Raw genomic sequence first — 56,240 nt, 5'->3', positions numbered from 1 at the left:
CGCTCGGCACCGACGGCAGCGTGGGTGGCACGGCCGCCGGGACGGGCACGGGCACGAGCACCGGGGCGGGCCACGTCGCCACGGGTGCCGGGCAGCCGAGCAGCGGCAGCCCGCTGAGCAAGATCGGCATGGGCCTCGGCATCGGCGGTGCCGCCGGCGGCCTCGGTGCGCTGGCTTCCCGCGCGCTCGGCAAGGGCAGCAAGTCGGGTGCGAAGGCCACGAACGACACGTCGCTGGCCTCGGCCGAAGGCCAGAGCGCCGCGTCGGCCCAGGCACCGCAGCAGGGTCTCGTCTCGTCGGCGGGCACCATCGGCGGGCAGACCCCGCCGCCGATGAACCCGGGCATGGGCATGGCCCCGCACGGCGCCCAGGGCGAGCAGGACGAGGAGCACACGCACGCGTCGTTCCTCATCGAGGCCGACCCGGACGCGGCTTTCGGCGCCGACCAGGCGACCCCGCCGCCGGTGATCGGCGCGTGGTCCGAGGACGACGAAGACCGCTGATCCTTTCGTGCCGGGTTCGCCGACGGCGGGCCCGGCCCGCTTTTCTCCTGGGGGTGGCTCGATGCCGAACGCTGAGCTGCTCACCCCGGTCGAGGTGGACTTCCTGTGGGAGTCCGCCGGGCTGGGCGAGCTGCCGTACCCGCTGCGCGTCCGCTCGCACGGCGAGACCGTGGACGAGCGGTCGCTGCTGCGCCGCCGCACGCTGGAAGGGCTGGCCGCTCGCGGGCTGGCCGACGGCCGCGGCCGGCCGGAACCGCACGTCGAGGACTACTTCGGCGTGCTGGCGCAGCCCGAGCTGAGCCTGGACGCGGTCCAGCTGATCGCCCCGGACGCCGAGCCGCTGCTGGCGATCGCCGGTGTGCTGGGCGGCCAGGGGCTGCTGGCGGTCCAGGACACGCGGGGCCTGCACCTGCAGCCGTGCCCGGCCGACGGCCTGGCGAGCGCGATCGTCTCGCTGCTCCCGGGTGCCCCGCGCGGTGCGGAGAAGTCGGTGACGGTCCCACTGGAGCAGCTGGTCGGCGCGCACGGGGTCGACTTCCTGTCCCGCCGCGGCAACGGCGACGAGCGCGCGTCGGCGGACGAGGACCGCAAGGCGCTGGCGAAGCTGCACGCCCAGCCGCGGCTGCGCGGCGGCCAGATCGCGGCCAACGCGCGTTCGCGCATGGGCGGCCGCACCCGGACGCCGGTGCTGAGCTGGTTCGACACGGAGACGGGCCGGTACTTCACCCAGGCGACCCGCGGCCGCGACGGCCGTGACTGGATCACGATCGCCCCGGCCGACGCGGCGACGCTGCGCCACCGGCTGGGCGAGATGCTGGCGGGGGCCGCGCAAACCAGCACAGTCTGATCGCGTCGTCAGCGCCTCTGCCAAGATCGGGCTCCGGCTTTCTCCGAGCGTGCTCGCCGTCGCCACTTTTTGTCGGTGGTGCGGGCTACGCTGAGCAAGAGTCCGATCCGGGAGAGTAGTGATGCAAGAGTTCTTCTCGCCGCTCGCGTTCGACTTCCTCTGGGAGTCGGCGCAGGTCGGGGAGCTGCCGTACCCGCTGCTGGTCCGGTCGCACGGCGCGACCGAAGACGAGCGCGTCTCGCTGCGCCACCGCGTCGACGCCGAGCTGAAGGCCCGCGGCGTTCGCGATGCGCGCGGCAGGCTCGCGCCGCCGATCGAGGACGCCCTGCAGCTGCTGGCCTTCGCCCCGCTGACCATCGACGCCCTGCACATCCCGCAGTTCGAGGCGCCGACCATCGGCGTGCTCGCGGCGGCCGACGACACCCTGGGCGTCCTCGCGGTCCAGGACGCCGACGGCATCTGGCTGCGGGACGTCCCACCGGACGGCCTGGTCTCCGCCGTCGTCGGGGTGCTCCCGGCCGGCCCGCGCGGAAGCGAGGCGTCGGTCACACTCCCGCTGGACGACGCCCTGCGCACCGCGCCGATCCGGGTGCCCGTGTCCCTCCCGGCCAACCCGGGCGAGGAACGCGGGCGAGCCCGCCGGACGCCGCTGAGCGAACGCGTCACGGCCGACCCGCGGGAGGCCTACGGCCGGATCTCCGGGCAGCCGCGGCAACGCGGCGGTCAGCTGGCAGCGAACAGCCGTTCCCAGGTCGGGGCCAAGCAGCGGTCCCGGGTGCTGGCCTGGTTCGACACCGCGACCGGGCGCTACCTGAGCCTCTCCCGCGCAGGTACGGACGGCCGCGAGTGGGTCACCGTCGCCCCGGCCGACCCGGCCACGCTGCGGACCCGGCTGGGCGAGATGGTGAGCAGTGTGTCCGACGGCACGCGCTAGCGTGAACAGCGTGGACGCCGGCCGGGAACCCGGGCGCGGTATCGCCCGTTGACCTGCGAGAGGCTCACAGGGGATGAACGCGGCAGCGGACGGTACCCTGATGGGACGGCAGCCCGGGCACCGCGGGTTGTCAAGATCGTGATGGCGGGTATCACAGGAGCCGCCCAACCAGGGAGGGTCGAGGCCACCAGGGCCGAGTCGTATGAACCGGAAGAGCGTGCTCAGGAACCCACTGCTGTGGATCGTCGCGGGGTTGCTGGCGTTGTTCGCGTACAACACGATCTTCGACAGTGATCGTGGGTACACCCAGGCACCCATCTCGGTGGCGAACTCCCAGATCTCCTCGAACAACGTCAAGGAAGCCAGCCTCGAGGACAAGGAACAGCAGCTCAAGCTGCTGCTGGCCAAGCCCATCGACGTCGACGGCCAGCAGGTCACCCAGATCATTTCGCAGTACCCCTCGGACGCCACCCGCCCGATCTACGACTCGTTGATCGCGGCGAAGAACGGCGGCCAGCCGATCAAGTTCACCACCAAGGTGACCCAGCAGGGCGTGCTGACGCAGATCCTCATCTTCGCCATCCCGCTGGCCCTCGTCCTGGGCCTGCTGATGTGGATGATGAACAACGCCCAGGGTGGCGGCAACCGCGTCCTCAACTTCGGCAAGTCCAAGGCCAAGCAGCTGAACAAGGACATGCCCAAGACGACCTTCGGGGACGTCGCGGGTGCCGACGAGGCCGTCGAAGAGCTGTACGAGATCAAGGACTTCCTGCAGAACCCGGCGCGCTACCAGGCGCTCGGCGCGAAGATCCCGAAGGGCGTGCTGCTCTACGGGCCGCCGGGTACCGGTAAGACGCTGCTCGCGCGAGCCGTCGCCGGCGAGGCGGGCGTGCCGTTCTACACGATCTCCGGTTCGGACTTCGTCGAGATGTTCGTCGGTGTCGGCGCTTCCCGCGTCCGTGACCTGTTCGAGCAGGCCAAGCAGAACGCGCCGTGCATCATCTTCGTCGACGAGATCGACGCGGTCGGCCGCCAGCGCGGCGCCGGCCTCGGCGGCGGGCACGACGAGCGCGAGCAGACCCTGAACCAGCTGCTCGTCGAGATGGACGGCTTCGACGCCCGCGGCGGCATCATCCTGATCGCGGCCACCAACCGGCCCGACATCCTCGACCCGGCGCTGCTGCGCCCCGGCCGGTTCGACCGGCAGATCCCGGTGTCCGCGCCCGACCTGCGCGGCCGCAAGGCGATCCTCGAGGTGCACGCCAAGGGCAAGCCGATCGCCCAGGGCACGGACCTGTCCAGCCTGGCCAAGCGGACCGTCGGCATGTCCGGCGCGGACCTGGCGAACGTGCTGAACGAGGCCGCGCTGCTCACCGCCCGCCAGAACGGGCACGTGATCACCGACGCCGCGCTGGAGGAGTCCGTCGACCGCGTCGTCGGCGGCCCCGCCCGCAAGAGCCGGATCATCTCCGAGAAGGAGAAGAAGATCACGGCCTACCACGAGGGCGGGCACGCGCTCGCCGCGTGGGCGATGCCGGACATCGAACCGGTCTACAAGCTGACCATCCTGCCGCGCGGCCGCACGGGCGGGCACGCGCTGCTCGTCCCCGAGGACGACAAGGACCTGATGACCCGCTCCGAGATGATCGGGCGGCTGGTCTTCGCGATGGGTGGCCGCACGGCGGAAGAGCTCGTCTTCCACGAGCCCACCACCGGTGCGTCGTCCGACATCGAGCAGGCGACGAAGATCGCCCGTGCGATGGTCACCGAGTACGGCATGAGCGCCCGCCTCGGCGCGGTCAAGTACGGCCAGGAGCAGGGAGACCCGTTCCTCGGCCGGTCGGCTGGGCGGCAGGCGGACTACTCGCTCGAGGTGGCGCACGAGATCGACGAGGAGGTGCGCAAGCTCATCGAGACGGCGCACACCGAGGCGTGGCACGTGCTCAACACCTACCGCGACGTGCTCGACGAGCTGGTCATCGAGCTCCTGGAGAAGGAGACGCTGACCCGCAAGGACCTGGAGCGGATCTTCGCGACGGTCGAGAAGCGCCCGCACATCACCGTGTTCAACGAGTTCGGTGAGCGGACGCCGTCGGACAAGCCGCCGATCAAGACCCCGGGCGAGCTGGCGATGGAGCGCGGCGAGCCGTGGCCGCCGCCGGAGAAGGAGAAGCCGGTCCTGAAGCCGGAGCCGACCCCGGTCGGCACCGCCCAGGGGGCCGGCGACCTGCCGGGCGGCCCGCCGTACCCGTCGCCGACGCCGGTCGACCCGAACGCGAACCCGTACGCCCCGCCGCAGCCGGGCGCCTACCCGAACGGTGGCCGCCCGAACGGTGGCCCCAACGGCACGGCGCACTGGCCGCAGACCTACGGCGGCGGCCAGCAGCCGGGCAGCCACCCGTCCGGCCAGAGCGGCCCGCCGAACTACGGTGCCCCTCCGGGCTGGACGCCCGCGACCTCGCCGGGCGGTCAGCCGGGCCAGTCGTGGCGGCCCGGTGGTGAAGAACGCCCTCGTGAGCACGGCTGGTTCGCCGACCAGGCGGGCAACCAGCAGAACGAGGGAGAACGACGTGACGTGGATGGACCAGACAAGCCGCAGTGACGCCGACCGCCCGGTCTTCGACCAGGACCGGGCGGAGAAGGCGATCCGCGAGCTCCTCCTGGCCTGCGGCGAAGACCCGGAGCGGGACGGTCTCAAGGAGACCCCCGCCCGGGTGGCCCGCGCGTACCACGAGATGTTCGCGGGGCTCTACACCGAGCCGGACTCGGTCCTGGACCGGACTTTCGACGAGTCCCACGAGGAACTCGTGCTGGTCACGGACATTCCGATGTTCAGCCAGTGTGTGCCGAGCAAACAGACCGTGAACGCCGTCGGCGGCCGCAAGCAGGCCGCCGACGTGCAGGTCGGTGACAAGCTCTGGACGCTCGTCGGCGGCAACGTCGAAGAGACCGAGGTTACCGAGATCAGCTCGCACCAAGTGCGCGAGCTGGTCGAGGTGAAGACCTCTGTGGGCAAGTTCCGCGTCACTCCCGACCACCCTCTGGCGACGCCGGAAGGCTGGAAGGAAGCCAAGGACGTCGAGGGCACCTTCATCGAGTGGACGCACGCCAAGAAGCTCTGCCGTGAGCGGTGGCGGCCGACCCTCGGATACGACTTCGGCTACGTGGTCGGCACGGTCTGCGCCGATGGCACGGTCGCGGATCGCTATGTGTCCCTGGTGGTCAACGACCGCGACTACGCGAAGAAGTTCGCGGAATCACTGCACCGCGCGTTCGGGATCGACGCGAAGGTCGAACCGACCTCTCGGCCGTCGGGCTACCTGGGGCGCGACCTGCCGGGCTTCCGGGTGCGGGTGGTGTCGTCCTTCCTGGCCGACCTGATGCGGCAGTACGTCGGCGGCGACGCCCACCACATGCGTCAGCGGTTCCCGATGGTCGTGTTGAACGACTTGTCGACCTTCAACGGCTTCCTCGACGGATACGTCGACGGGGACGGACACCGCAGCAAGCACTCGGCGGGCCGCATCATCGCAAGCGCCAACACACCGTTCCTCGTAGACCTGGCAACGGTCATCGGCGCTCGCTTCACGGCCAACACCGGCGATTCCGCGTCCCGGTTGTACGTCGCGGACAGCTGGTTCCGGAAGCACGGCTTCCCACAGGACGACTACGCGACGGATCTGATCGAGTCGGAGTACGTGCAAGTCGAGTCGGTGACACCCGTGACGGCGACCGGCACCAAGCCTTATACGGTTTACAGCTTCAAATGCGAGCCGCATCCGACATTTTTGATTGCGGGGCATTTAACTCATAATTGTGAACACCACCTGGTGCCGTTCCACGGGGTCGCGCACGTCGGGTACATCCCGAACGCCGCCGGGAAGGTCACCGGGCTCTCGAAGCTCGCGCGGCTCGTCGACCTCTACGCCAAGCGCCCGCAGGTCCAGGAGCGCCTGACCTCCCAGGTCGCCGACGCGATCGTCCGCAAGCTCGAACCGCGCGGCGTCATCGTCGTGATCGAGGCCGAGCACCTCTGCATGGCCATGCGGGGCATCCGGAAGCCCGGCGCCCGCACGACCACCTCCGCCGTGCGCGGGCAGCTGAAGAACTCGCCCTCGTCGCGGGCGGAGGCGCTCGACCTGATCAAGGCGCGCCGGTGAGCGTGGGGCTTCCCGCTCCCGGCCGGTGCGTCGTGATGGGCGTGCTGAACGTGACGCCCGATTCCTTTTCGGACGGTGGCCGCTACCTCGGGCTCGAGCAGGCTCTGGAGCACGCGCGCGAGATGTGGGCGCGTGGCGCCGACCTGATCGACGTCGGTGGCGAGTCCACCCGGCCCGGCGCCGCCCGGGTCGACGCCGACACCGAAATGCGGCGAATTCTGCCGGTCATCCGCACCCTCGCCGGCGAAGGGATGGCGCTGTCGGTCGACACGACCCGCGCGGCCGTCGCCGCCGCGGCGCTCGAAGCCGGGGCGCACATCGTCAACGACGTCTCGGGTGGGCTGGCCGATCCGGAAATGGCGCGCGTCGCCGCGGACAGCGGGGTGCCGTGGGTGCTGATGCACTGGCGCGGGCACAGCAAGGACATGCAGGCGCTGGCGTCCTACCAGGACGTCGTCGCCGACGTGCGGGCCGAGCTGCTGTCCCGGGTGGACGAAGCGCTGGCCGCGGGGGTCGCCGAGAGCGCGATCGTGCTGGACCCGGGGCTGGGTTTCGCGAAGAACGCCGAGCACGACTGGGCGTTGCTGCGCGGGCTGGACTCGTTGCTGTCGCTGGGGTTCCCGGTGCTGGTCGGAGCTTCGCGCAAACGGTTTCTCGGCCGCCTGCTGTCCGAAAAGGACGGCACGCCGCGGCCGCCGGACGGCCGTGAGGACGCCACCGCCGCCATTTCCGCGCTCGCCGCGGCCGCGGGGGCGTGGGGCGTGCGGGTGCACGAGGTCGGGGCGTCGCTGGACGCGGTCGCCGTGGCCGCCGCTTGGTGGAAGGGTTCCCCGGATGTCTGACCGGATCACGCTGACCGGCCTGCGCGTGTTCGGCCGCCACGGCGTGTTCGAGCACGAAAAGCGCGACGGCCAGGAGTTCGTCGTCGACGTCACCGTGTGGCTGGACCTCGGGCCGGCCGCCGCGTCGGACGACCTGACGAAGACGCTGCACTACGGCGAGCTGGCCGAGCTGGCGGCGGGGATCGTCGCCGGCGAGCCGTACGACCTGATCGAGAGCGTCGCGGGCAAGATCGCCGACGAGGTCATGCGCGACGAGCGGCTGAGCGCGGTCGAGGTGACCGTCCACAAGCCGTCGGCACCGATCCCGCTGACGTTCGACGACGTCGCGGTGACGGTCCGGCGCGACCGGTGAGCCGCGCGGTGCTGTCGCTGGGCTCGAACCTCGGCGACCGGCTCGGCTACCTGAAGCTGGCGCTGGACGCGGTGCGGCCGGCGCTGGTCGCGGTGTCGAGCGTGTACGAGACGAAGGCGTGGGGCGTCGAGGACCAGCCGGACTTCCTGAACGCGGTGTGCGTGGTCGACGACCCGGCGCGCGACCACTGGGCGTGGCTGCGCACGGGCCAGGCGGCGGAGCAGGCCGCGGGCCGGGTGCGCGAGCTGCGCTGGGGCCCGCGGACGCTGGACGTCGACGTGGTCACGGTCGACGGCGTGACGTCCGACGACCCGGAGCTGCTGCTGCCGCACCCGGGCACGCCGGACCGGGCGAGCGTGCTGGTGCCGTGGGTGGAGCTCGAGCCGGCGGCGGTGCTGCCGGGCCACGGCCCGATCGCGGAGCTGCTCGCGGCCCGGCCGGCGGACGAGGTGGCGACGGTCCGCCGGACGGGCCTCCAGCTGCGCTGAAAGATGACTCATCGGTGTACCGGACGTGGCCGTTACCGATCACGCCCGGCCCGTCGCCGAGTTGCCGTTCCGGTGCGGTCAGCCGCGCAGGGCTTCGATCATGAAGCCGACCGCGGGCCGGGTCGTCGGGAACGGGGGCCAGCCGTTGATGATCCCCAGCAGCTTCCAGTAGTGCTCGGCCCGCGGGTCGCCGCCCGCGGCGAAGCGGTCGGCCAGCTCGCGGCGGAACTCGGCCGACGACGGGTCCTGATCCGGCCGGGCCGACGCCGCCGCGATCTCCGCCGCAAACGCTTGCCCCACCTCGGACGTCGGGCTTTCGCCCGCGTCGACGGCTTCCTGAGCGCGGGCCGTCCACGCGTTCCAGTTGTCCCGCCACGCCGAGGACGGCTGTTCGAAGTCGCCTTCGCGGATCTGCTTGGCCTGGGTTTCGCTCATGCCGCGGATCAGCGCCCGGAAGTCCGGGTCCTGGATCAGCTCGGCGAACTCGATCCACGCTTCCAGCTGCTCCGGTGACGGGTCGTCCGGGAGCTCCGGCTTGCCGGCGCGCATGCGCTGGTAGAACTCCTCGTTGACCTCGAGCCCGGACACCATCTCGTCCCAGAACTCGTCCACCAGCCGCTTGCGCTCCTCGTCGGACATCGACGCGAGACGGTTCATCAGTTTCACTTCCTCCAGCTCGGAATCACGCTTGGCCACCGCGCGCAGCACCGCCCGGCGCAGCCGCAGGCGCCGGATCTGCTCGTCCAGCGCCTCGACGTGCCGGGTCGCCAGCTCGCCGACCGTCGACGGCCGCGTCAAGGCGGCCGAGACGTCGGCGAGGCCCAGCCCCAGTTCGCGCAGGGTGCGGACCAGCTCGAGCCGGGCCATCGCCGCGGCGTCGTAGAGGCGGTAGCCGGCGTCCGTCCGCTCGGTCGGGGGCAGCAGGCCCTCGTCCGAATAGAAGCGGATGGTCTTGACCGGCAAGCCGGTCCGCCGGGCCAGCTCGCCGATGGTGAAGGTCGCGGTGGTGCCCACAAGACGCATGGTGAACTCTCCAGTCGGTGGAGAGTCAAGCTTCTCACGGTACGGTTGGAGCATGCACTTCACTCGGCCCCGCGACCTGGTGGTGGCCGGGCTGCTCGGCTTGGTCCTCGGGTACCTGCTCTTCGTCGTCGCGTACGGCTCGCTGCCGCAGCTGCCCACGTTCGCCGGCATCACCTTCGCTGTGCTGGCCCTCGTCGAGGCCGGGCTCGCGCTCTCCATCCGCTCCCGGATCAAGAACGGCCGGGTCGTTGCCGCTATCGGGATCGCCCGATCGGTCGCGCTGGCGAAGGCTTCGTCACTCGCCGGAGCGTTCATGGGCGGGGCCTGGCTGGCCGCGCTCGCCTACGTTTTCCCGCGACGTGACGAACTCGTCGCCGCCGTGCTCGACACGCGGGCAGGCGTGGTCGGCGTCGTGTCCTCCGCGGCCCTGGTAGCAGCGGGTTTGTGGCTCGAACACTGCTGCCGGACCCCGCGTGACCAAGATCGTGAGCACACCCGCGGAACGACCGGTTAGCGCTGGAATCCCACCGCTCGCGGGACCGAGTAGGTCTCGTTCGGATTACGAGCAGGTACGGTGTCAGGCATGACCGGCGTGGGTGACGACTCGCGCGGCCGCCTACTGGGCAGGCCGTGGCTCGTCGTCGGCTTTGTCCTCGCCATCGGAGCCACCCTCGCACTGGTGCTCAGCGATGATCTCCGCTATCTCCGGCTGGGGATCGTCGCCGCCCTCTGGGCTGCCCTGATCGGCGCTTTCCTCGCCGTGAAGTACCGCAAGCACGCGGCACAGAGCGAGGACGCGGTCGCCGAGGCGCAGGCTGTGTACGAACTGGAGCTGGAACGCGAGATCGCGGCCCGGCGCGAATTCGAGCTGGAGGTGGAGGCCGAGAACCGCAGCGCGGCCGACTCCAAGGGCCGCGAGGAGCTGGAGGCGCTGCGCGCCGAGGTCTCCGCGCTGCGCGACAGCCTCCAGTCGCTGTTCGGCGGCGAGGTGCTGCTCGAACGCGTCGCGCTGACCGCGCAGGCGACCCGGATGCGCAAGCTCTCCGACGAGAACCGCATGGTCACCGACGGCGCGCCGAAGAAGCGGCCCGCCCAGCTGATGGCCGGGAAGAAGCCCGCCGAGGCCGGCGAGCGGCCGACCGAGCTGATCGACCGCGTGCTCGACGAGCGGCGCCGCAAGGCGTCGAACGGCAAGCCCGCGAACGGCAAGGGCCTCGGCAAGGGCAAGGGCTTCGGCGGCAAGCCGGTCCCGAAGGCCCCGGCGAACGTCTCCGTGCAGAGCACCCAGCAGATTTCGCGGCCGAAGCCGTTGAGCGAACGCCGTCCGCCGGTGCCGGCCGTCGACCCGGCGCTGAACGCCGCGCAGCGCGAGCTAAAGGCCGCCGAGCTGCGCGCCGAGGCGGCCCGCCGCCAGGCCGAGTCGCAGCCGATGCGGCTGCCGAAGCCGGAGGAGGTCGCCGGCCAGCCCGAGCGCCGTCCCGAGGCCGCCGCCGAGCCGACGCGCCAGGTGCCGCGGCCCGAGCCGAAGACCGAGATCCGCCGCGCTCCGGAGCCGAAGACGGAGATCCGCCGTCCCGAGCCGCCGCCCGCACGCCGGGCGGAGCTGTCACGGCCGGCGATGCGGCCCGCCGAGGTGTCGCGCCCGGACCTGCCGCGCGTCGAGGCGCCGCGGCCGGCCGAGGTCTCGCGGTCGGACATCCCGCGGGTCGAGCGGTCGATGCCCGCGATCCCGCGGGTGGAGCGGTCGATGACCGACATCCCCCGGGTGGAGCGGTCGATGCCGGCCATTCCGCGGGTGGAGATGTCTCGCCCGGACATCCCGCGCGTGGAGCGGTCGATGCCCGCGATCCCGCCGGTGGAGCGGTCGATGCCGGCCATCCCGCGAGTCGAGATGTCCCGTCCGGACATCCCGCGCGTGGAGATGTCGCGGCCGGACCTGCCCCGCGTCGGGAACGGTGCGCGCCCCAAGCCGCCCGAGCCGCCGCGGCCGGCGCCCGCCCGGCCCGCTCCGCCGGTGAAGCCGTCGGAGATGTCCCGGTCGGACATCCGGCCGGTGACCGACCTGAGCGCCGCCTTCCAGAACCGCGACGACTTCGCCGAGCGCCAGCGGCCGAACCGGCCGAAGCCGCCGGAGCCGAAGACGCCGCCGATGCCGAGGGACGCCACGGCGTCGCGTCGCGACCTCCCGGTCGTCCCGCCGACGACTCCGGTGCCGAACAACCCGCCGGCCGCGCGGCAGCCGTCGCGCACGAACCTGCCGCCGGTGGTGCCGCCGACCACGCCGGTCCCGGCCGCCGACGGCCGCCGTCCGTCGCGGCTGGAGCAGTTCTCGCGGGCGGACATGTCGCCGATCCTCGACGAGCCGGCCTCGCGCCACGGAGGCTCGCACCGCGCGCCCGCCGAGGCCGCGCAGGCCGACGCGCCGATGGCGAACCCGACGCTGCCGGAGTCGGTCCGCAACTACCAGGGCCGCTCGGGCGGCCGCCGCCGCAAGCCGGACGACTCGCAGCAAATGCCCGCCGTGCCCGCCGCGCCGGAGCCGACAGGCGGTGGCCGCCGCCGTCGCCCGGACGGCGAGCCGCCGGCGTGGGAAGGCATGGTCGCCGAGCGGGCGTCGATGTCGCGCCGCAACATGGCCCCGGTCGACCCGGCGGACATGGAGCAGAACGGCCACAACGGCGCGAGCAACGGCCACGCCCGCAACGGCCGCCGGTCGGCCGAGGCGCCCCCGGGCAGCGGTTCGCACACGGCGGGCCGCTCGGTGAGCGAGCTGCTGGCCGCGAACGGCGGAACGGGCTCAACGCCCCGCCGCCGTCGCCGCGCGGAGGACTGACGCACCAAGCGCCCCAAGGCGGCCTTGGTCTCTCCTCCCATGCCCACCGCCGCCCTCAACGCACCGAAGGCCGCCTTGGGTGCGTCTGACGCAACCAAGGCCACCTTGGGGCGCGCCCGACGCGCCCGGCCGGCTGAACCCGCGCCGTGTGTGCCAGGTGGCGTTTCCGTTCCTGTCCGGTCTGCGTAGGGTGACCGGCTGTGAGCGGAACCCTCTCGCCCGCGACGGGACTCGACCGGGGACGGCGGCCTCGCCGGATCACCGTGCTGCTGCCGGTGCTCGGGCTGATCGTGGTCGCCCTCTGCGGCCTGTTCCTCTTCGGCCTCGCCACCGCGCGGGTCGGGCCCCTCGCCGTCACGATCGGTGTCCTCGCCGCGCTCGTGCCGGTCGCCGGCGTCGTCGCCGGGTTCCTCTGGGTCGACCGCTGGGAGCCCGAACCGGCGAAGTTCCTGCTCCTCGCCTTCGCCTGGGGCGCCTGCATCGCGACCATCACCGCGCTGCTCATCAACACCACCGCCGAAGCCGTCGGTGACGAACTGCTCGGCAAGGGCAGCGGCAACACCATCGCCGCGCTCATCTCCGCGCCCGTCGTCGAAGAGGCCGCCAAGGCCCTCTTCGTGGTGCTCCTCGTGTGGCGCCGCCGCGAAGAGTTCGACGGTGTCGTGGACGGCGTCGTCTACGCCGGGTTCAGCGCCGCCGGGTTCGCGTTCACCGAGAACATCTACTACTTCGGCCGCGCGTTCGCCGACTACGGCTTCGGCGACGGGCACAGCCAGGGCGTCATCACGGCCTTCTTCCTCCGCGGCGTCCTCGCGCCCTTCACGCACCCGCTGTTCGCCGTCCTCACCGGCATCGGGATCGGCATCGCCGCGCGCACGACCACCAAGGCGCTGAAGGTCCTCGCCCCCATCGCCGGCTACCTGGCCGCCGTCTGCCTGCACGCGCTGTGGAACAGCGCCGCGCTGCTCGGCGGCTCGAAGTTCCTCACCGTCTACTTCCTGATCATGCTGCCGCTGTTCCTCGGCGTCGTCTACCTGGTCGTTCTGCAACGACGGCGGGAGCAGCGCATCATCGCCGCCGCCCTGCCGCACATGGCCGCGCAGCGGTGGATTGCGCCGTCCGAGGTCGACCTGCTGGCCAGCCTGCCCGGGCGACGGGCCTGGCGGCGGCAGGCGAAACGGCAGTCCGGCAAGCGCGCCGCGAAGGCCGTCGCCGTCTACCAGGCCAGCGTGACCGAGCTCGCGTTCCTGGACCGGCACAAGCTCACGAGCGACGACGACCGGCAGCGCCAGCAGGAGCTGCTGCGCACGTTGAAGGCCGCCCGGGCGGAGGCGACGCGCCTCGCCGACGAGGCCGCCCGAGGGTGACCCGGTCCGGGTGAAGCTTGTCACCCGGACTGAACCCTGCACGCTTAATCGAGTTAGTCTCGCGCCGTTCGTCCGGTACCCGGAAAGGGACTGGAACGAGAGCAGAGGGAGTCTGCCAACCATGAGCGTCCACAGGCGCACGCCATGATGAGGCCCGCTCGCCTGGCGGTCGGCGTCGTCTCCGCCGGCCGGGTGGGCAGTGTGCTCGGTGCCGCGCTGGCCCGGGCGGGACACACCGTGGTCGCCGCGTCGGGGCTGTCCGCCGCGTCGCTGGCCCGTGCCGAACGCCTCCTCCCCGACGTGCCCCTGCTGCCGCCCGACGAAACCGTCCGCCGGGCGGACCTGGTGCTGCTCGCCCTCCCCGACGACGCGCTGGCCGGCATGGTCCGCGGGCTCGTCGCGACCGAGTCGCTGCGGCCCGGCCAGATCGTCGTGCACACCTCCGGCGCGCAGGGCATCGACGTGCTCGCCCCCGCGGCCGAGGCCGGGGCGCTGGCGCTCGCGCTGCACCCGGTGATGACGTTCACCGGCCGCGAAGAGGACCTCGAGCGGCTGGCGGCGTGCAGCATCGGCGTCACGGCGGCGGCCGACGACGAAGCGGCCTGGAACGTCGGCGAGGCGCTCGCGGTCGAGATGGGTGCCGAGCCGGTGCGCATCCCCGACTCCGCGCGAGCGCTCTACCACGCTGCGTTGACCCACGGCGCGAACCACCTGATGACGCTGGTCGCCGACTGCGCGGAAGTCTTGCGGGAAGCGGGAATCGGGCATTCCGAGCGCCTGGTGGCACCACTGCTTTCGGCGGCGTTGGATAATGTGCTGCGACACGGCGACCGCGCCCTCACCGGGCCGGTCGCGCGTGGCGATCTCGGCACCGTCCGCAAGCACCTCGCGGTGCTGGCGGACCGGGCGCCGGAGGTGGAGCCGGCCTATCGCGCGCTGGCCAGGCGCACGGTGGCGCGTTCGTCGGCTGCCGGGCTGCTGGACACCGCGGCCGCCAAAGACCTCACCGAACTCCTCGACGATCCCGCCGAAGGGCACCAAGACCAGTGACCACACCGAAATTCAGCCGCGGCACGTTGAACACGTTCGCGTCGCCGGAGCAGATGAGCCAGGTCAGCCGGGCCCTGCACGGCGTCGGCCGCAAGCTGGCGCTCGTGCCGACCATGGGTGCGCTGCACGCCGGCCACCGCGAGCTGATCCGCCGCGCGAAGCGGCTGCCGAACAACGTCGTGGCCACCTCGATCTTCGTCAACCCGCTGCAGTTCGGCGCGGGCGAAGACTTCGAGGCCTATCCGCGCCCGCTGGAGGCCGACCTGGCCGTGCTGAGCGAGGACGGCGTCGAGATCGCGTTCACGCCGAGCGCGGACGCCCTCTACGGCGAGGGCGCGGTCGTGACCGTGCACCCGGGCCCGCTCGGCGACGAGCTCGAGGGCGCCGCGCGGCCCGGTCACTTCGCCGGCGTGCTGACGGTGGTGGCGAAGCTGTTCAACCTGCTTCGCCCCGACTACGCCCTCTTCGGCGAGAAGGACTACCAGCAGCTGGTCCTGATCAAGCGGATGGTGCGCGACCTGAACATCGACACGCACGTCATCGGCGTGCCGACCGTGCGGGAGCGCGACGGGCTGGCGCTGTCGTCGCGCAACGTCTACCTGACGCCTGAACAGCGCGAAGACGCCGTCGTCCTGTCGGCCGCCCTCACCGCGGGGGCGTTCGTCGGGCGCGACGGTGCGGAGGCGGTCCTCGAGGCCGCGTGGAAGACCCTCGCCGCGCGGCCCGCGGTCGAGGTGGATTACCTGGAGTTGAGGGGAACCGACCTCGGGCCCGCGCCCGTCGATGGTGAAGCACGACTGTTGATCGCGGCCCGGGTGGGGAGTACCCGGCTGATCGACAACGTTCCGGTGTTGCTCGGCGCGTCGGTAGACCATCCGGTGCAGCCGGAGCGGGACGCAGGGGAATAGGAGTCCACTATGTACCGCACCATGCTCAAGTCGAAGATCCACCGCGTCACCGTGACCCAGGCCGACCTGCACTACGTCGGCTCCGTCACGGTCGACGAGGACCTGATGGAGGCCGCGGACCTGCTGCCGGGGGAACAGGTGTCCATTGTGGACGTCACCAACGGGGCGCGGCTGGAGACCTACGTCATCAAGGGCGAGCGCGGAAGCGGCGTGCTCGGCATCAACGGCGCCGCGGCGCACCTGGTGCACCCGGGCGACCTGGTCATCCTCATCTCCTACGGGCAGATGGACGACGCCGAAGCCGCGACGTACGAACCCCGCGTGGTGTTCGTCGACGCCGACAACCGGATCCTCCACCGGCACGCCGACCCGGGCTACGCCCCGGAGGGGTCGGGGCTGCTGTCGGGCACGGTGACGCTGCCGCCGGAAGAGGAGACGGCGGTGTTCCCGGTCGCCGAGACGGCCGACGCCCGCCGCCTCGACGCCTTGCTGCACGCGGAAAGCTGACCCGCTTGCTGCTCACCGTCGACGTCGGCAACACGAACATCGTCCTGGGGCTCTGGTCCGGCCACTCGCTGGCCGGCGACTGGCGCATGCGGACGGACGCGCGCATCACGGCCGACGAGCTGGCGTTGACGGTGCGCGGCCTGCTGGGCCCGCACGCGGATTCGGTGACGGGCATCAGTGCTTTGTCGACGGTGCCGGCGGTGCTGCGCGAACTGCGGGTGATGCTTTCGCGGTACTACGCCGACGTTCCGAAGATCGTGGTCGAGCCGGGCGTCCGCACGGGAGTGGCGCTGCTGGTGGACAACCCGAAGGAGGTGGGCGCGGACCGGCTGGCGAACACGCTGGCCGCGCACCACCTCCACAGCGGCACGGCGTGCGTGGTGGTCGACTTCGGCACGTCGACCAACGTGGACGCGATCTCGGCGCGCGGCGAGTTCCTCGGCGGCGCGTTCGCCCCGGGGATCGAGATCTCGGTGGACGCGCTCGCGTTGCGCGCGGCGGCGCTGCGGAAGGTCGAGCTCGTCCCGCCGCGGTCGGTGATCGGGAAGAACACCGTGGAGTGCCTGCAGTCGGGGATCCTGTACGGGTTCGCCGGGCAGGTGGACGGGCTGGTGCGGCGGATCGTCCGCGAGCTGTCGCCGAGCGGGACGGAACCGGTCGCGGTGCTGGCGACCGGCGGCCTGGCGCCGCTGGTGATCAGCGAGTCGGAGACGATCACCGACCACGTCCCGGACCTGACGCTGCTGGGGCTCCGGCTGGTCTACGAGCGCAACATCCGGGCTTAGCGCGTGATCGCGCCGACGAGCGTGCGCACGAGTTCTTCGCCGTCGACGCCCCACTTCTCCTCGGCCAGGTGGCCGGTGAGTTCGAGCCCGGCGATCCCGTGCGCGCTCGACATGAGCAGGGCGCCGTAGCGGCGGGCGTCGGCTTCCCCGACCACATCGGCGACGGCGTCGAGGTACTGGTTCTCCACTCGGCTCGCGGCGGCGACGGCGTCCGGGGCGTCGGCCGGGGTGCTGAACATCAGCGCGTAGCGGTGCGGTTGCCGCCGGCCGAGCTCGATGAGCTTCAGCAGCGCTCGTTCGAGCGTCTCGCCCGGGGTGGCGTCCCGCTCGGCGCGCAGGTGTTCGACGTCGTCGGCCAGGGAGTTCCAGGCGTCGACGGCGAGCTGGGTCAGCAGGTGCGCCTTGTCCTCGAAGTGCCCGTACGGCGCGCCGCGCGAGACGCCGGCCCGGGCGCCCACTGCGCGGAGCGTCACGGCATCAGGACCGCCCTCGTCGAGGAGCTCCGCCGCGGCGCGCACGAGGGCGGTCCGGGTCGCTGCCGCGCTTTCCGCTCGGGTCGCCATGGTTGACATTGTCACATGAGTTCTGGACAGTGGTTCGTATGACAGCGTCACATGAATTGATGGTCGTCACCGGCGCTTCGACGGGACTGGGCTTGGCGACCGCCCGCGCGCTCGCCGTTCGCGGCTACCACGTCCTGGCGGGTGTCCGCCGTGAAGCCGACGCCGCCGCCATCCGGGCCGAGGGAATTTCGCCGGTGATCCTGGACATCACGCGGCCTTCGGACGTCGCTTCACTTGCTTCGCGAGTGTCCGCTTCGGAGCTTCCCTTGCGCGCTCTGATCAACAACGCGGGCATTTCGGTCAACGCGCCGGTCGAGACCTTGCCGCTCGACGAGTGGCGGCGGCTGTTCGACGTGAACCTGTTCGGGCAGGTCGCCGTGACGCAGGCGCTGTTGCCGTTCCTGCATTCCAGCGGCGGGCGCGTCGTGAACATCAGCTCGGTGGGCGGGAAGGTCGCGATGGCGACGTACGGGCCGTATGCGGGCACGAAGTTCGCGCTCGAGGCGGTCAGCGACGCGCTCCGCCGGGAACTCGCCCCGCACGGGGTGGACGTGGTCGTGGTCGAGCCGGGCGCGGTGCGGACCGAGATGGGCTCGCGGGGTGCGGCCACGGCGACCGGCCTCGCTTCGGAGATGAGCGCGGAGCAGCAGCGGCGGTACGGCGGGCTCGTCGAGGCGGTGGTCGTGCATTCGTTGCGGTTCACCGGGGCGGGCATGCCCGCGGAGAAGGCCGGGCGCATCGTGGCCGACGCGGCTACGGCGCGCCGTCCGCGAACGCGCTACTCGATCGGGCGGGACGCGGCGTTGTTGACGCGGTTGGTGCGCGTGCTGCCGGACCGGGTCCTCGACCGGATCACCGCGGCGACGCTGCGGCCGTACTTCCCGCGGTGAGTTCGGCCAATCGGCGTCGTTCGAGGATGTCGCCGACGGCCACCACCGCCAGCGCGGCTCCGGCGTCGGGCCCGGCGCGGTCGAGGCCGGGTGATGCGGGCAATTCCCGGCCCTCGGGGCGGGTCAATCCAGCCGTGACAAAAAATGTCTCACCGGCGCCGGGCGCGCAGTCCCCACGTGATCAACGGCAGGTCGAACTCGCCCCTCGCCGTCGCCGGATTCGACGTCAGGAACTCGCGCAGCCTCGCCAGTAGCGCCGACGACTCCTCCGGTGCCGACACGATCACCAACGAATACGTCGCGATCGTTTCCAGCAGGCTCTCCGCCGTGCGCCGTTGCACATGGCGAAACAGGTCGCTTTCGAACGGTGCGAACTCCGGGTGGGTGACGTCCCGCAAATCGTCCGTGGCCACCGGGCGGCGGGCGCCCTCGCGGCCCAGTTCGGTGAACTTCGCCACCCACGGCACCGATTCGTCTTCGTAGTTCCACATCGGCACCAGCACGCCGCCGGGGCGCAGCACGCGCGCGATCTCCGTCATCGCCGCCGGCACGTCGAACCAATGGAACGCCTGGCCGACGAAAACCGCGTCGACGTCCGCGTCGGGCAACGGGATCCGTTCCGCGCGGCCCGCCAGCGACGTCGCCGACGGCACCACTCGCCCCAGTTCGGCGCGCATTTCCGGGTCGGGTTCGACCGCGGTGACGTCGAGTCCCAGTTCGGTCAGGCCGAGGGTGAGCTTGCCCGTTCCGGCGCCCAGGTCGAGTGCGCGCCGGGGTGTCTCGCGAGCGCCCGAAAGGCCCCATTCGATCGCTTCCCGCGGGTAGCCGGGCCGGTGCTCGGCGTACGCGGCGGCCCGGCTGCCGAACGAAGCGGCCCGGCGGGCGCGGGCGGGATCACTCACGAGCTCAGGTTAATGGACGGAAAGGAAAGGTAATCCGGTTGGCGTAGCGCGCAGCCGGGTTCGTACCCTATGGGCCATGACCGAAAACCCCGCTTCCACCAGCGTGCCCGCCGAAGACGAACTGCCCGAGCAGATGCGGGTGCGCCGGGAGAAGCGCGACCGGATCCTCGCCGAGGGTATCGATCCCTACCCGGTCGAGGTACCCCGGACGCACTCGCTCGCCGAGGTGCGGGCTGCGCACGAGGGGCTGCCCGTCGACACCGCCACCGGCGAGACCGTCGGTGTCACCGGCCGGGTCATGTTCCTGCGCAACACCGGCAAGCTGTGCTTCGCGAGCCTCCGCGAGGGCGACGGCACCGAGCTGCAGGCCATGATCAGCCTGGCGAAGGTCGGCGAGGACGCGCTGGCGGCGTGGAAGTCCGACGTCGACCTCGGCGACCACGTCTTCGTGCAGGGTGAGGTCATCACTTCCAAGCGCGGCGAGCTGTCCGTGATGGCCGACTCGTGGCGCATCACGTCGAAGGCGCTGCGCCCGCTGCCCAACGCCTTCAAGGACCTGGCCGAGGAGACGCGGATCCGCCAGCGCTACGTCGACCTCATCATGCGCCCGCGCGCGCGGGACGTCGTGCGCACGCGCGCCGGCGTGGTCCGGTCGCTGCGGGAGTCGTTCCACCGCCGCGGGTTCACCGAGGTCGAGACGCCGATGCTGCAGACGCTGCACGGCGGCGCCGCGGCCCGCCCGTTCGTCACGCACTCGAACGCGTTCGACATGGAGCTGTTCCTGCGGATCGCGCCGGAGCTCTACCTCAAGCGCTGCGTCGTCGGCGGCATCGAAAAGGTCTTCGAGATCAACCGCAACTTCCGGAACGAGGGCAGCGACTCTTCGCACTCGCCGGAGTTCGCGATGCTCGAGTACTACGAGGCGTACGCCACGTACGACACCAATGCGGTGATGACGCGGGAGCTGATCCAGGAGGCGGCGCAGACGGTGCTGGACACCCAGGTCGTCACCCTGCCCGACGGTTCGGAGTACGACCTCTCCGGCGAATGGACCACCCTCGGAATGTACGAGTCGTTGTCCGATTCCCTCGGCGAAGAGGTGACGCCGGAGACGCCGGCCGCCAAACTGCACGGATTCGCGCAGGCCAGGGGCCTGGAAGTGGATCCGAAGCTCGGGCACGGGAAGCTCGTCGAGGAACTGTGGGAACACCTCGTCGGAGATCACCTGCACGCCCCGACGTTTGTGCGTGATTTTCCGCTGGAGACGTCGCCATTGACGAGGCAGCACCGCTCGCGGCCGGGCGTCGCCGAGAAGTGGGACCTCTACGTGCGCGGATTCGAACTCGCCACCGGATACTCCGAGCTGGTCGATCCGGTCGTCGAACGGGAACGGCTCACCGAACAGTCCCGGCTGGCCGCGCAGGGCGATAGCGAAGCCATGCGGCTCGACGAGGATTTCCTCCGTGCCCTGGAGTACGGAATGCCGCCCAGCGGCGGTGTCGGAATGGGGATCGACCGGCTCCTGATGGCGCTGACCGGTCTCGGTATCCGGGAGACGATCCTCTTCCCGCTCGTGCGACCCGAATAACCCGGCCGTGTCGGTTATCCATATGAGATTTGCGCTGCCCTCCAGAAGCGGGTACTAATGTTCTAGACAAAGTCTTCTGTCCGGGGCTCGCCCCGTAACCAGATCATTGCGCAAGTCCCCGCAGGAGGAATCGATGGCACAGAAGGTGCTCGTCTCGCTGGTCGACGACCTGGACGGCAGCGAGGCGGAAGAGACCGTCGAGTTCGGATTGGACGGCGTCAGCTACCAGATCGACCTCTCTTCGGAAAACGCCGAGGAGCTGCGGGACGCGCTCGCCCAGTACGTCGAGCACGCCCGTCGTGCGGGTGGGCGCAAGCGCGCTTCGGTGCGTCCGGTCGCGGGCAAGGGCCCGTCCCGCCCGGCCGCCGTCGACCGCGAGCAGAACCAGGCCATTCGGGCTTGGGCGCGCAAGAACGGTTACGCGGTTTCGGACCGGGGCCGGATCCCGTCCGAGGTCGTCGACGCCTACCACAAGAAGAACTGAGGTCCCTTCCGCCGGCCCGGGTGTACGCAGGTCACCGGGCCGGCCGGAATCTCCTCGAAGCGGGATGCGGCCGAAGCCGCCGGGCGAATTCGCCCGGCGGCTTTCTTCATGTCCGGTCGTCCTCCGGCGCCCGTTCGCGGTCCGCCCGCGCCGCACGGGCGTACTCCGCGGGAGGCAGGCCCGTCACCGCGCGGAAATCGCGGATGAAGTGCGACTGGTCGCTATAGCCCAGCCGAACCGCCAGTCCGGCGTAATCCGGCTCACCTTCGGTGGTGATCCGCTGCGCGGCGTCGTTGAGGCGGTATATCCGGATCGCCCACTTGGGGGTGCACCCGACGTGTTCGGCGAACAACCGCTGTACGGACCGGGTGGTTAGTCCAGTATCCGCGCACAGTTGCGCCACCCGGGTAATTCCCGGGTCCCGCGCGATTGATTCCACGGCCTCGGCGGCCCGTCGCGCGGCGGGCGAGAGCTCGACGGGATTTGCGATCAGCAAGTTGTCGATCGCGCGGACCATTTGCGCGTCGTCCGCCGCGTTCTGCACCGATTCCGCGGCTTCGATCGCCTTACGGCCGAAAACGTCCACGAGCGGGACAGCGCGGTCGGCGATGTCACTCACCGGGCCACCGAGGAACGCGCGGAAGCACCCGGGCCGGAAACGCACGCCCAAGCCTTGGACGCGGCCTTCGAGGCGGTGGGAAAAGACGTCGTGCGCCGGGCCGTGGACGCCGGACGCGCCGGGGAAGAACGTGACGTGCACCGCGAGGTTCGGCAGTACGCGCTGGTCGTGGGCCGGTTTGCCGCGCAGGTCCCAGTGCAGCACCCAGTGGTATTCGACGAATTCCGCCAGTTCGGGCGCCGGTGCGTACCGGGTCAGCGTGAACATCGTGCGCGCGGTGGCCTCGGCCACGATGCCGCGCGGGATCCGGTGCTCGCTCACGGGCCAACGGTAGCTGTCGCGTTCCTTCAAGACGGCCCGGCCGTTCCCGGCTGGGATCGGGGGATGAACGCCTCGCTCATCCGGCCCGCCGCGGCCGAGTTCCTCCGGGTCGCCCACGCGGCGGACGACCTGTCCGCCCCGACGCCGTGCGCGGGCTACGACGTCCGCGGGCTGCTCAACCACCTCTTGTACTGGGGGCCGTTGCTGCTCGCCGCCGGGCGCCGCGAGGACCCGCCGGTGCCGGCTTCCGCGGAGGCTTCGGCGGGGCTGGTGACCGGGGACTGGCTCGCGGCGCTGGAGAAGCAGACGGAGACGCTGGTGGACGTCTTCGAGAGCCCGGCGGCGTGGGAAGGCACGACGGCCCTGGGCTCCTCGCCGCTTCCGGCGCCGGTGGTCGGTGCCATGGTGCTGGGGGAGTTCGTCCTGCACGGCTGGGACCTGGCCCGGGCGGGCGGCCAGGAACTGCGGTGCGCGCCCGAGGCGGCTTCGGCGGTGTACGAGTCCGCGGTGGCCATGGGCGACCAGGCGCGGTCGATGGGGGTGTACGGGCCGGCGGTGGAGGTGGCTTCGGCCTCGCCGCTGGAGCGAGCGCTGGGGGCTTCGGGGCGGGATCCGGCCTGGACGCGGTGACCCGGGTGCCCCGACGGGGTTGTTCAGTTCGGCATCCGCCGCGGGAACACGGGCGCAGACCGCGTATCGGCAGGCGGTGCTGGTCTTGCGCTGGGTTCGCCTCGCCATCGCCTGCCGCTACCTGCGCGAAGCCCATCACCGCCCCCGCCACCGGCGACATCCACGTGATCCTCGACGGCACGCGGTGACTGTTGTCCACAGGGGCGCCCGGATGTGGACAGCTTCGGCGCTCGGGATGGCGATCGGCCGGTTTTGCCGGGGGGCGCCGATAGACTGGGACGGGGACGCCCCCCAGGGATGGGCGGGGCTGTCTGTGGGGGCCTGGGGCTACCGGGCGCAGGTGCGCGGGCAGCCGTCGCACTCCGACTCGGCCGGTAGCAAGTACGAAAAGCAGCAGCTCTCGCGGCGCCGGGACCACTCGCGGTGGCCCTCCGGGCCCTCGGTCAGGCGCAGCGTCGACGCCGACGTCAGCGGTGGGTACCGCGCGTCCAGGACCAACGCCGCGTCGGCGACGCCCGCGCCCTCCGCCTCCGGTGTTCCGCCCTGGCGGCCCGCCCACCACAGTGAGTTCTCCAGTGCGTCGGTCGCCGCGGCCCAGAGCATGCGGCGGCCGAGCCCGGCCGCCGGGGCGTACGCCCGGACGAACTCGGCCGCGTGGGCCAGGTAGCGGGCTCGCAGGACCGCCGCCAGCGCCCGCTCGTCGCGGACCACCGTCGCCTCCGGGCGGGCCGAGCCCGGGTCCGTCGGCAGGCAGTGGAACGCGTCACCCAGCAGCGCCATGCCGTCCGGGTGGGGGCGGTCGTCCGCCAGCCGGAACGCCAGCTCCGCCGGCTTCAGCGACGGCACCCGCCGCTCGTGGTGCAGCAGCAGCGCCCCCACGTACGCCGGGACGTGCAGGTACCACGTCATCACCCAGCTCGCCGTCGTGCGAGGCGGTGCCGAGGAGTGCTCGCGCAGCAGCCAGTCGCCGAGGAGCGCGCGCCACTCGTCGAAGTACGCGGGCGTCTCCAGCAGCTCCGAGCAGCGGATCCAGCCCGCCGGGACGTCCCGGCGCAGCTCGGTGCGTTCCTGCAGGCCGGAGACCCGCAGGAGCGACGACGCGAGGCCGTCTCCGACCTCGCGTGCGTCACGGAAGGACCGCTGCTGGCTCAGGTCGCGGCCCTCCTCGGCAGCCGGAACGGATTAGGCGTGCCTAACCTTACAGGGTCCACCGTACTGCGCCAATCGGGTGGCGCTCGAAACCGGCACTTCCAGCTTGCGGACTGTTCGCGGTGAGCGGACACCGCGCGAACGGCGGAATCCGGGTGGCCCCCCGCACGTTGGGGTTGACGTAAAGGTGCAGGGCAACCTGAAGATGGAAGCACCCGGAAGACCCCACGTCCGGGTGCGGAAAAGGCCACGAAGAGCCCCAGTGGTACGCCAGCGCGACCACTTGGCTACTAGAGTGGTCTCACGGTGCTGAATCCATCGCGGTGAAAGCACGATGGAAACGGGCCGCCGGCGCAGCAGTCGAGGGAGTGCACATGTTTGAGAGGTTCACCGACCGCGCGAGGCGGGTGGTCGTCCTGGCTCAAGAAGAGGCCAGGATGCTCAACCACAACTACATCGGCACCGAGCACATCCTCCTGGGTCTGATCCACGAGGGTGAGGGTGTCGCCGCCAAGGCGCTGGAGTCGCTGGGTATCGCGCTTGAGGGCGTCCGCCAGCAGGTCGAGGAGATCATCGGCCAGGGCCAGCAGGCCCCGAGCGGGCACATCCCCTTCACGCCGCGGGCCAAGAAGGTGCTGGAGCTGTCGCTGCGCGAAGCGCTGCAGCTCGGCCACAACTACATCGGCACCGAGCACATCCTGCTGGGCCTGATCCGCGAGGGCGAGGGCGTCGCCGCGCAGGTCCTGGTCAAGCTGGGTGCGGACCTCAACCGGGTCCGCCAGCAGGTGCTGCAGCTGCTCTCGGGCTACCAGGGCAAGGAGTCGACCGAGACCGGCTCCGGCGGCCGTGGCGAGGGCACCCCGTCCTCGTCGCTGGTGCTCGACCAGTTCGGCCGCAACATGACCGTGCTGGCCCGCGAGGGCAAGCTCGACCCGGTCATCGGGCGCGGCAAGGAGATCGAGCGGGTCATGCAGGTGCTGTCCCGCCGGACCAAGAACAACCCGGTGCTCATCGGCGAGCCCGGCGTCGGCAAGACCGCCGTCGTCGAGGGCCTCGCGCAGAGCATCGTCAAGGGCGAGGTGCCCGAGACGCTCAAGGACAAGCAGCTCTACACGCTGGACCTGGGCTCCCTGGTCGCCGGCTCCCGCTACCGCGGTGACTTCGAAGAGCGCCTGAAGAAGGTGCTCAAGGAGATCAAGACCCGCGGCGACATCATCCTGTTCATCGACGAGCTGCACACGCTGGTCGGGGCGGGTGCCGCCGAGGGCGCGATCGACGCGGCTTCGATCCTGAAGCCGATGCTCGCCCGCGGTGAGCTGCAGACGATCGGCGCGACCACGCTCGAGGAGTACCGCAAGTACATCGAGAAGGACGCCGCCCTCGAGCGCCGGTTCCAGCCGATCCAGGTCGGCGAGCCCTCGCTGGAGCACACGATCGAGATCCTCAAGGGCCTGCGCGACCGGTACGAGGCGCACCACCGCGTCTCGATCACCGACTCGGCGCTGGTCGCCGCCGCGACCCTGGCGGACCGGTACATCAACGACCGGTTCCTCCCGGACAAGGCGATCGACCTGATCGACGAGGCCGGCGCCCGGATGCGCATCCGCCGCATGACCGCGCCGCCGGACCTGCGCGAGTTCGACGAGAAGATCGCGAACGTCCGCCGCGACAAGGAGTCCGCGATCGACGCGCAGGACTTCGAGCGGGCCGCCCGCCTGCGTGACGAGGAGAAGACCCTCCTCGGCCAGAAGGGCGAGCGGGAGAAGCAGTGGAAGGACGGCGACCTCGACGTCGTCGCCGAGGTCGACGACGAGCAGATCGCGGAGGTGCTGGCCAACTGGACCGGCATCCCGGTGTTCAAGCTGACCGAGGAGGAGACCACCCGGCTGCTGCGCATGGAGGAAGAGCTCCACAAGCGCATCATCGGCCAGGAGGACGCGGTCAAGGCCGTCTCGCAGGCGATCCGCCGTACGCGTGCCGGTCTGAAGGACCCGAAGCGCCCGTCGGGCTCGTTCATCTTCGCCGGCCCGTCCGGTGTCGGTAAGACCGAGCTGTCCAAGGCGCTGGCCTCGTTCCTGTTCGGCGAGGACGACGCGCTCATCCAGATCGACATGGGTGAGTTCCACGACCGCTACACCGCTTCGCGGCTCTTCGGTGCCCCTCCGGGCTACGTGGGCTACGAAGAGGGCGGCCAGCTGACGGAGAAGGTGCGTCGCAAGCCGTTCTCGGTGGTCCTGTTCGACGAGATCGAGAAGGCCCACCAGGAGATCTACAACACGCTCCTGCAGGTGCTGGAGGACGGCCGCCTGACCGACGGTCAGGGCCGCACGGTCGACTTCAAGAACACGGTCCTCATCTTCACGTCCAACCTGGGCACGTCGGACATCTCGAAGTCCGTCTCGCTCGGGTTCGCCGGGTCCAACGACACCGGCACCCGGTACGAGAAGATGAAGCAGAAGGTCAACGAGGAAATGAAGAAGCATTTCCGCCCGGAGTTCCTGAACCGGATCGATGACATCATCGTGTTCCACCAGCTGACGCAGGAACAGATCATCATGATGGTCGACCTGATGATCGGCCGCGTCGAGACGCAGCTCAAGGCCAAGGACATGGAGCTGGAGCTGACGGCGAAGGCCAAGTCGCTGCTGGCCAAGCGCGGCTTCGACCCCGTGCTCGGTGCCCGGCCGCTGCGCCGCACGATCCAGCGCGAGATCGAGGACCAGCTGTCGGAGAAGATCCTCTTCGGCGAGGTCGAGCCCGGCCAGATCATCCTGGTCGACGTCGAGGGCTGGAGCGGCAACCCCGAGGACAAGGACGACCAGGCCCGGTTCACCTTCCGTGGTGAGCGCAAGCCGTCGTCGGTCCCGGACGCGCCGCCGGTCAGCATCGGCGCGGGCCACGAGGAGCAGGGCGAAGCCGAAGGCGAGTGATCGGCTGAAGCAGTTCGTCAGGAGGGCGGTTCCCCGGCAGGGGAGCCGCCCTTCGGCGTTCGGGGCGCATGAGACGATGCCCGCGGACCTTGGGAGGGGAATCCGCGTGGACGTGCTGTCGATCGACTTCGGGACCTCCAGCACCGTCGGGGTCCTCTCCGCCTTCGGGCGTGGCCCGCGGGCCCTCGAGGTCGACGGGTCCGTCACGATGTCCTCCGCCGTCTTCGTCAACGACGACGGCCTCCTGGTCGTCGGCCAGGACGCCGAACGGCGGGCGCGGCTCGACCCCAGCCGCTTCGAACCCAACCCCAAGCGCCGCATCGACGAGGGCACCCTCGATCTCGGTGGCACGGAAGTCCACGTCACCGATGCCTTCGCCGCCGTCCTGCGGCGGATCGGCGAGGAGGCCGAACGGCAGCTCGGCCGCCCGGCCGGGCAGACGCGGATCTCGCACCCCGCCGGCTGGGGCGCCACCCGGCAGGACGCCGTTCGCACCGCCGCCGCCAAAGCCGGGCTCGGCGACGTCCGGCTGATCCCGGAACCGGTCGCCGCCGCCGCGCACTACGCCAGCATCGGCCACCGGCTCGCCGGGCCCATCGGCGTCTACGACCTCGGCGCCGGCACCTTCGACTGCGCCGTCGTCGGCGTGTCGCAGCAGGGCTTCGCCGTGCTCGCCGAGGACGGCCTGCCCGACCTCGGCAGCCTCGACATCGACCAGGCGCTGCTCGTCCACATCGGACGCTCGGTCTCGCACGCCGATCCCGAGCAGTGGCAACGGCTCCTCCGCCCGCAGTCCACCGCGGACCGCCGCACCCGGCGCGCGCTGCTGCAGGACGTCCGGGACGCCAAGGAAAGCCTTTCCCGCCACACGCAGACCCACGTGCCGATGCCCGAGCCGTTCGGGGACGTCCTGGTCAGCCGCGACGAGCTCGAAGCGCTGGTGCGGCCCAGCCTGCTCCGCAGCGCCGAACTGCTCGGCGCGACGATCCGCCGCGCCGGGCTGAGCCCCGCGCAGCTCGCCGGGGTCTACCTCGTCGGCGGCCCGAGCCGGATGCCGCTGCTGGCCACGCTGCTCGCGCGCCAGCTCGGCGTCACGCCGACCACGCAGGACCAGCCCGAGACGGCCGTCGCCTTCGGGCTGCACCACGTTCCGCTGGGCAGCACCTCCGACCTCACCGTGCCCGCCTTCGCGCCGGTCCGCCCGCCCGTGGCGCCGCCGCGGCCCCAGCCGTGGCAGCAACCGCAAGCGGTCCGGTACCCGCCGGCGCCGGCGAAGCGCCGGGGTATCAATCCGTGGCTCGTCGCGCTGGTGGTGCTCTCCGCCGTCACCGTCGTCGTCACCGTTGTCGTGCTCGTCAGCCAGGGCTGATCAACTCACCAGGCCTTGTCGAGCCGCATGCCCTTGCCGTACCAGTCGTCGTCCCCGACCGGCCCGGCCGGTGGCGCGGTGGGCGGGGCGTCCGAAGACCGGTCCTTCAGCACGACGTCGTCCTGCGACGGCGAAGCAGCAGCAGCGGGAACAGGAGCCGGAGCCGGGGGCGGCGCCGGCTCGAACTGCGCCCGCCAGCGCAGCCGGTCCATCAGGTAGCCGCCGGTGCCGACCTGCGCCAGCAGTTGCGCGGTCCGCTTCGCCGACTCCCGCTGCGCGTCGACGTACGTCCGCAGCACGACGTCCGCGATCTCGGCCGGCGCCATCCCCGACACGGCGTCGGTGAACTGCAACTGCGTCAGCACGCCGTCGGTGTTGACGGCCAGCGAAACGGCGCCGTCGGCGGAAGTCGCGGTCGCCGACAGCGCGGACAGCTCGGCGAGCAGGCCCTCGCGGTCAACCATCCAGCCTCCCGGCGTGCGTGGCGCCGCTCGACACCTGCCCGTCGGGCGCGATGTCGACGTTCGCGTCGCGCACGTTCTTCTCGGTCTGTCGCGAAGTGTGGTCGGTTTCGAAGTTCGACGGGTCGAAGCTCGACCCCGGGCTGACGTCCGGCGCGTCGGGGATCTTCGGCAGGTCGACGGCTTCGTCGCCGATGCGGTCCGCGAGCGTCTGGGCCGCTTCGCCGGCCGCGTCGCGGATCTTGCCCGCGCTGTCCATGAAGCTGCTGTACAGGTCCATGGCGTTGTCGCCCTTGATCTCGGCCTGGTTGGCCACCATCGCGGTGATCGCGCCACCCGCGGCGTTGCCGGCGACCAGCGCGCCGTTGGCCGCCGTGAAGATCGACGCGCCCGCGGCGGCGCCCGCTCCGCCGGTGGCCACGGCGAGCAGCCCGGTGACCGCGCCCGCGAACGTCGCCGCGAGCACCTTCGACCCCGCCGACGCGCGCTTGCGGTCCTGTTCCTTCTTGTAGTCCTCGGCCGTCTGCTTGAACGTGGTGCCGAGGCTGTTCAGGTCCTCCCGGGCCGACGCGATGGCCTCGCGCGCCGCGACCAGGTCGCTTTCCAGCACCGTGATCTTGGTTTCGACCTGGGTGAAGGTGTCGGCGAGATCGTTGAGGTAGGCCTTGACGGCGTTCGCCGCCGAGCCGCGCCACACCTCGAGGAACTGCCGGGCGTCGTCGAGCTTCGGCTTCGAGTCGCGCTGCAGCTCCTTCCAGACGGCGTCGTGGCCCATGATCAGGTGCTGCAGGCCGCTGGCCGACTCGTGGTCGATGTCGGCGTCGGAGAACTCGCGGTAGACCCCGGCGATCTCGTCCTGCATCTTCCGGACGTTCTCGTTGGAGTTGTCGAAGCCGAACAGCAGGAAGTCGGTCGTCCGCAGCACGTCGATGGCGTCCAGCGCGGCGTTCGCGCCGTCCAGCAGGTCCGCGGAGACCCCTTCGAGGAGCTCCGCGCGGCGGTCGTCGCCGCTGGACATCGGTTCGGCGTCGAGGCCGGTGTCGAAGTAGCCGTCCATCGTTCCCTCAGTTCGCTTCCAGGCCCGCGGCCGCGCGGTTGACGCGTTGCTTCGAGTCCTCGTCGGCCTTTTCGTACAGCTCCGCGACCCGCATCAGCGCGTGGCTGGTGTCCGCGGTGGTCTGGTGCAGCTGCGCGACCAGCTTCTGGATCTTCGCCAGGTGGTCGTCGTAGGCCTTGGCGACCGCCGGCATCCCGAGCGACCGGCCGAAGGCGTTCCGCACGGGCAGCATTCCGGTGATGCCGCCGAAGAAGCCGCCGCCGTCCGGGGAAACCGGCACGTCGGTCCCGCGCAGGCCGTTCGACGCGGCTTCCGCGGCGTCGGCGGCGCCGGCCACAGCGCGGGCGGAGTCGCGCAGATCCTGCAGGTCGGTCTCGAACCCGATCATCGTCACCTCTTCTTCCGGGCAGGCGTCCGGACATGTAAACACCGTTCGGTCGCCCGACAGGGGGATTCGGAGGTGGTGTGCGTCAGATCACGAGGATGATCAATGTTCCGCGCCCGCGGTGACCGCGATGTCCTCCGCCGTCGTCAACGCCGTGTCCGCCAACGCTTCCAGCGCGTCGGCGATCCGGTCCACCCCCAGCGACGGCGCGGCCGTGCCGGAGGCCGCGACCTGCTCCGGGCTGAACGGGACGTGCACGAACCCGCCGCGCACCCCCGGGAACTCCGCCAGCAGGTGCATCAGCCCGTAGAAGACCTGGTTGCACACGTACGTCCCCGCGGTGTGGGACACCGAAGCCGGCACGCCCGCCGCGCGGATCGCCGCCACGCACGCCTTCACCGGGAGCGTCGTGAAGTACGCCGCCGGGCCGTCCGGGACCACCGGGACGTCCACCGGCTGCTCGCCCGCGTTGTCCGGGATGCGGGCGTCGACCAGGTTGATCGCGACGCGCTCCGGGGTCACCTCGAGCCGGCCGCCCGCCTGGCCGACGCACACCACCAGCGACGGCCGGTGCTCTTCGACGGCAGCGCGCAGCGCGGGCAGTGAAGCGGTGAACTCGCACGGCAGCTCGACGGCCGCGATGTCGTCCCGGCGCGCGCCGAGCAGCGAAACCGCTTGCCAGGACGGGTTCACCCGCTCGCCGCCGAACGGCGCGAACCCCGTCATCAGCACCTTGGCCATCGAACCTCCCCGCAACGCCGTGAAGGCCACCCTACGACCGCAGGGTGGCCTTCACGAACCACGGGATCAAGCGGCGGGCTTCAGCCCACCCGGGAAGAGGTACTGGTCGGCGGGCTTGCCGGCGCCGTACACCCACGCGTCGAAGAACCCCTGCAGGTTCTTGTGCGCGACGAGCTCGGTGTACCGCTGGAACTCCTGCATGCTCGCGTTCCCGTCGCGGTGCAGCGCCGGCCAGGTCTTCAGCACCCGGTCGAAGGCCGCCTGCCCGACGTAGTTGCGCAGCGCGTGCAGCATCATCGGGCCCTTCGAGTACACGTACGTGAACTCCTTGCCGGCGCCCATGTCGTACAGCTTGCCGTTCCAGAACGTCGCCGACGCCTTCTTGACGTCGTCGGCGTACTGCTTGTTCAGGTCGACGCCTTCCTTGGCCTCGTCCCACAGCCACGTGGCGTAGGAGGCGAAGCACTCGTTGAGGCAGACGTCCCGCCAGTGCGACACGGCCACCGAGTCGCCGTACCACTGGTGGGCGTTCTCGTGGACGATCGTCGGGACCGTGCCGGCCCAGCCCGCGGAGTAGATCGGCCGGCTCATCGTCTCCAGCGAGAAACCGATCTGCTCGTTGAGGAAGATGCCGCCCGCCGCGTCGATCGGGTACTTGCCGAACTTCGACTCGAGGAAGTCGAGGATCTCCGGCAGCCGCGCTTCGGCCTGCTTCGTCGAGTCGGGGACGCCGGGGGCGTACGCGCTGACGATCGGCGTCCCGTCCTTGCGCTTCTGCCGGTCGAAGGTCCACTTGTCGATCGCGACCGTCGTCATGTACGGCACGATCGGCGTTTCCTCGGCCCAGACGTGCGTGGTGCCGGCCGGCGTCTTGATCGACGGCTTCTCGCGGCCGTTCGCGATCACGCCCCACTCGTCGGGCACGGTGATCGCGAGGTGGAACGTGGCCTTGTCGAGCGGGGTGTCGTTGACCGGGTACCAGGTGGTCGCCGACTTCGGCTCGCCGGCGACGAACGCGCCGCCCGCCTGGGCGTACTGCCAGCCGTTGTTGCCGAGCGCCGGGTCGCTGATCGGCGCCGGGACACCGTGGTAGGCGATCTTGACCTGGAAGTTCTGGCCTCGCCGCAGGGCGCGCGCCGGCGTGATGACGAGCTCGTGGTCGCCGGTGCGGGCGAACGTCGCGCTCCGGCCGTCGACCTTCACCGAGTCGACGGTCAGGCCGTGCAGGTCCAGGTTGAACGAGCTGAGCGACTGGGTCGCCCGCGCGGCGATGTCCTGGTTCCCGGTGAGCTGGTGCGACGCGGGGTCGTAGCCGACCTTGAGGTTGTAGTCGGCGACGTCGTAGCCGCCGTTGCCGTCCTGCGGGTAGTAGCTGTCCCCGGCGCCGTCGCTGCCTGGCCGCGCCGGGCCCCAGCCGTCGCCCGCCGCGGCGACGCCGGTGCCGAGGCAGAGGCTGGCGACCACGGCGGCCGCGACCACGGCCGGTTTCTGTCCCCTCATGAACGCTCCTGTCCGTATCGGATGGACCTCGCCCGCAACGTATCGCCGCGAGTGCATGCCTCCGCGTGATTTGCCTTTTTTGTCGGGATAATCAGCACTTACGTCGGCCCGCCCCGCGATGGGGGTGTCGTCTGGAAAGCTGGACGCATGCGCGTTGCGCTGCTGGGCCCGCTGAGAGCGGTGAACGACGACGGCACGCCGATCGACATCGGTGGCGCCCGCCTCCGCATGCTCCTGGCCCGGCTCGCGCTGGACGCCGGGCGCGCGGTCCCGGCCGACGCGCTCGTCGATGGCCTCTGGGGCGGCGAACCGCCCGCCGACGCGGCCAACGCCCTGCAGTCCCTGGTCTCGCGGCTGCGGAAAGCGCTGCCCGTGGCGGTCGAATCCGGGCCGGGCGGCTACCGGCTGGCGATCGGGCGCGAAGACGTCGACGCCGAGCGCTTCGAACGGCTCGCCGCCGACGGCCGCCGCGAGCTGGCCGCGGGCCGGGACGCCCACGCGGCCGAGCTGCTCGCCGACGCCCTCGCGCTCTGGCAGGGCGGTGCGCTCGCCGACGTCCTCGACGCGCCGTTCGCGGCGGCTCCCGCCCGCCGGCTCACCGACCTGCGGGCCGAAGCGGCCGAAGACCGCTTCGACGCCCTGATCCGGCTGGGCGAGCACGCCGGCGTCCTCGCCGACCTGACCGCCGCGGCCGACGCCGACCCGCTGCGCGAGCGGCTGGCCGGGCTGCGGATCCGGGCGCTCTGCGCGGCCGGCCGGCAGTCGGAGGCGCTGGGCGTCTACTCGGAAATCCGCCGCACCCTGGCCGACCAGCTCGGCGTCGACCCGTCGGCCGAGCTGCAGGAAATCCACCTGGCCGCGCTGCGCGGCGAGTTCGCGCCGCGGTCGCCGGTGACCGACCGGCTGCCGACCCGGCTCACCACGTTCGTCGGCCGCGACGACGAGCTCAAGCTGCTGGCCGAGCTGCTCGGCGGCGCCCGGCTGGTCACCCTGACCGGGCCCGGCGGGGCGGGCAAGACGCGGCTGGCCACCGAAACGGCGTCGCGGCACCCGGCGCACCAGCAAGGCCGGGTCTGGTTCGCCGCACTGGCGGGCGTGCGCGACCCCGACGACCTCGGCGGCGCACTGCTCGGCGCGCTGGAGGTCCGGGACATCCGCAGCACCGACACCGAGATCCGCCGCCCGCTCGACCCCGTCGAGCAGGCCCTCGAAGTGCTCGGCGGCGCCGAAGCGCTGCTGGTGCTGGACAACTGCGAGCACGTCGTCGACGCCGCCGCCCGGCTGGCCGACGAACTGCTGCAGCGGGCGCCGCGGCTGCGGATCCTGGCCACCAGCCGCGAGCCCCTCGCGATCACCGGGGAAGCGCTCTGCCCGCTCGGCCCGTTGCCGGTGCCCGCCGAGCGCGCCGCGCCCGCGGAGGCGGCCGAGCTCGACTCGGCCCGGCTGTTCCTCGACCGCGCGGCCGCCGTCCGCCCCGACTTCGTCCTCGACGAGTCCACTGTGGACCACGTGGGCGAGATCTGCCGCCGGCTCGACGGGATGCCGCTCGCGCTGGAGCTGGCCGCGGCGCGGTTGCGGTCGATGACCGTGGCGCAGATCGCCGGGCGGCTCGGCGACCGGTTCCGGCTGCTGACCTCGGGCAGCCGCACGGCGCTGCCGCGGCAGCGGACCCTGCGCGCGGTTGTCGAGTGGAGCTGGGACCTGCTGACCGAGGCCGAGCTGGTGCTGGCCCGGCGGCTCGCGGTGTTCGCCGGCGGCGCCGAGCTGGAACCGATCGAAGCCGTCTGCGCGGACGAGCTGCTGCCCGCCGCCGACGTCCCCTACGTCCTCGGCAGCCTGGTCGAGAAGTCCATTGTGGACACGGTCGATGGCGGCCGCGGCGAGCCGCGGTACCGGATGCTGGAGACGCTGCGCGCGTACGCCACCGAGCGGCTGGTCGAGTCGGGCGAGCACGACCGGACGCGCCGGGCCATGGCGTCGTACTACGCCGGCCTCGCGCGGGATCTGGAGCCCACCCTGCGCACCGGCGAGCAGCTGAAGGCGATCGATGCGTTCGAGGCCGAGAGCGACAACATGGTCGCGGCCCTGCGCGGCGCGATCGAGATGTCCGATGTGGACAACGCGGTCGCGTTGCTGGACGGGATGTTCTGGTACTTCACCATCCTCGGCCAGGGCGGCCGGGTCGGCGGGCTGCTGCGTGAGACGCTCGAGTTCGGCGACCGGCTGCCGCCCGCGGCGGCGGCCGCCTACGGCGCGCTGATCTACCTCATGGACGCGATCCCGGTGCGTTCGGACCAGGCCGAGATCCTGCGGCTGGTCGACGAGTGCGTGCGGACGGACGCCGTCGACCGCTACCCCGGCCTCGCGGTGGCGCTGCCGATGCTGGCGTTCCTCGGCGGTGACCGCGAGGTCGCCGTGCGCGAAGTGCGCCGGGCCGCGCAGCACCCCGATCCGTGGACCCGGGCGGGCGGCCACTGGGTGGAGAGCTTCCTGCTCGACGACGCGGGTGACGTGGCGGGCGCGGACCGGGCGCGCGACCTGGCCCACGCCGGGTTCGCCGAGGTCGGCGACCGCTGGGGCATCGCGATGACGTTGAGCTTCAAGGGGTACGCGCTGTCGCAGGACGGCAAGAGCGCGGAGGCCATCGAGATCTACCAGCAGGGCCTGGCGCTCTCGATGGAGCTGCGCTCGCACGAGGACGCCGTCCAGCACTGGTGGCGGCTGGCCGTCGAGCGGGCGCGGACCGGGGACTTCGAGGGTGCGTGGCGCGACCAGGAGGCGGCCGAGCGCTACGGCGAAGGCATCACGAACCCGCAGCAGCGGGCGATCCTGATGTTCGGGCGGCTGGAGCTGCTGCTGCGCACCGGCGAGCTGGGCGAAGCGCGGAGGCTGCTCGACCGCGTCGCCGCGTTCGGCGGCGACGACTGGTTCCCCGGCGGGATCGGCGACGAGTTCATCCACGCGTTCGAAGCCCGGATCCTGCTGGCCGAAGGCCGTGCGGACGAGGCCGAATCCCATGTGGCCGTGGCGATGCGAGCGACGAACCGCCGCGGCGACATGCCGGACCTGGCCGGCTCGGTGGAACTGCTGGCGATGGTCCGCGCGGCGCAGGGCCGTCCGGAGGAGGCGGCGCGGGTGCTCGCGGCCTCCGCCGTCGTCCGCGGCCGGCTCGACCTCGGCAGCCCCGAGGTGCGGGCGCTGATCGAGGACCTGCGCGCGGCCCTGCCGGACTACGGCGAGCGTTACGAAGAAGCCCGCGCGATGTCCAAAAAGGACACAATCGCCCGGCTCCTCGACGAAATCGGTCGTGAGTGAGGAACAGTGCTCCAGCGCTGTTCCTCACTCACGACCTCCCCTGGCGCGGGTCACCCCCGTGTCGCGCGCCTTTCAGACCCGCCGGCGGTAAGCCCAAGTCGCCAGCGGGAAGAACACGATGACCGCGCCTGCCATCCAGGCGAGCGCCCCGGCCAGCGGGCCGGCGACCGCGCCGCCGTTCATCAGGCCGCGCAGCGCGTTCGCCATCAGGCTGACCGGGCTGATGTCCGCCCACGCCCGCAGCCAGCCCGGCATCGTGGACGTCTGCACGAACACGTTGCTGCCGAACGTCAGCGGCATGATGAAGACGAACATCAAGGCCTGCGCCGACCCCGGCGACTTCATCACCATGCCGACGAACACCGAGCCCCAGCAGAAGCACAGCCCGAACGCGAGCGCGAGCAGGATCGCCACCGCGAACTCGGCTGGGCTGGTCGCGATGCGGTAGCCCATGATCGTGGCCACCACCATCAGCACCGTCAGGCAGACGACGTAGCGCACGATGTCCGCCAGCACCGCGCCGATCAGCGGTGCCGACCGGGCGATCGGCATGCTGCGGAACCGGTCGAACACGCCCTTGGTGATGTCGGTGTTGAGGTTCGTGCCGACCGCGAGGCACGCCTGCAGGATGTTCATCACGATGATGCCGGGCACGACCATCTGCAGGTACGCGTCGGTCGAGCCGGACAGCGCGCCGCCGAACAGGTAGACGAACATCACCAGGAAGATGATCGGCATCAGGGTGACGTCGGCGAGCTGTTCGGGGTTCTTGCGGATCTTCAGGATGCCGCGCCACGCCAGGGAAAGCGCGTGGCCGAAGCCCTTGGCGGGGCTGATGTGCCGCGGCGGGGCCGGGCGGTCGAGCGCCAGCGTCGTCATGCCAGGCTCCCTTCGAGGGTCTTGTCCGAAGAGGACGCAGTGGGCTGTTCGGCGGTGTGCCCGGTGAGGGCGAGGAACACCTCGTCGAGGCTGGGCAGCCGCAGCGCCAGCTCGTCGGCGGTGATCCCGGCTTCGTCCAGCTTGCGGACCAAAGTGGACAGCAGGACGGGGTCGTTGACCGGTGCGGTGAGCAGGCCGGTCGTGTCGTCGCGGGTCGGCCGGACGCCGGAGAGGTCGCCGAGGATCCGGTTGACGGCGTCCATGTCGGACAGCTGGGTCGGCCGGACCTGCAGCGTCTGGCCGCCGACGCGGCGCTTGAGCTCGTCGGCGCGGCCGTCGGCGACGACGCGGCCGTGGTCGAACACGGTGATCTTGTCGGCCAGCTGGTCGGCCTCTTCCAGGTACTGCGTGGTCAGCAGCACCGTGGCGCCCTCGGCGACGAGGGTGCGGACGACGTCCCAGACCTCGTTGCGGGCGTGCGGGTCGAGGCCGGTGGTCGGCTCGTCGAGGTAGAGCACCTCGGGCCGGCCGACGAGGCTGGCGGCCAGGTCGAGCCGCCGCCGCATGCCGCCCGAGTACGTCCGGATCGGCCGCTTGGCCGCCTTGGTCAGCTCGAACCGCTCGATCAGCTCGGTGGCGCGGGCCTTGGACTGGGCGCGGGAGTGGCCGTACAACCGTCCGATGAGGACGAGGTTCTCGATGCCGTTGAGGTCCTCGTCCACCGACGCGTACTGCCCGGTGAGCCCGATCAGGCTGCGGACCCGCACGGGGTCGGTGACGACGTCGAAGCCGCCGACGGTGGCTCTGCCGGCGTCCGGTTTCATCAGGGTGGCCAGGATCCGGACGGCGGTCGTCTTGCCGGCGCCGTTCGGCCCGAGTACCCCGACGACCTGGCCGAACGGGACCTCGAGGTCCACCCCGTCCAGCGCCTTGGTGTCCCCGAAGTGTTTGACCAGGCCCTCGGCCTGGATCGCGTGCGACATGGGCGTCCTCCTTCGCTGTCGCGTTCTGAGGACAGAGTGGAGGGGGCCGCTGGCAGCACGCGCACAGCGCGCTGGCAGCGGCTGGCAGCCGCTGGTGGAGATCTTGTGGAGGAGTTGTCGGCGCCCGCGCCCCGCGGCGATCACCTCGGCATACTCGGCACCATGACGGTTGCGGAAGAGACGCGCGTCCGGCGGAAGAACCCGCTGGTCACGGCCCTGTTGGTGGTGCCGCTGGTGCCGCTGGCCGGACTGGCCGCGCTGCGCCTGATCGGCTACGACGGCGGCTGGTACACCCTGGCCGCGCTGGCGCTGACGCCGTTCGCCGCGGTCGCGGGCCTGGTGCTCGGCGGGCTGGCGCTGGCCTTGCGCCGCTGGTGGATCGGCGGCGTCGCGCTGGTGCTGGCGGTCGCGCTGGCCGTGCTCGTCCTGCCCCGGCTGTCGGCGAGCGACCAGCGCGAAGTGCACGGCAAGACACTGCGCGTGCTCGCCTCGAACCTGCTCTACGGCCAGGCCGACCCGAAAGCCGTCGTCGACCTGGTGCGCGAGCAGCGGATCGACGTGCTGAACCTGGTGGAAATGACACCGCGGGTGGTCGACGGGCTGACCGCAGCCGGGTTGTTCCAGCTGCTGCCGTACCGGGTGCTGCACCCGGCGCCCGGCGCGTTCGGCTCGGGGATCGTGTCGCGCTTCCCGCTGAAGGAGGTCAACCTGACGGGTGATTCGGCGGCCAAGCAGCCGGGCGCGCAGGCCGACCTCGGCGACGGCGTGGTGGCGGAGATCGTCGCCGTCCACCCGATCTCCCCGGACGTCGACACGCCGCAGTGGGAGCGCGAGATCAAGGACCTGTCCCGCGCGGCGGGCGAGCACGGCCTGCGCATCCTGGCGGGCGACTTCAACGCGACACTCGATCACGCGGCGTTCCGCACGGTGCTGTCCCGCGGCTACAACGACGCGGCGGAAGAGCGCGGCTCGGGGCTGACGCCGACGTGGCCGTCGTCGTCGCCGGTGGTGACGATCGACCACGTCGTCGTCGACAACCGGGCGGCGGTCCAGGACTACCGCGTGTTCGACGTGGCGGGCAGCGACCACCGGGCGGTGTTCGCCGAAGTCCGGCTGCCTTAAGCGAGGAGTGCGGTCAGCGTGTCGAGCGCCCCGGCGGCGATGGACACGCCGCGCCCGTGGCGGATCTCCGGCTCACGCGGGTTGATCCGGATCAGCGCGCCCGTCGCGGCGCTCGCCAGTTCGCTGTAGCGGCGGACCGTCGGGACCGCCTGGCCCGCGCCGAGTTCCACCACCACGAGGTCACGCGCGGTGCGCCGCCACGCCGTCAGCTCGTCGAGCTGGACCTGGCTGCGGTCGGGAACCCAGTCGTAGTCACCGAACATGAGGATGTTGGGCCGCGCGAGCCCGCCGCACCGGGGGCACGACGGCAGCGGCGGCACGGCCCGCATGGTCTCTTCGTCGATGACGACGGTCGTTCCGGAGGCCGGCCAGATGTCTTCCGTGCAGCGGGAAAGGCACTGGAGGTGGTGGATCGAGCCGTGCGCCTCGGCGACGTGCTCGAAACCGGCCTTCTGGAACTGTCCGTCCACATTGGACGTGAAGACGCGCACGGACGGCGCGGAACCGAGCAGCAGCCGGAATCCGTCGTGCGGCACGGTCTTGCGGTACAGGTCGAGCCGGTGCCCGTAGAAACCCCAGGCCAGCTCGGGGTCGTCGGCGAAGTGGCGCGGGTCGGCCAGCTCCTCGAACCGCAGCCCGAGCCGGGCGTACGGCGGGTACGCGCGCCAGAACCCTTCGCCGCCGCGGAAGTCCGGCAGCCCGGAGTCGACGCCCATCCCGGCGCCGGCGCAGACGAGCAGCGCGCCGGCGCCGTCCAGGAGCTCCGCGGCCCGCTCGAGGGCGTCACTCACCCGGCTGCGAACCGAGGACGACCTCGAACTCCAGCAGGTTGGCGCCGGTGGACACGGGCTTGGCGCGCTCGCCCGAATGCGCCGCCGCGGCCGGCCCGCCCTTGGCCCACGCCTGGTAGGCCTCCTCCGTCTCCCACTTCGTGTAGACGAAGTAGCGCGTCTCGCCGGAGACCGGGCGCAGCAGCTCGAACCCGAGGAAGCCGGGCTGCTGGTCGACGGAGTGCAGCCGCGCCGCGAACCGCTTCTCCAGCTCGGGGCCGGCGCCTTCGGGAACCTCGATCGCGTTGATCTTCACGACACTCATGGGTTACAGCCTAGTTGGCCGCGGCCTGTGATCCGTGCCACTGTGAATCACATGGGGAGCACCGAGCAGGACCTCGCGGCCGACTTGCAGCGCATCATCCGGGCGACCGCGGACTCCGTCTCCGGGAGTCCGGGCAACGAGCTGATCGACCGCGTGACCGGGCACGTGGGGCCGCTGCCGGGGGTGGTGGTCGTGACCCGCAACTGGCCGATGTGGGAGCACGCGAACATCCAGTGCGGGGTCGACGCGTACCTCGCCGAGCACGGCACGGAAGTCGCCTGGTTCGGCATCGCGGGCGGCCAGCGCACGCACGAGGACCTGATCGGGATGCTCGTGATCGCGCGCAAGCAGGGGACGTTCGAACTCGGCTCGGTCGACTACACGACGACCGCGATCGGCCCCGAAGACGCGACGGAGGCGGTGCAGCTCGGGCTCGTCGGCACGCGCGCGCCCGGCGGCGAGCCGGTGCTGCTCGCGATCCGCGGCGCGAACCCGCAGTGGGGGCAACTGGAGGCCCGGCTCGAAGTGCTCGCGACGTCGCGGGCGATCGCGACCGAGGTGCGCGACCGAGTCGAGCGCCTGATGGCCCGCCACGACGTCCTGCGCGGGCAGGTGCTGGCCTTCGGGGCGAGCGAAAACCGCGGCAACGACCTGCTGACGTTCCTGCCGCGGCCCACGCTGACCGGCGAGGAGGTGGTGCTCCCCGAGGGCGTGCTCGACGCGATCGAGCGGCACACGGTCGGCATCGCCGAACACGGCGAGCGGCTGCTGGCGGCCGGGCAGCACCTCAAGCGCGGCCTGCTGCTGCACGGTCCGCCCGGCACCGGCAAGACGCACACCGTCCGGTACCTGATGAGCCGGCTGCCGGGCACCACGGTGGTCATCCTGACCGGCACGGCGATGCGGTTCGTGGCGAAGGCGGCGGCCCTGGCACGGCGGCTGCAGCCGAGCGTGGTCGTGGTGGAGGACGTCGACCTGATCGCGCAGGACCGCAGCTTCGGCCCGGACGCGCACCCGCTGCTGTTCACGCTGCTCGACGCGATGGACGGAGTGGGCGGCGACGCGGACGTGACATTCCTGCTGACGACCAACCGCGCGGGCGCGCTGGAGCGGGCTCTGGCCGACCGCCCGGGCCGGGTCGACTTGGCCGTCGAGATCCCGCTGCCGGACGCGGCGGGCCGGGAAGCGCTGCTGCGCCTCTACGCGCGCGGGCTGAAGCTGACGGCGGACCTCGGCCCGGTGGTGGCGGCGACGGAGGGGGTGACGGCGTCGTTCGCGAAGGAACTGCTGCGCCGGGCGGCACTGCGGTCACTGGCCACCCGCCCGGACGAGGAGGTCGTGGTGGGCGACGAGGAGCTGACGACGGCGCTGCGGGAGATGCAGGACGCGAGGAGCGCCTTGACGCGGTCGTTGCTGGGCTCAGCTGCGCAGTGAACCCGGGAACAGGTCGGCGTCCGCGGGGAGCTTCGTCCCCCTGAACCACTCGTCGAAGAACGCCCTCAAGTTCTGCCCGCTCACCGACGAAGCCAGCTTCTCGAAATCCGCCCAAGAAGCGTTCCCGTGGCGATACCGCGCCGGCCAGTCGTGCAGGAGGCGGTCGAACGACGGGTCGCCGATCTGCCTTCGCAGCGCGTGCAGCGCCAAGATCCCCTTGTTGTACACGCCCTCGAACTCGTGGCCCTGGCCCATGCCGACCAGCTTCTGCGCCCAGAAGTCCGTGCTGCCCCTGGTGATCTCGATCGCCGCGCGGTAGCGGTCGTCGAGGCTCTGGCCCTCGCGCTCGGCCCACAGCCACTGCGCGTACGACGCGAAGCACTCGTTCAGGCAGATGTCCGACCACTCGCGCAGCGACACCGAATCGCCGAACCACTCGTGCGCGTTCTCGTGGACCAGCGTCGGCAGGTCGGCCCACTTCGCGTACGTCGGCCGCGTCTGCGTCTCCAGTGAGAAGCGGACGTCCTCGTTCAGGAAGATCCCGCCCGCCGCCGACTGCGGGTACGGCCCGAACTTGCTCTTCAGGAACCCGAGCACCTCCGGCAGGCGGTCGCCGATCGCGCGGCGGGCCTCCGCTCCCGGCGAATACGCGTTCACGACCGGGGTGCCGTCCGGCAATGTCGACCTGTCGACACTGAACTTGCCGATCGCGATCGTCGTCAGGTAGCTCGCCACCGGGTTCGGCTCGGTCCACGTCCCCGGCGGGCCTTCGCGGCCGTTCGAGATGACCGTCCAGCCGGGCGGGACGCGCGCGGTCAGCGTGAACGTCGCCTTGTCGCGCGGGGTTTCGTCGACCGGGTACCAGAACGCCGCCGAGTGCGGCTCGCCGACCATGTACGCGCCGCCGTCGGCCGAGTGCTGCCAGCCGTTCTCGCTGCCGCCGTCGTGCGGGGTCTTCGCCGGGTCGCCGCCGTAGTGCACCCGCGTGCGGAACGTCGTCCCGGCGCGGATCGGCGCCGCCGGCGTGATCACCAGCTCGAACGCCTTCTCGCGGCTGAAGTGCGCCGGCTGCCCGTCGACTTCGACGCTGTGGACGTCCAGCCCGCGCAGGTCGAGGTCGAACCGGCTGAGGTCCTGGGTGGCCTTCGCGGTGACCGTCGTGTCGCCGTCGAGGTGGCCGCTCGGCGGGTCGTACGTCACGCCCACCTGGTAGCCGAGGGCGTCGTAGCCGCCGTTGCCGTCGTCCGGGTAATACGGATCACCGGCACCGGCCGCGCCCGGGGTGGGGTGCAGGGGCGGCGGTGGGGGCGGCGCCGTGACGGCGTCACCGCTGCACGCCGCGGCGAGAACCACCGCGGCGCAGACGGCGAGGGCAGCGAGTCGGCGGCGCATACCCACCACCATAGGTGATGGAAAGCGATCACCCGGTCACGTTCCGCACCAGCCATTATGGTGACCGCGTGCTCTGTTTCGGCGGCACCGGTGTGCCGATCGTCCTGCTCCACGGACTGATGGGCCGCGCACGCACGTGGTCGCGAGTCGCGGAGTGGCTCCGGCCCTACGGCGCGGTCTACGGCCTCGACGCGCGCGGCCACGGCAGCGCGCCGCGCGTCGGCCCCTGGACGACCGAGCGGTTCACCGACGACGTCGCCGACGCGCTGCGGACCCTGGAAGCCGGGCCGGCCGTGCTCATCGGGCACTCGATGGGCGGCCTGCACGCGTGGGCAACCGCCGCGAAGTACCCGGAGCTGGTGCGCGCGGTCGTCTCCGAGGACTTCGCGCCGGACCAGCGCGGCCGGACCGTCGAGACGTGGCGCGGGTACTTCGAGAGCTGGCCGGTGCCCTTCGCGTCACTGGACCACGTCCGCGAGTTCTTCGGCGACGCGGGCGAGTACTTCGCGGACTGCGTCGAGGAGCGCGAGGACGGGTTTCACCTGGTCGCCGACCTCGAAGACCTGTACGTCATCGCCGCGGAATGGGGCAGGCGGGACTACTGGGACGTCGTCGACGCGATCCGCTGCCCGCTGCTGCTCGTCGAGGGCGAGCACACGGCGATGCCGCCGGGCCAGCAAGCCCTCGTCGCCGAACGGGTGCCGGGCGCGAAACACCTGATCGTCCCGGGTTCGGCGCACCTGCCCCACGACGAGGCCCCGGAGACCTACCGGGGCGCCGTCGAGGCCTTCTTGAGCCAGGTCCTCAAGCGCTAGCGAGATCGGCCCGCCAAGCCGCCGTGGAGCGGTCCGAGGGCACGATCAGCGGCCAGACGTCCGCGCCGAGGAAACCGGTCTCGTCGGTCACCTTGGTCGCGGTGCACGTGTGGCGCGGCAACCCGGCCTGAACGGACAACGCGGCCACGGCGTCCTTTGTGGACTTACCGAACACGCCGTCGGCCGGCACGTCGTACCCGTAAGCGCGCAGGAACCGCTGCGCCAGCTGGACCTGCTTGCCGGTGTCCCCGGGTTTCAGCAGCGGCCACTCGGCCTCGGCGCGCGCCACGGAGACGCCGAGCACGCGGCCGACCGCCGTCCGCAGCTCCGGCAGCCGGTTGTAGAGCACCTGGCCGGGGCACTCGGTGGAGTTGAAGTCGCGGTGGCCCTTGATGAATTCGGGCGAAATGCCGTACTGGTGGGCGATGTAGGCGACCAGGCCGACGAGCGAGTCCCAGAGCGCCTGCGGCACGTCGACCGTGCTGTAGAGGCCCTCGTTCTCGATACCGATGACCTCGCTGTTGTGGCCGCCGACGTTCGCGCCCTGGACGTGCTGCGTGCCGCCGCGCAGGATTTCGAGGCTGCGGTGCCTGCCTTCGGTGACGAACCCGCCGCGGCTGTTCGTGAACTGCTGGCCGCTGTCGATCCAGCCGTTCTTGTCCATGTGCAGGTTCTGGATGTACCGCGAGGCGTAGAACGCGCGCGCCAGCGAGAAGTCGTTGTTCATCGGCGGATCGACGGCGTGGTGCACGACGATGTAGGTCGGCTTGTGGTTCTCCACCACGATCGGCCCGCTGGCGGGCCGCGCGCCCCACTCGGAGCAGCCGTGGATCGTCGGTGTCGGCACGGCCGCGGCGGCCGTACCCGTGGTCGTCATCCCCAGTGCGCCGGCCGCGGTCGCGGTCATCCCCGCTTTGAACAGGGTCCGGCGGTCAACAGTGACCATGCGGAGAAAGGTAACTCCGCATCGCGCCGATGACAACTATTGACCAACTTTGGTTGTAACGCGTCAGTGTTCGCCCGGGAGAGCGAAGAGGCCGCCGCTGGTCTGCTCCAGCAGGCCGTCGACGAGCAGGGAGTCCAGGCAGCGGTCGCGCTGGCCGCCGTCGTGCCACACGAGGTCGAGGCGCGCTTTTTCGACGGGGCCTTCGCTGCCGCGCAGGACGTCCAGCAGCAGGCCGCGGACCTGCCGGTCGGTGCCGGCGAACTTCTGCACCGGCTTGGCCGGGCCGGCGTACTCCGGCTTCCCGGCGAGCTGCCACGCGCATTCGTCGTAGATCGGGCAGTCCGCGCACCGCGGCGAGCGCGCGGTGCAGATCAGGGCGCCGAGTTCCATGATCGCGGCCGAGAACTTCGCCGCGGGCGCGTCTTCGGCGGGCAGCAGCGCCTCGACGTCGTTCATGTCCCGGGTGTTCGACGCGGGACCGGCGTCCCCGGCGCCGTGCACGGCCCGCGCGACGACCCGCCGCACGTTGGTGTCGACGACGGGCGCGCGCAGCCCGTAGGCGAACGCGGCGACGGCCCGCGCGGTGTAGGCGCCGATCCCGGGCAGCGCGAGCAGGGTGTCCACATCGGACGGAACGACGTCGCCGTGGTCGCGCGCGATGACGCCGGCGGCTTCGTGCAGCCGCAGCGCCCGCCGCGGGTAGCCGAGCTTGCCCCAGGCCCGCACGACCTCACCCTGGCTCGACGCGGCCAACGCCGACGGCACCGGCCAGCGGGCCATCCATTCGTGCCAGATCGGCTGCACGCGGGCGACGGGGGTCTGCTGCAGCATGATCTCGCTGACGAGCACGCCCCACGCCGAGCAGTCCGGCTCGCGCCAGGGCAGGTCCCGGCCGTGCGTGGTGAACCAGTCGAGCAGGGTTTCGGCGTCTACGGACACGCCGGGAGGCTACTTCGCGTACTTCGGCAGCTCGCGGGCGACCTCGTCCGGCGACGGCAGTTCCGCGATCTCCGCGGCGACTGCCTGGGCCGCCTCGCGACACGAGTACGCCTTCCGCGCCTGCTCGGCGACGGCGTCCGCGGTCAGTTCTCCGGGCAGGAGCCGCACCCCGGCACCCACGGCGACAAGGGCCTCGGCGTTGGCGAACTGGTCAGCCCCCTGCGGCAGGACCAGCTGCGGGACGCCCGCGGCCAACGCGCCCAGCGTGGTGCCGCTGCCGCCGTGGTGCACGACCAGGTCCGCCCGCGCGATCGCCGCCGCCTGCGGTACCCACGCCTGCGCGGTCACGTGTTCGGGCAGTGGGCCGAGGGGCACCCCGCCCGTGGCCACCACGATGGGCGTGCCGAGCGTGGCCAGCCCCTCGATCGCCGTCTCGAGCACCTCCGAGGTACCGAACGCCGTGCCGAGCGTCAGGTAGATCAGGGGCCGCTCGAAGTCGCCCGGCTCGGCGAAGGCCACCGGGCGCAGGGCGATCCGGTCGGCGGTCGCCAGGAAGCCCGCGTCCTGCAGGGACGGCGGGCAGATGTCGAGGTGCGTCCCGCCGGCCGGGCGTTCGAGCCCGATCCCCTCGGGGAACAGCCGGCCGAAGCCGTGCCACAACGCCGGGATCCCGGCGCGCTCCGCGGCGACGGCCACCTCCGGGACGCCCCACCCGTGCACGACCAGGTCCGGCCGCAGCCGCTTCAGATCCGGTTCGAGGTCCTCGGCGTAGATCTCGTAGAACGAGTCCGCGGGCCGGAACGGGTTCAGCCCGAGCCGGCCCAGCGGCGCGTGGACGTGCTCGCCCGCGGCGAAGCGCACCTCGTGCCCGGCGTCCCGCGCCGCGACCGCGAGCGGGACCAGCGGGTACGTGTGACCGGCCGACGCGAGCGCCGCGAAGAGGACTCGCAAGGCCTACTCGACCTCGGTGAGCCGTCCGGTCTTCACGTCGTAGACGAACCCGCGGACGTTCTCCGTGTGCGGCAGGTAAGCACTGCGCCGAACCCGTTCCACCGACGTCCGGACGCTGTTCTCCACGTTCCGGAACGCCTCGACCGACCACGTCGGCCGCAGGCCGGTGTCGCTCTCCAGCTCGTCCTTGAAGTCGTCCTCGGTGACCATCGACAGGCCGCACTCCGTGTGCTGGACGATCAGCACCTCGCGCGTGCCCAGCTTGCGCTGGGAAAGTGCCAGCGAGCGGATCATGTCGTCGGTCACCACGCCGCCCGCGTTGCGGAGGACGTGCGACTCGCCCTGCAGGAGGCCGAACAGCTCGAACACCCGGATGCGGGCGTCCATGCAGGTCAGGATGGCCACCTGGAGCGACGGCTTCGGGGACGACCGGTCGCCGGGCGTCACCTCGCCGAGTTCCTGGTTGCGCTTGAGCAGTACGTCGATCGAGGTCATCGGTCACCTTCCGGCCAGTGGCCCCGCGGCGCGGGCGTGCCACTCCATTTGACCGGGTGGGTACCCCGATGGGCAATGCACTACGAGCTATGTCACGGGGTCAGCCCCCGAACCAGGGCTCCTCGACCGTCCTGGGGGGTGCCGACGTGCGGCCGACGCGCAGCTCGGTCGGCAGCGTGATCACCTTCGGCGCGCTGCGCTCGGCCGAGCCGAGCAGCAGCCGTCCCGCCGTCTTGCCCTTCTCGAGCACCGGCTGGTGGACCGTGGTGAGGCCGATCCGCTCAGCTTCGGCGATGCCGTCGAACCCGGTGACGGTCAGGTCCTGCGGCACCCGCAGGCCCCGCCGCTCGGCCTCGGCCATCGCGCCGAGCGCGAGGATGTCCGAGGTGCAGATCACGGCCGTGATCTGCGGGTACGCGTCCAGCAGCTGCCGCGCGGCGGACGCGCCGTCGTCCACCGTGTGGTCGAAGCGCTCGACCACCGGGACGCCCGCCCAGTCGACGCCGGCCGCCGAGAACGCCACGGCGAGCGCCTCCAGCCGGGTGCGCTGGACGTGGAAGTGCGCGCCGCTCTGGCGGGCCGGGGAGACGAAGTCGTCGTTGCGCTCACGGGCCAGGCGCATGCAGATGACGCCGACCTGCCGGTGGCCCAGCGTCACGAGGTGCTCGGCGATCTTGCCGACGGCCGCCGCGTCGTCCGGGCCGACGCGGTCGATGCCTTCGAGGCTCGGCTGGTCGATGATCACCGTCGGCACCGGCCGCTCCAGCACGGCGGCCAGGTGCGGGTCGTCGTCCGGGACGGAGTAGACGACGAAGCCGTCGACACCCGCGCGGTGCACCGCGGCGACGTCCTCCCGGCCGGGGCTGGCGGGCACCAGGTGCAGGCCGACGCCGGCGTCTTCGCAGGCCAGGGCCAGTCCTTCGAGCACCCCGACGGCGGCGGGGTCGCGGAAGGCGTAGGAGAGGTTCTCGGTGAGCAGCAGCCCGACCGCGCCCGCCTTGCGCGTGCGCAGGGAGCGGGCGACCGGGTCGGGGCCGGGGTAGCCGAGGCGCCGCGCGGTCTCGAGGACCCGGCGGCGCAGTTCCGGGGACAGCTGGTCCGGCCGGTTGTAGGCGTTGGACACCGTGGTCCTGGACACACCGAGCTCTGCCGCGAGCGACGCCAGTGTCGCCTGCCTCCGGGTGCGAATAGGACGTCCCATCAGCAAACCGTAACGGTTCAGATCACTTTCTTGAAGAGACACCCCGGGTGGTCGATGTCTCGATCCGCATGCATGAACTCGCATACACCAAATCCCGCTCGGATGGCCAGGAAGTCATCCGGATGGGGTAAGGTGAATCTGACAACGGTTTCCATTAGCGTCTTGCAGGAGAGTTCTCGATGAGTTCCCGCCGCACCAGGAGCGTGCTCGCCGCCGCTTCGGCCCTGTCCGTGCTCGCTCTGGCCGCATGCTCCGGTGGGACCTCCGACGGCGGAGCGCAGTCCGGCGGCGACGGCAAGATCAAGGTCGTCGCCTCGACGGACGTCTGGGGCAGCGTCGTCAGCGCCGTCGGCGGGGACAAGGTGGAGGTCAAGGCGATCATCCACGACCCGTCGGCCGACCCGCACTCCTACGAGACGACGGCTGACGACGCCTTGGCGGCGAAGGACGCGAAGCTGCTGCTGTCCAACGGCGGCGGCTACGACGAGTTCTTCGACAAGCTGACCGCGCAGGCCGGGGACGCCAAGAAGCTCGTCGCCTACGACATCGCCGCGACCGGCGACGAGAACGAGCACGTCTGGTACGACCTGCCGGGCGTCGACAAGGTCGCCGACCAGGTCGCGGCCCAGCTCGGGGAGCTGCAGCCGGCGTCGAAGCAGGCGTTCGCCGACAACGCGACGGCGTTCAAGGCGAAGGTCGACGCGCTGGAGAAGCGCCTCGGCGAGCTGGGCACCACCCACCCGGGCACGAAGGTCGTCGTCACCGAGCCGGTCGCGCACTACCTGCTCCGGAGCGCGAAGCTGACGGACGCGACGCCGAAGGCGTTCTCCGACGCCGTGGAGAACGACACCGACGTCCCGGCCGCCGCCGTGAACGAGTACCAGCAGCTCATCGCCACCAAGCAGGTCAAGGCGCTGATCAACAACGCGCAGACGGTGACCCCGCTGACCCGGGACGTCGTCGGGCAGGCGAAGGCCGCCGGGATCGGCGTCGTCGACGTGACCGAGACGCTGCCGCCGGGTGTGACCGACTACATTGGCTGGATGACCGGGGAAGTAGACGCGCTGGCAGGAGCGTTGAAGTAGCCATGGCTCCCGTTTCAGACGACGTACGTCCCGCGGTCCGGGTCCGCGGGGCGGGGCTCGCGTTCGGCCCCCGGACCCTCTGGTCGGGGCTGGACCTCGTCGTCGAGCCGGGGGAGTTCCTCGCCGTGCTCGGCCCGAACGGCTCCGGCAAGAGCAGCCTGCTCAAGGCGCTGCTCGGCATGCAGGGCCTGTCGGCGGGTTCGGTCGAGATCGCCGGCGGCCGCCCGGGCGGCGCGAACCGCAAGGTCGGCTACATCCCGCAGCAGCGCGCGATCGACGAGTCGCTGACCCTGCGCGGCGTCGACCTGGTCGGCCTGGGCCTCGACGGCCACCGCTGGGGCCCCGGCCTGTTCGGCATGGCGGCCCGGCGGCGCCAGGTCGCCGCGGCGATCGACGCGGTGGGCGCGACGCGGTACGCGAAGCAGCCGGTCGGGCGCTTGTCCGGCGGCGAGCAGCAGCGGCTGCGGGTGGCCCAGGCCCTGGTCGGTGACCCCGAGGTGCTGCTCTGCGACGAGCCGCTGCTGTCACTGGACCTGGCGCACCAGCGCGCGATCAGCGAGCTGATCGACGGGCGCAGGCGTGCCTCGGGCACCGCGGTGCTGTTCGTGACGCACGAGATCAACCCGGTGCTGCCGTTCGTCGACCGGGTGCTGTACCTGGTCAACGGCCAGTTCCGGATCGGCAAGCCGGACGAGGTCATGACCACCGAGACCCTGTCCGAGCTGTACGGAACCCGCGTCGAGGTGCTGAAGGTGGGCGGGCAGATCCACATCGCGGGCGCGCAGAGCGCGTTGTGCGAGGACGAGCCGCACCACCACGAGCACGACGTCGAAGAGCAAGTGGGCTGAGTCTTGGATCTGTTCGACTTCGGCAAGACCTGGGAGCTGATCACCGAGCTGGACGGCGTGCAGACGGCGTTGCTCGCGGCGGCGATCCTCGGCCTGGTGGCGGGGGTACTGGGCCCGCTGATCGTGATGCGGCGGATGTCGTTCGCGGTGCACGGGACGTCCGAGCTGGCGTTCACCGGCGGCGCGGCGGCGTTGCTGCTGGGGATCGGCGTCGAGTACGGGGCGCTGATCGGCGCGGTGGTGGCGGCGCTGCTGCTGGGGATCCTCGGCGCGCGCGACGCGGACCGCGATTCGGTGATCGGCGTGATCCTGTCGTTCGGCCTCGGCATGGGCGTGCTGTTCCTGTCGTTCTACAAAGGACGGTCCGGGAACAAGTTCGGCATCCTGACCGGGCAGATCATCACGATCGACTCGACGAACCTGACGTTGTTCGTGGTGTCGTCGGTGGTGGTGCTGGCGGTGCTGGCGCTGGTGTACCGGCCGTTGCTGTTCGCTTCGGTGGACCGGAACGTGGCCGTGGCGCGCGGGGTGCCGGTGAAGACGCTGACGGTCGTGTTCGCGCTGCTGGTGGGTGTGTCGACGGCGTTGAGCGTGAAGGTCGTCGGGTCGCTGCTGGTGGTGGCGTTGATGGTGACGCCGGCGGCGGCCGCGGCGCGCGTGACGGCGTCCCCGTGGAAGGCAACGGTGCTGTCCGTGGTCTTCGCGGAGGTCTCGGCGATCGGCGGGATCGTGCTGTCGCTGGCGCCGGGGCTCCCGGTGAGCGCGTTCGTGACGGCGATTTCGTTCTTGATCTACGTGGTCTGCCGGGTGATCGCCTGGCAGCGCGACCGCCGGACCCGGGTGCGCGCGGTGGAGCCGGCCCTGGTCGCGGCGGCCTAACCCAGCATCAGCAGGACCTGCAGCTCACCCACCAAGAACCCGATCACGCCGCCCACGGCGACCAGCTTCCACTCGTCCTGCCGGAACGCCGGGCGCAGCAACCCCTCGAACTCCAGCGGTGTCAACGCCAGCATCCGCTGCTCGATCACCTTCGCCACGTCCATCGCCTCGGTCAGGTACCCCTCGGCGTACCGGGCCGTGTCCGGCAGCTGCTCCAGCGCCTTCCGGGCCGCCGCGTGCTTCATCTCCTTCAGCCGCGTGCCGCCCATCGTCCGGGAGAAGGGCACCTGCTTGTCGACCGCTTCGGACACGGCGTGCTCGACCAGCGCCGCCAGGCGGTCGGCGCGGGGGCCGCGCAGGACGGCGTCCAGCAGGTTCTGGACCGTCAGCACCTCGTTCGCGATCAGCTCGCCGTACTGCCGGGCCACCTCCGCGCGGCGCCGCTGGAACTTGCCCTGGAAGATCACCCGGCCCACCCGGACCGGCTCGCGCGGGACGAAGATCAGCTTGATCGCGAGCCAGTCCGTGAACAGCCCGATCGCGCCGCCGAAGATCGGCAGGACCAGGGGCTCGCGGGTGAACGCCCACACCAGGGTCTGGACGAGCCCGAGGCCGAAGCCGAAGTAGATGCCCATCCGCGCGATGAACGCCATCTCCGGGCGGGACGTCTCGCGGATCAGCCGGACCAGCAGCGCGCGGTCGCGGGTCAGCCGCTGGACCGTCATGTGCTTGACGTCGAGGACCTCGTCGAGGTTCTCGCGGACGTCGTCGAGGAACTCCCGGACCAGCTTCGGCGCCGCCGCCTGGACCTGCTTGATCAGCATTTCCTGCGCCAGCGTCGGCATGACCTCCCACAGCCGCGGGTGGTGCTCGGCGAGCACCTCGCGCGCGATGTGGTCGACCGCGCGCAGCAGGGGCTGCTCCAGCTCGCTGGTGATGATCACCGGGTCGATCCGGCCGAAGACCTCGCGCAGGTCCAGCAGGTTCGCCGTCAGCAGCTCGGTCGCCACCGCGGCCATCCGCCCGCCGTGCTTCGGGACGACGCCCTGCCAGCCCAGCAGCGGCGGGATCCCGATGAAGTCCAGCGGCCGGAACATCATCTCGATGGCGACGCGCTTGGTGACGTACCCGATCAGCGCCGCGATGAACGGCATCGCCGTGTACAGCGGCCAGTGCAGGGCGAGGTCGTGCAGGACAGCGTCCATCCCGACCTCCCTCGCGGTCCCGAGAGCGAAACCGTACCGGCTACCCCAGCAGGGCGAGCACCTGCAACTCGCCGACGAGCCCGCCGATCACCGCGCCGACCGCGATCAGCTTCCACTCGTCCTGCCGGAACGCCGGCCGCAGCAGCTGCTCGAACTCCAGCGCGCTCAGCTTCTTCATCCGGTCGACGATCGTGTTCCGCACGTCGAGGGCGTTGATCGCGTAGTTCTCGGCGTACCGGATCGTCTCCGGGACGCGCTCCGCCGCCTTCGCCGCCGCAGTCTGCTTCATCTCCTGGAACTTCTTCGTCCCGACGGCGATGGCGACGAACGGCTTGACGACGCTGGCCTGCGCGTCGATCGTCTTCTGCACCTCGCGGGTGATCATCGCGAAGAGCTTGTCGGACTTCGGCCCGCGCAGCACAGCCTCGAGCAGGTTCGGGATGGTGATGATCTCGCGCGCGATCATGTCGCCGTAGTCGGCGGCGACCTGGTCGCGGCGCTTCTGGAAGATGCCCTGCCAGGTGTAGAGCCCGAAGAAGCGGCGGGGCTCGCGCGGCAGGAAGATCATCTTGAGGGCCAGCCAGTCGGTGAGCCAGCCGATGCCGAGGCCGAACAGCGGGAGCACGATCGGCGACTTCGTCAGCGCCCACACCACCAGCTGGACGCAGCCGAGGATGAACCCGAACCAGATGCCCGAGCGGGCGATGAACCGCATTTCGGGCCGGGAGATGTCCCGGATCAGCCGGTTGAGCAGCGCTTTGTCGCGGACGAGGTTGGTCACGACCATGTGCTTGAGGTCGAGGACGTCCTCGATGTTGTCGGCGATCTCCCGCATGATCTTCGTGATCGCCTTCGGCGCCTCGGCCTGGACGCGCTTGAGCAGCAGCTGCTGCGCGCCGTTCGGCAGCACCTCCCACAGCCGCGGCTGGTAGGTCTCCATCACCTCGCGCGTGACGTCTTCGACGACCCGCAGCAGCGGCTGCTCGATCTCCTTCGCGACCTGCGCCGGGTCGAGCCGCGCGAAGATCTCCTTGGGGTCGACGAGGTTGGTCGTCAGCATCTCGGTGGCCGTCGCCGCCATGCGCTCGGCGTTCGCCGGCAGCACGCCCTGCCAGCCGAAGGGCCTGACGCCGACGAACTCCAGGGGCCGGAACATCATCTCGATGGCGACGCGCTTGGTGACGTAGCCGATCAGCGCCGCGATGAACGGCATGGTGACGTACACCTGCCAGTGCGTGCCGAAGTCCACGCGCGCACGCTATCTGCCCGGCGTCAATGCAGCAGGAGCAGCACCTGGAGTTCACCCACCAGGCCACCGATGACCGCCCCGACCGCGATCAGCTTCCATTCGTCCTGCTTGAAGGCCGGCCGCAGGATGCCTTCGAACTCCAGCGGGGTCAGCTGCTGCATCTTCTCGACGATCGTGTTGCGGACGTCGAGCGCGCCGGTGGCGTAGCTCTCGACGTGCTTCACCGTTTCGGGGAGGTATTCGATCGCTTTGGCGGCGGCCGCGCGTTTCATCTCCTGGTACTGCCGGCCGCCGATGGTCAGGGCGACGACCGGCTTGGCCAGGCTGACCTGCGCGTCGATCGTGCGCTGGACCTCGCGGGTGATGAGCGCGAACAGCTTGTCCGCGCGCGGGCCGGTGAGCACGGCTTCCAGGACGTTCCGCACGGTGAGGACCTCGTCGGCGATCAGCGCGCCGTAGTCGGCGGCGACCTCCTGGCGGCGCTTCTGGAACATGCCCTGCCAGCGGAAGAAGCCGAACCCGCGCGGCTCGCGCGGGTAGAAGATCATCTTGAGCGCCAGCCAGTCTGTGACGAAGCCCGTGACGAAACCGAAGACCGGCATGATCAGCGGTTCTTTCGTCAGCGCCCAGGCGGCGAACTGGACGAGGCCGATCACGAACCCGAACCAGATCCCCGAGCGCGCGATGAACTTGAACTCGGGCGCGGCGACCTCGCGGATCAGCCGGCAGGTCAGCGACTTGTCGCGGACCATCGCGCCGATGAGCATGTCGTTGACGTCGAGGACGTCGTCGATGTTGGTCGAGACCTCCCGCAGCAGCCGCTTGACGACCTGCGGCGCCTGCGCGCGGACCTGGTCGACGAGCAGCCGTTGCGCGCGTGCCGGCAGCATCTCCCAGAGCCTGGGCTGGTAGGTCTCCATTACTTCGCGCGTGACGTCTTCGACGGCCTTGAGCAGGGGAGCTTCGAGCTCTTTGACCATTTCTTCCGGATCGAGGCGGCTGAAGATCTCCTGCGGGTCGACGAGGTTGCGGGTCAGCAGATCGACGGCGGTGGTGGCCATCCGCCGCGCGTTCGCCGGGATGACGCCCTGCCAGCCGAAGAACGGCTTGATGCCGTTGAACTCCAGCGGCCGGAACATCATCTCGATGGCGACGCGCTTGGTGAGGTAGCCGATGAGCGCGGCGATGAGCGGCATGGTGGCGTAGACGTGCCAGTGCGCGGCGATGTCAGCGAGTATGTCCACAGTGGCCTCCTCGCTTTGACCGCTGGTCAACACCGGTCAGGATGCCATGCGTCACCGGGGGTTCCAATATCCGTGATGCATCCGTTTGGCGGTACGTGCGAACGGGCCCCGGCTCATTAAGGTGGCGCGATGGTCGCGCCTGAGAAGCCCCAGTCCGCCCCGAAGACAGCCCAGTTCGCCGTGGGTGTCCGCGGCTACAACCAGCGCCAGGTCGACGAACGCCTCGCCGCGCTCGACAAGGACCTGCGCGAGACGTCCCGCAGCCGCGACGAAGCCGTCGCGACGTCGGCGGACCTCTCCAAGGCCCTCGCGTACGCGCAGAAGGAGCTCGCCGAGACGAAGGCCGCGCTCGCGCGGATGAGCTCGAGCCCGTCCGGCGCCGGCGCCATGGCCGAGCGCGTCCGGATGATGATGCAGCTGGCCGAGGAGGAGATCGCCGACCTGCGTGCGGCCGCCGAAGCGGACGCGGCCTCGACCCGCGACCAGGCGGACAAGTACGCGCACGAGACCCGCCGTACGGCCGACAAGCTGGCGAAGGACGCGGAGGAAGAGCGCGCGCGCCTGATGTCGGAGGCGAAGGGCGAGATCGAGAAGCTGAACGCGGCGGCGGGCGCGAAGCGCGTCGAACTGGCGGCGGCGGCCGAGCGAGCCCGCAAGGAAGCGGACGCGGCGGCCGAAGCGGCGGCGGCTTCGTTGCGGGAGGAAGCGGACCGGAAGGCCGCGGAGGAGCTGGCCGCGAAGAAGAAGGCCTTCGACGACGAGTACGCCGGCAAGAAGAAGGCGTTCGACGAGGAGATCGCGCGCAAGAAGCACGAGACCGAGGCGGCGCTGGCCTCGGCCCGGTCCCAGCAGGCCGACGCCGACCGGAACCGGAAGCTGGCGCTGGACCTGCGGTCGAAGGTCGCCGAGCGGATCGCGGCGACGGATGTCGCGGTGCAGGAAGCCATGCGGTTGCTGGCTCCGGAGCCCGCGGCCGCGGAGAACGGGGACCGCAAGCCGGCTCCTGCGCCTGCGCCTGCGCCGAAGGCGGCTCCTGCTCCCGCTCCCGCTCCCGCGAAGGCGTAGTTATCCACATCGGGTCCGGTTGTCCACAGATTTCGCCGGCGGCCGTTTTTGCAGCTCAAGGGCGATAGACTGGACTAGGGGCGCCTCCCCCGGGACGGGTGGGGGTTCGGCAAAGTCGAAGCGCTTTTTTGCTGGTGTTTCACCGGCCCGAACGGCAGGCTGACGGCCGGATCTGCACCCCATCCAGACCTCCCTCGCCGCCCCGATCCGAAGCCAGAACACGGCCGGTGGTGCCGGGTCAAGGCACGCTTTCCCGCCTTGACGCGGCACCACCGGCCGTAGTCACAATCGGGCTTCGGGGTGGTGGGCACCGCATGATCGCCATCGACAGCCACTGTCCGCCTGCAGCGACACGACTTTGCCGGAACCCTGTCGCCGGGCGCGATGAACGGGTCGTTCATGAAGTCCGAACCCCGGGATCCCGGCGAAACACCCGTTCGGCCCGGCGCCACTCGTGTTCGGCCGGCCGCCGGTGGTCCCGCATGCACCCATCCCCGAGCCGCGCCGCCTGACTTTGCCGGAACCCTGCCCCGGGCCCTCGTGAGCGGGCCTTTCGAGTGCCGGGCTTTCGAGTGCCGGGCTTTCGGGCGCGGAGGCCTTCCGTGTGTCGGCGTATCCACAGCCGCGGCGTGTTGTGGACAACCGGGCTGCCGAGCGGCTTTTCGCCGGTTCCGTTGGGGGCCGCCGATAGACTGGACCGGGGTCAGCCCCCAGGGAGCGGTGGGGCTTGAGCGGTGGGGCCCCGGCGAAGTCGCAGTGGTTCGGTGCGCCGCCGTGGGCAGGGTTCGGTGCGCCGGGGGCGGCGTTCCGGGCCTCGGCAGTTGCGGACGTCGTGAACGACCTCTTCAGGTCGTCGGACGCGGTGAACGGGTCGTTCTTGACCTCGGGGTCGGCTCTGGTCGGCCGTGCG

The 56,240-nt window shown here is 71.2% G+C and carries 50 protein-coding genes and 3 pseudogenes (1 of these 53 running past the window's edge); 30 read left to right on the top strand and 23 right to left on the bottom strand.

Annotated elements, in window-relative coordinates; all coding sequences use genetic code 11:
• The 9 genes and pseudogenes from ACWEVP_RS25855 to folK form a co-directional block, all read left to right on the top strand.
• Window positions 1-503: the 3' end of a hypothetical protein gene (locus ACWEVP_RS25855; protein WP_452065131.1), read on the top strand. It extends 883 nt beyond the left edge of the window; only the last 503 of its 1,386 coding nucleotides appear in the window; its start codon lies beyond the left edge, outside the window; the stop codon is at window positions 501-503.
• Between the two features lie 61 nt (window positions 504-564).
• Window positions 565-1,350 carry an ESX secretion-associated protein EspG gene (locus tag ACWEVP_RS25850; RefSeq protein ID WP_452065130.1) on the top strand — a complete coding sequence of 262 codons (786 nt, stop codon included), beginning with the start codon at window positions 565-567 and terminating at the stop codon, window positions 1,348-1,350.
• Window positions 1,351-1,468: 118 nt separating this feature from the next.
• Window positions 1,469-2,284 (top strand): ESX secretion-associated protein EspG, encoded by an 816-nt coding sequence (locus tag ACWEVP_RS25845; RefSeq protein WP_452065129.1) that lies wholly within the window; start codon window positions 1,469-1,471, stop codon window positions 2,282-2,284.
• Between the two features lie 202 nt (window positions 2,285-2,486).
• Window positions 2,487-4,886 carry an ATP-dependent zinc metalloprotease FtsH gene (gene ftsH / locus ACWEVP_RS25840; protein WP_452065128.1) on the top strand — a complete coding sequence of 800 codons (2,400 nt, stop codon included), beginning with the start codon at window positions 2,487-2,489 and terminating at the stop codon, window positions 4,884-4,886.
• Window positions 4,864-5,127, top strand: a pseudogene (locus ACWEVP_RS25835) (GTP cyclohydrolase I); the annotation flags it as partial. The gene ftsH and the pseudogene ACWEVP_RS25835, both read left to right, overlap by 23 nt.
• A gap of 972 nt (window positions 5,128-6,099) precedes the next feature.
• A pseudogene (folE, locus tag ACWEVP_RS25830) lies at window positions 6,100-6,444 on the top strand (GTP cyclohydrolase I); the annotation flags it as partial.
• Window positions 6,445-6,479: 35 nt separating this feature from the next.
• Window positions 6,480-7,286: a dihydropteroate synthase gene (gene folP, locus ACWEVP_RS25825; protein ID WP_452065270.1), complete on the top strand. Its 807-nt coding sequence runs from the start codon at window positions 6,480-6,482 to the stop codon at window positions 7,284-7,286.
• The gene (folB, locus tag ACWEVP_RS25820; RefSeq protein WP_436384616.1) at window positions 7,279-7,638 is read left to right on the top strand and encodes a dihydroneopterin aldolase; all 360 of its coding nucleotides are present in this window, start codon (window positions 7,279-7,281) and stop codon (window positions 7,636-7,638) included. Before folP ends, folB begins: the two co-directional genes overlap by 8 nt.
• Window positions 7,635-8,126 carry a 2-amino-4-hydroxy-6-hydroxymethyldihydropteridine diphosphokinase gene (gene folK / locus ACWEVP_RS25815; protein WP_452065127.1) on the top strand — a complete coding sequence of 164 codons (492 nt, stop codon included), beginning with the start codon at window positions 7,635-7,637 and terminating at the stop codon, window positions 8,124-8,126. The genes folB and folK overlap by 4 nt, the downstream gene beginning before the upstream one ends.
• A gap of 78 nt (window positions 8,127-8,204) precedes the next feature.
• Here folK and ACWEVP_RS25810 read toward each other — a convergent pair whose 3' ends face one another.
• Window positions 8,205-9,140, bottom strand: coding sequence for a MerR family transcriptional regulator (locus ACWEVP_RS25810; RefSeq protein ID WP_452065126.1), 936 nt, complete (start codon window positions 9,138-9,140; stop codon window positions 8,205-8,207).
• 61 nt (window positions 9,141-9,201) lie between these two features.
• Here ACWEVP_RS25810 and ACWEVP_RS25805 point away from each other — a divergent pair, with 61 nt between their 5' ends.
• The 7 genes from ACWEVP_RS25805 (at window position 9,202) to ACWEVP_RS25775 (ending at window position 16,599) form a co-directional block, all read left to right on the top strand.
• Window positions 9,202-9,663, top strand: a complete 462-nt coding sequence (locus tag ACWEVP_RS25805) for a DUF3180 domain-containing protein (protein WP_452065125.1) — start codon at window positions 9,202-9,204, stop codon at window positions 9,661-9,663.
• Window positions 9,664-9,732: 69 nt separating this feature from the next.
• Complete coding sequence (locus tag ACWEVP_RS25800; RefSeq protein WP_452065124.1) at window positions 9,733-11,982, top strand: DUF6779 domain-containing protein; 2,250 nt, start codon at window positions 9,733-9,735, stop codon at window positions 11,980-11,982.
• 263 nt (window positions 11,983-12,245) lie between these two features.
• Window positions 12,246-13,349 carry a PrsW family intramembrane metalloprotease gene (locus ACWEVP_RS25795; protein ID WP_452065269.1) on the top strand — a complete coding sequence of 368 codons (1,104 nt, stop codon included), beginning with the start codon at window positions 12,246-12,248 and terminating at the stop codon, window positions 13,347-13,349.
• Window positions 13,350-13,439: 90 nt separating this feature from the next.
• Window positions 13,440-14,399, top strand: coding sequence for a Rossmann-like and DUF2520 domain-containing protein (locus tag ACWEVP_RS25790; RefSeq protein WP_452065268.1), 960 nt, complete (start codon window positions 13,440-13,442; stop codon window positions 14,397-14,399).
• Window positions 14,396-15,307, top strand: coding sequence for a pantoate--beta-alanine ligase (gene panC, locus ACWEVP_RS25785; protein ID WP_452065123.1), 912 nt, complete (start codon window positions 14,396-14,398; stop codon window positions 15,305-15,307). Before ACWEVP_RS25790 ends, panC begins: the two co-directional genes overlap by 4 nt.
• 9 nt (window positions 15,308-15,316) lie before the next feature.
• Window positions 15,317-15,814 carry an aspartate 1-decarboxylase gene (gene panD, locus ACWEVP_RS25780; RefSeq protein ID WP_452065122.1) on the top strand — a complete coding sequence of 166 codons (498 nt, stop codon included), beginning with the start codon at window positions 15,317-15,319 and terminating at the stop codon, window positions 15,812-15,814.
• A 5-nt stretch (window positions 15,815-15,819) separates the two neighbouring features.
• Window positions 15,820-16,599 (top strand): type III pantothenate kinase, encoded by a 780-nt coding sequence (locus ACWEVP_RS25775; protein WP_452065121.1) that lies wholly within the window; start codon window positions 15,820-15,822, stop codon window positions 16,597-16,599.
• Here ACWEVP_RS25775 and ACWEVP_RS25770 read toward each other — a convergent pair.
• Window positions 16,596-17,162: a TetR/AcrR family transcriptional regulator gene (locus ACWEVP_RS25770; RefSeq protein ID WP_452065120.1), complete on the bottom strand. Its 567-nt coding sequence runs from the start codon at window positions 17,160-17,162 to the stop codon at window positions 16,596-16,598. The genes ACWEVP_RS25775 and ACWEVP_RS25770 overlap by 4 nt on opposite strands.
• A 38-nt stretch (window positions 17,163-17,200) precedes the next feature.
• Here ACWEVP_RS25770 and ACWEVP_RS25765 point away from each other — a divergent pair, with 38 nt between their 5' ends.
• Window positions 17,201-18,052, top strand: coding sequence for an SDR family oxidoreductase (locus ACWEVP_RS25765; RefSeq protein ID WP_452065119.1), 852 nt, complete (start codon window positions 17,201-17,203; stop codon window positions 18,050-18,052).
• 149 nt (window positions 18,053-18,201) lie between these two features.
• On the opposite strand, the gene ACWEVP_RS25760 is transcribed toward ACWEVP_RS25765, so the two are convergent.
• Window positions 18,202-18,954 carry a class I SAM-dependent methyltransferase gene (locus ACWEVP_RS25760; protein WP_452065118.1) on the bottom strand — a complete coding sequence of 251 codons (753 nt, stop codon included), beginning with the start codon at window positions 18,952-18,954 and terminating at the stop codon, window positions 18,202-18,204.
• A gap of 76 nt (window positions 18,955-19,030) precedes the next feature.
• On the opposite strand from ACWEVP_RS25760, the gene lysS reads away from it, so the two are divergent.
• Window positions 19,031-20,542, top strand: coding sequence for a lysine--tRNA ligase (gene lysS, locus ACWEVP_RS25755; RefSeq protein ID WP_452065117.1), 1,512 nt, complete (start codon window positions 19,031-19,033; stop codon window positions 20,540-20,542).
• 133 nt (window positions 20,543-20,675) lie between these two features.
• Window positions 20,676-21,026, top strand: a complete 351-nt coding sequence (locus ACWEVP_RS25750) for a histone-like nucleoid-structuring protein Lsr2 (protein WP_086674451.1) — start codon at window positions 20,676-20,678, stop codon at window positions 21,024-21,026.
• A 106-nt stretch (window positions 21,027-21,132) separates the two neighbouring features.
• Here the strand turns inward: ACWEVP_RS25750 and ACWEVP_RS25745 are convergent, their stop codons facing one another.
• Window positions 21,133-21,966: an AraC family transcriptional regulator gene (locus tag ACWEVP_RS25745; RefSeq protein WP_452065116.1), complete on the bottom strand. Its 834-nt coding sequence runs from the start codon at window positions 21,964-21,966 to the stop codon at window positions 21,133-21,135.
• A 63-nt stretch (window positions 21,967-22,029) separates the two neighbouring features.
• On the opposite strand from ACWEVP_RS25745, the gene ACWEVP_RS25740 reads away from it, so the two are divergent.
• The gene (locus ACWEVP_RS25740; RefSeq protein WP_452065115.1) at window positions 22,030-22,596 is read left to right on the top strand and encodes a TIGR03086 family metal-binding protein; all 567 of its coding nucleotides are present in this window, start codon (window positions 22,030-22,032) and stop codon (window positions 22,594-22,596) included.
• A 327-nt stretch (window positions 22,597-22,923) separates the two neighbouring features.
• On the opposite strand, the gene ACWEVP_RS25735 is transcribed toward ACWEVP_RS25740, so the two are convergent.
• Window positions 22,924-23,748: a (2Fe-2S)-binding protein gene (locus ACWEVP_RS25735; RefSeq protein WP_452065267.1), complete on the bottom strand. Its 825-nt coding sequence runs from the start codon at window positions 23,746-23,748 to the stop codon at window positions 22,924-22,926.
• 371 nt (window positions 23,749-24,119) lie between these two features.
• On the opposite strand from ACWEVP_RS25735, the gene ACWEVP_RS25730 reads away from it, so the two are divergent.
• The gene (locus ACWEVP_RS25730; RefSeq protein WP_452065114.1) at window positions 24,120-26,675 is read left to right on the top strand and encodes an ATP-dependent Clp protease ATP-binding subunit; all 2,556 of its coding nucleotides are present in this window, start codon (window positions 24,120-24,122) and stop codon (window positions 26,673-26,675) included.
• A gap of 106 nt (window positions 26,676-26,781) precedes the next feature.
• Window positions 26,782-28,032, top strand: a pseudogene (locus ACWEVP_RS25725) (Hsp70 family protein); the annotation flags it as partial.
• Between the two features lie 17 nt (window positions 28,033-28,049).
• Here ACWEVP_RS25725 and ACWEVP_RS25720 read toward each other — a convergent pair.
• From ACWEVP_RS25720 to ACWEVP_RS25700, 5 genes are all read right to left on the bottom strand, one after another.
• Entirely contained in the window at window positions 28,050-28,508 is a 459-nt protein-coding gene (locus ACWEVP_RS25720) for a YbaB/EbfC family nucleoid-associated protein (RefSeq protein WP_452065113.1), read from the bottom strand.
• On the bottom strand, window positions 28,501-29,562 hold the full coding sequence (locus ACWEVP_RS25715) for a hypothetical protein (protein ID WP_452065112.1): 1,062 nt from the start codon (window positions 29,560-29,562) through the stop codon (window positions 28,501-28,503). The genes ACWEVP_RS25720 and ACWEVP_RS25715 overlap by 8 nt, the downstream gene beginning before the upstream one ends.
• Window positions 29,563-29,569: 7 nt before the next feature.
• Complete coding sequence (locus tag ACWEVP_RS25710) at window positions 29,570-29,950, bottom strand: hypothetical protein (protein ID WP_452065111.1); 381 nt, start codon at window positions 29,948-29,950, stop codon at window positions 29,570-29,572.
• Between the two features lie 99 nt (window positions 29,951-30,049).
• Entirely contained in the window at window positions 30,050-30,688 is a 639-nt protein-coding gene (pcp, locus tag ACWEVP_RS25705; protein WP_452065110.1) for a pyroglutamyl-peptidase I, read from the bottom strand.
• 66 nt (window positions 30,689-30,754) lie between these two features.
• Window positions 30,755-32,188, bottom strand: coding sequence for a M1 family metallopeptidase (locus tag ACWEVP_RS25700; protein WP_452065109.1), 1,434 nt, complete (start codon window positions 32,186-32,188; stop codon window positions 30,755-30,757).
• 147 nt (window positions 32,189-32,335) lie between these two features.
• Here ACWEVP_RS25700 and ACWEVP_RS25695 point away from each other — a divergent pair, with 147 nt between their 5' ends.
• Window positions 32,336-35,503, top strand: a complete 3,168-nt coding sequence (locus ACWEVP_RS25695; RefSeq protein ID WP_452065108.1) for a BTAD domain-containing putative transcriptional regulator — start codon at window positions 32,336-32,338, stop codon at window positions 35,501-35,503.
• A gap of 72 nt (window positions 35,504-35,575) precedes the next feature.
• On the opposite strand, the gene ACWEVP_RS25690 is transcribed toward ACWEVP_RS25695, so the two are convergent.
• Together ACWEVP_RS25690 and ACWEVP_RS25685 are read right to left on the bottom strand one after the other, a co-directional pair.
• The gene (locus ACWEVP_RS25690; protein WP_364465163.1) at window positions 35,576-36,382 is read right to left on the bottom strand and encodes an ABC transporter permease; all 807 of its coding nucleotides are present in this window, start codon (window positions 36,380-36,382) and stop codon (window positions 35,576-35,578) included.
• Window positions 36,379-37,365: an ATP-binding cassette domain-containing protein gene (locus ACWEVP_RS25685; protein WP_452065107.1), complete on the bottom strand. Its 987-nt coding sequence runs from the start codon at window positions 37,363-37,365 to the stop codon at window positions 36,379-36,381. Before ACWEVP_RS25685 ends, ACWEVP_RS25690 begins: the two co-directional genes overlap by 4 nt.
• A 105-nt stretch (window positions 37,366-37,470) precedes the next feature.
• Between ACWEVP_RS25685 and ACWEVP_RS25680 the strand changes: the two genes are divergently transcribed.
• Window positions 37,471-38,487: an endonuclease/exonuclease/phosphatase family protein gene (locus ACWEVP_RS25680; RefSeq protein WP_452065106.1), complete on the top strand. Its 1,017-nt coding sequence runs from the start codon at window positions 37,471-37,473 to the stop codon at window positions 38,485-38,487.
• On the opposite strand, the gene ACWEVP_RS25675 is transcribed toward ACWEVP_RS25680, so the two are convergent.
• Window positions 38,484-39,278 carry an SIR2 family NAD-dependent protein deacylase gene (locus tag ACWEVP_RS25675; protein ID WP_452065105.1) on the bottom strand — a complete coding sequence of 265 codons (795 nt, stop codon included), beginning with the start codon at window positions 39,276-39,278 and terminating at the stop codon, window positions 38,484-38,486. The two genes, ACWEVP_RS25680 and ACWEVP_RS25675, sit on opposite strands and share 4 nt — an antisense overlap.
• On the bottom strand, window positions 39,271-39,582 hold the full coding sequence (locus ACWEVP_RS25670; protein ID WP_436384644.1) for an antibiotic biosynthesis monooxygenase: 312 nt from the start codon (window positions 39,580-39,582) through the stop codon (window positions 39,271-39,273). The genes ACWEVP_RS25675 and ACWEVP_RS25670 overlap by 8 nt, the downstream gene beginning before the upstream one ends.
• A 51-nt stretch (window positions 39,583-39,633) precedes the next feature.
• Between ACWEVP_RS25670 and ACWEVP_RS25665 the strand changes: the two genes are divergently transcribed.
• Window positions 39,634-41,016: an AAA family ATPase gene (locus tag ACWEVP_RS25665; RefSeq protein ID WP_452065104.1), complete on the top strand. Its 1,383-nt coding sequence runs from the start codon at window positions 39,634-39,636 to the stop codon at window positions 41,014-41,016.
• On the opposite strand, the gene ACWEVP_RS25660 is transcribed toward ACWEVP_RS25665, so the two are convergent.
• The gene (locus ACWEVP_RS25660) at window positions 41,002-42,408 is read right to left on the bottom strand and encodes a M1 family metallopeptidase (protein WP_452065103.1); all 1,407 of its coding nucleotides are present in this window, start codon (window positions 42,406-42,408) and stop codon (window positions 41,002-41,004) included. The genes ACWEVP_RS25665 and ACWEVP_RS25660 overlap by 15 nt on opposite strands.
• Before the next feature lie 68 nt (window positions 42,409-42,476).
• Between ACWEVP_RS25660 and ACWEVP_RS25655 the strand changes: the two genes are divergently transcribed.
• The gene (locus tag ACWEVP_RS25655) at window positions 42,477-43,223 is read left to right on the top strand and encodes an alpha/beta fold hydrolase (RefSeq protein ID WP_452065102.1); all 747 of its coding nucleotides are present in this window, start codon (window positions 42,477-42,479) and stop codon (window positions 43,221-43,223) included.
• Here ACWEVP_RS25655 and ACWEVP_RS25650 read toward each other — a convergent pair.
• The 5 genes from ACWEVP_RS25650 to ACWEVP_RS25630 form a co-directional block, all read right to left on the bottom strand.
• Window positions 43,213-44,169: a peptidoglycan recognition protein family protein gene (locus ACWEVP_RS25650; RefSeq protein ID WP_452065101.1), complete on the bottom strand. Its 957-nt coding sequence runs from the start codon at window positions 44,167-44,169 to the stop codon at window positions 43,213-43,215. The two genes, ACWEVP_RS25655 and ACWEVP_RS25650, sit on opposite strands and share 11 nt — an antisense overlap.
• 63 nt (window positions 44,170-44,232) lie before the next feature.
• Window positions 44,233-45,108: an A/G-specific adenine glycosylase gene (locus ACWEVP_RS25645; RefSeq protein WP_452065100.1), complete on the bottom strand. Its 876-nt coding sequence runs from the start codon at window positions 45,106-45,108 to the stop codon at window positions 44,233-44,235.
• Between the two features lie 9 nt (window positions 45,109-45,117).
• Complete coding sequence (locus ACWEVP_RS25640) at window positions 45,118-46,059, bottom strand: glycosyltransferase (protein WP_452065099.1); 942 nt, start codon at window positions 46,057-46,059, stop codon at window positions 45,118-45,120.
• Between the two features lie 3 nt (window positions 46,060-46,062).
• A complete protein-coding gene (locus ACWEVP_RS25635; protein WP_452065098.1) occupies window positions 46,063-46,554 on the bottom strand; it encodes a beta-class carbonic anhydrase in 492 nt (163 codons plus the stop codon).
• A 100-nt stretch (window positions 46,555-46,654) separates the two neighbouring features.
• Entirely contained in the window at window positions 46,655-47,755 is a 1,101-nt protein-coding gene (locus tag ACWEVP_RS25630; protein WP_364465137.1) for a LacI family DNA-binding transcriptional regulator, read from the bottom strand.
• 179 nt (window positions 47,756-47,934) lie between these two features.
• On the opposite strand from ACWEVP_RS25630, the gene ACWEVP_RS25625 reads away from it, so the two are divergent.
• From ACWEVP_RS25625 to ACWEVP_RS25615, 3 genes are read left to right on the top strand one after another with little or no spacing between them, the layout of a single operon-like run.
• Window positions 47,935-48,840, top strand: coding sequence for a metal ABC transporter solute-binding protein, Zn/Mn family (locus ACWEVP_RS25625; RefSeq protein WP_452065097.1), 906 nt, complete (start codon window positions 47,935-47,937; stop codon window positions 48,838-48,840).
• A gap of 2 nt (window positions 48,841-48,842) precedes the next feature.
• Window positions 48,843-49,688, top strand: a complete 846-nt coding sequence (locus ACWEVP_RS25620; protein WP_452065096.1) for a metal ABC transporter ATP-binding protein — start codon at window positions 48,843-48,845, stop codon at window positions 49,686-49,688.
• A 3-nt stretch (window positions 49,689-49,691) separates the two neighbouring features.
• Complete coding sequence (locus tag ACWEVP_RS25615; RefSeq protein WP_452065095.1) at window positions 49,692-50,567, top strand: metal ABC transporter permease; 876 nt, start codon at window positions 49,692-49,694, stop codon at window positions 50,565-50,567.
• Here ACWEVP_RS25615 and ACWEVP_RS25610 read toward each other — a convergent pair.
• Genes ACWEVP_RS25610 through ACWEVP_RS25600 form a run of 3 tightly spaced genes read right to left on the bottom strand, consistent with a single transcriptional unit; the run spans window position 50,564 to window position 54,217 of the window.
• A complete protein-coding gene (locus ACWEVP_RS25610; RefSeq protein ID WP_452065094.1) occupies window positions 50,564-51,772 on the bottom strand; it encodes a DUF445 domain-containing protein in 1,209 nt (402 codons plus the stop codon). The two genes, ACWEVP_RS25615 and ACWEVP_RS25610, sit on opposite strands and share 4 nt — an antisense overlap.
• Window positions 51,773-51,812: 40 nt before the next feature.
• Window positions 51,813-52,985, bottom strand: coding sequence for a DUF445 domain-containing protein (locus ACWEVP_RS25605; RefSeq protein WP_452065266.1), 1,173 nt, complete (start codon window positions 52,983-52,985; stop codon window positions 51,813-51,815).
• Window positions 52,986-53,044: 59 nt separating this feature from the next.
• Complete coding sequence (locus ACWEVP_RS25600; protein ID WP_452065265.1) at window positions 53,045-54,217, bottom strand: DUF445 family protein; 1,173 nt, start codon at window positions 54,215-54,217, stop codon at window positions 53,045-53,047.
• A 177-nt stretch (window positions 54,218-54,394) separates the two neighbouring features.
• Here ACWEVP_RS25600 and ACWEVP_RS25595 point away from each other — a divergent pair, with 177 nt between their 5' ends.
• Window positions 54,395-55,330: a hypothetical protein gene (locus tag ACWEVP_RS25595; protein ID WP_452065093.1), complete on the top strand. Its 936-nt coding sequence runs from the start codon at window positions 54,395-54,397 to the stop codon at window positions 55,328-55,330.
• Window positions 55,331-56,240: the final 910 nt, after the last annotated feature.

Source organism: Amycolatopsis sp. NPDC003865 (genome assembly GCF_053605345.1).
Note: the sequence above shows the minus strand (reverse complement) of the source record. Positions and strands in the feature narration are given on the sequence as shown.

Coding starts and splice junctions, on each gene's coding strand:
- ACWEVP_RS25710 (WP_452065111.1), bottom strand. CDS start 29,950: ATGATCGGGTTCGAGACCGACCTGCAGGATCTGCGCGACTCCGCCCGC.
- ACWEVP_RS25660 (WP_452065103.1), bottom strand. CDS start 42,408: ATGCGCCGCCGACTCGCTGCCCTCGCCGTCTGCGCCGCGGTGGTTCTC.
- ftsH (WP_452065128.1), top strand. CDS start 2,487: ATGAACCGGAAGAGCGTGCTCAGGAACCCACTGCTGTGGATCGTCGCG.
- ACWEVP_RS25670 (WP_436384644.1), bottom strand. CDS start 39,582: ATGAGTGTCGTGAAGATCAACGCGATCGAGGTTCCCGAAGGCGCCGGC.
- ACWEVP_RS25750 (WP_086674451.1), top strand. CDS start 20,676: ATGGCACAGAAGGTGCTCGTCTCGCTGGTCGACGACCTGGACGGCAGC.
- ACWEVP_RS25740 (WP_452065115.1), top strand. CDS start 22,030: ATGAACGCCTCGCTCATCCGGCCCGCCGCGGCCGAGTTCCTCCGGGTC.
- ACWEVP_RS25635 (WP_452065098.1), bottom strand. CDS start 46,554: ATGACCTCGATCGACGTACTGCTCAAGCGCAACCAGGAACTCGGCGAG.
- ACWEVP_RS25700 (WP_452065109.1), bottom strand. CDS start 32,188: ATGAGGGGACAGAAACCGGCCGTGGTCGCGGCCGCCGTGGTCGCCAGC.
- ACWEVP_RS25720 (WP_452065113.1), bottom strand. CDS start 28,508: ATGGTTGACCGCGAGGGCCTGCTCGCCGAGCTGTCCGCGCTGTCGGCG.
- ACWEVP_RS25770 (WP_452065120.1), bottom strand. CDS start 17,162: ATGGCGACCCGAGCGGAAAGCGCGGCAGCGACCCGGACCGCCCTCGTG.
- ACWEVP_RS25630 (WP_364465137.1), bottom strand. CDS start 47,755: ATGGGACGTCCTATTCGCACCCGGAGGCAGGCGACACTGGCGTCGCTC.
- ACWEVP_RS25625 (WP_452065097.1), top strand. CDS start 47,935: ATGAGTTCCCGCCGCACCAGGAGCGTGCTCGCCGCCGCTTCGGCCCTG.
- panD (WP_452065122.1), top strand. CDS start 15,317: ATGTACCGCACCATGCTCAAGTCGAAGATCCACCGCGTCACCGTGACC.
- ACWEVP_RS25695 (WP_452065108.1), top strand. CDS start 32,336: ATGCGCGTTGCGCTGCTGGGCCCGCTGAGAGCGGTGAACGACGACGGC.
- ACWEVP_RS25610 (WP_452065094.1), bottom strand. CDS start 51,772: ATGGACGCTGTCCTGCACGACCTCGCCCTGCACTGGCCGCTGTACACG.
- ACWEVP_RS25605 (WP_452065266.1), bottom strand. CDS start 52,985: ATGCCGTTCATCGCGGCGCTGATCGGCTACGTCACCAAGCGCGTCGCC.
- ACWEVP_RS25800 (WP_452065124.1), top strand. CDS start 9,733: ATGACCGGCGTGGGTGACGACTCGCGCGGCCGCCTACTGGGCAGGCCG.
- ACWEVP_RS25765 (WP_452065119.1), top strand. CDS start 17,201: ATGACAGCGTCACATGAATTGATGGTCGTCACCGGCGCTTCGACGGGA.
- lysS (WP_452065117.1), top strand. CDS start 19,031: ATGACCGAAAACCCCGCTTCCACCAGCGTGCCCGCCGAAGACGAACTG.
- ACWEVP_RS25665 (WP_452065104.1), top strand. CDS start 39,634: ATGGGGAGCACCGAGCAGGACCTCGCGGCCGACTTGCAGCGCATCATC.
- ACWEVP_RS25650 (WP_452065101.1), bottom strand. CDS start 44,169: ATGGTCACTGTTGACCGCCGGACCCTGTTCAAAGCGGGGATGACCGCG.
- ACWEVP_RS25600 (WP_452065265.1), bottom strand. CDS start 54,217: ATGCCGCTCATCGCCGCGCTCATCGGCTACCTCACCAAGCGCGTCGCC.
- ACWEVP_RS25730 (WP_452065114.1), top strand. CDS start 24,120: ATGTTTGAGAGGTTCACCGACCGCGCGAGGCGGGTGGTCGTCCTGGCT.
- ACWEVP_RS25715 (WP_452065112.1), bottom strand. CDS start 29,562: ATGGACGGCTACTTCGACACCGGCCTCGACGCCGAACCGATGTCCAGC.
- ACWEVP_RS25620 (WP_452065096.1), top strand. CDS start 48,843: ATGGCTCCCGTTTCAGACGACGTACGTCCCGCGGTCCGGGTCCGCGGG.
- ACWEVP_RS25690 (WP_364465163.1), bottom strand. CDS start 36,382: ATGACGACGCTGGCGCTCGACCGCCCGGCCCCGCCGCGGCACATCAGC.
- folB (WP_436384616.1), top strand. CDS start 7,279: ATGTCTGACCGGATCACGCTGACCGGCCTGCGCGTGTTCGGCCGCCAC.
- pcp (WP_452065110.1), bottom strand. CDS start 30,688: ATGGCCAAGGTGCTGATGACGGGGTTCGCGCCGTTCGGCGGCGAGCGG.
- ACWEVP_RS25595 (WP_452065093.1), top strand. CDS start 54,395: ATGGTCGCGCCTGAGAAGCCCCAGTCCGCCCCGAAGACAGCCCAGTTC.
- ACWEVP_RS25850 (WP_452065130.1), top strand. CDS start 565: ATGCCGAACGCTGAGCTGCTCACCCCGGTCGAGGTGGACTTCCTGTGG.
- folP (WP_452065270.1), top strand. CDS start 6,480: ATGGGCGTGCTGAACGTGACGCCCGATTCCTTTTCGGACGGTGGCCGC.
- ACWEVP_RS25685 (WP_452065107.1), bottom strand. CDS start 37,365: ATGTCGCACGCGATCCAGGCCGAGGGCCTGGTCAAACACTTCGGGGAC.
- ACWEVP_RS25805 (WP_452065125.1), top strand. CDS start 9,202: ATGCACTTCACTCGGCCCCGCGACCTGGTGGTGGCCGGGCTGCTCGGC.